Annotated in this window: 49 protein-coding genes and 1 pseudogene (2 of these 50 running past the window's edge); 33 read left to right on the top strand and 17 right to left on the bottom strand. The window is 72.2% G+C overall.

The window, feature by feature from the left end:
* The 5 genes from ACZ5DS_RS20150 to asnB form a co-directional block, all read left to right on the top strand.
* Positions 1-4,691, top strand: the end of a protein-coding gene (locus ACZ5DS_RS20150; protein WP_468240254.1) for an SDR family NAD(P)-dependent oxidoreductase. The gene continues 8,944 nt to the left of window position 1, outside the view; only the last 4,691 of its 13,635 coding nucleotides appear in the window; its start codon lies beyond the left edge, outside the window; it ends in the stop codon at positions 4,689-4,691.
* 42 nt (positions 4,692-4,733) lie between these two features.
* Positions 4,734-7,520, top strand: coding sequence for a thioester reductase domain-containing protein (locus tag ACZ5DS_RS20145; protein ID WP_468240250.1), 2,787 nt, complete (start codon positions 4,734-4,736; stop codon positions 7,518-7,520).
* Positions 7,517-8,665: an alpha/beta hydrolase gene (locus tag ACZ5DS_RS20140; RefSeq protein ID WP_468240248.1), complete on the top strand. Its 1,149-nt coding sequence runs from the start codon at positions 7,517-7,519 to the stop codon at positions 8,663-8,665. The genes ACZ5DS_RS20145 and ACZ5DS_RS20140 overlap by 4 nt, the downstream gene beginning before the upstream one ends.
* 63 nt (positions 8,666-8,728) lie before the next feature.
* The gene (locus ACZ5DS_RS20135; RefSeq protein WP_468240245.1) at positions 8,729-9,508 is read left to right on the top strand and encodes an alpha/beta fold hydrolase; all 780 of its coding nucleotides are present in this window, start codon (positions 8,729-8,731) and stop codon (positions 9,506-9,508) included.
* A gap of 276 nt (positions 9,509-9,784) precedes the next feature.
* Positions 9,785-11,626, top strand: coding sequence for an asparagine synthase (glutamine-hydrolyzing) (gene asnB, locus ACZ5DS_RS20130; protein WP_468240243.1), 1,842 nt, complete (start codon positions 9,785-9,787; stop codon positions 11,624-11,626).
* Here asnB and ACZ5DS_RS20125 read toward each other — a convergent pair.
* Positions 11,619-12,143: a DUF4232 domain-containing protein gene (locus ACZ5DS_RS20125; RefSeq protein WP_468240240.1), complete on the bottom strand. Its 525-nt coding sequence runs from the start codon at positions 12,141-12,143 to the stop codon at positions 11,619-11,621. The two genes, asnB and ACZ5DS_RS20125, sit on opposite strands and share 8 nt — an antisense overlap.
* Before the next feature lie 133 nt (positions 12,144-12,276).
* Positions 12,277-13,920, bottom strand: a complete 1,644-nt coding sequence (locus ACZ5DS_RS20120; protein WP_468240238.1) for an alpha/beta hydrolase — start codon at positions 13,918-13,920, stop codon at positions 12,277-12,279.
* Positions 13,921-14,204: 284 nt separating this feature from the next.
* Between ACZ5DS_RS20120 and ACZ5DS_RS20115 the strand changes: the two genes are divergently transcribed.
* Positions 14,205-14,849 carry a chaplin gene (locus ACZ5DS_RS20115; RefSeq protein ID WP_468240235.1) on the top strand — a complete coding sequence of 215 codons (645 nt, stop codon included), beginning with the start codon at positions 14,205-14,207 and terminating at the stop codon, positions 14,847-14,849.
* A 274-nt stretch (positions 14,850-15,123) separates the two neighbouring features.
* The gene (locus ACZ5DS_RS20110; RefSeq protein WP_468240232.1) at positions 15,124-15,978 is read left to right on the top strand and encodes a GNAT family N-acetyltransferase; all 855 of its coding nucleotides are present in this window, start codon (positions 15,124-15,126) and stop codon (positions 15,976-15,978) included.
* 26 nt (positions 15,979-16,004) lie between these two features.
* Here the strand turns inward: ACZ5DS_RS20110 and ACZ5DS_RS20105 are convergent.
* Together ACZ5DS_RS20105 and ACZ5DS_RS20100 are read right to left on the bottom strand one after the other, a co-directional pair.
* A pseudogene (locus ACZ5DS_RS20105) lies at positions 16,005-16,294 on the bottom strand (cytidine/deoxycytidylate deaminase family protein); the annotation flags it as partial.
* Positions 16,281-17,570, bottom strand: coding sequence for an MFS transporter (locus ACZ5DS_RS20100; protein WP_468240229.1), 1,290 nt, complete (start codon positions 17,568-17,570; stop codon positions 16,281-16,283). The gene ACZ5DS_RS20100 and the pseudogene ACZ5DS_RS20105, both read right to left, overlap by 14 nt.
* 58 nt (positions 17,571-17,628) lie before the next feature.
* Between ACZ5DS_RS20100 and ACZ5DS_RS20095 the strand changes: the two genes are divergently transcribed.
* From ACZ5DS_RS20095 to ACZ5DS_RS20085, 3 genes are all read left to right on the top strand, one after another.
* Entirely contained in the window at positions 17,629-18,015 is a 387-nt protein-coding gene (locus tag ACZ5DS_RS20095; protein ID WP_468240227.1) for a MerR family transcriptional regulator, read from the top strand.
* Between the two features lie 41 nt (positions 18,016-18,056).
* Positions 18,057-18,833, top strand: coding sequence for a GNAT family N-acetyltransferase (locus ACZ5DS_RS20090; protein ID WP_468240224.1), 777 nt, complete (start codon positions 18,057-18,059; stop codon positions 18,831-18,833).
* 162 nt (positions 18,834-18,995) lie between these two features.
* Positions 18,996-20,447, top strand: coding sequence for a hydrolase (locus tag ACZ5DS_RS20085; RefSeq protein ID WP_468240222.1), 1,452 nt, complete (start codon positions 18,996-18,998; stop codon positions 20,445-20,447).
* Between the two features lie 38 nt (positions 20,448-20,485).
* Here ACZ5DS_RS20085 and ACZ5DS_RS20080 read toward each other — a convergent pair whose 3' ends face one another.
* Both ACZ5DS_RS20080 and ACZ5DS_RS20075 read right to left on the bottom strand, forming a co-directional pair.
* Complete coding sequence (locus ACZ5DS_RS20080; protein WP_468240359.1) at positions 20,486-23,218, bottom strand: glycoside hydrolase family 2 protein; 2,733 nt, start codon at positions 23,216-23,218, stop codon at positions 20,486-20,488.
* Between the two features lie 118 nt (positions 23,219-23,336).
* The gene (locus ACZ5DS_RS20075) at positions 23,337-24,521 is read right to left on the bottom strand and encodes an ROK family protein (protein WP_468240219.1); all 1,185 of its coding nucleotides are present in this window, start codon (positions 24,519-24,521) and stop codon (positions 23,337-23,339) included.
* A gap of 139 nt (positions 24,522-24,660) precedes the next feature.
* Here ACZ5DS_RS20075 and ACZ5DS_RS20070 point away from each other — a divergent pair, with 139 nt between their 5' ends.
* Positions 24,661-26,115, top strand: a complete 1,455-nt coding sequence (locus ACZ5DS_RS20070) for an APC family permease (protein ID WP_468240217.1) — start codon at positions 24,661-24,663, stop codon at positions 26,113-26,115.
* 55 nt (positions 26,116-26,170) lie between these two features.
* On the opposite strand, the gene ACZ5DS_RS20065 is transcribed toward ACZ5DS_RS20070, so the two are convergent.
* Positions 26,171-26,851 carry a hypothetical protein gene (locus ACZ5DS_RS20065; RefSeq protein ID WP_468240214.1) on the bottom strand — a complete coding sequence of 227 codons (681 nt, stop codon included), beginning with the start codon at positions 26,849-26,851 and terminating at the stop codon, positions 26,171-26,173.
* A gap of 234 nt (positions 26,852-27,085) precedes the next feature.
* Here ACZ5DS_RS20065 and ACZ5DS_RS20060 point away from each other — a divergent pair, with 234 nt between their 5' ends.
* A complete protein-coding gene (locus tag ACZ5DS_RS20060; RefSeq protein WP_468240357.1) occupies positions 27,086-27,853 on the top strand; it encodes an ArsR/SmtB family transcription factor in 768 nt (255 codons plus the stop codon).
* 125 nt (positions 27,854-27,978) lie between these two features.
* Here the strand turns inward: ACZ5DS_RS20060 and ACZ5DS_RS20055 are convergent, their stop codons facing one another.
* Positions 27,979-28,416, bottom strand: a complete 438-nt coding sequence (locus ACZ5DS_RS20055; RefSeq protein ID WP_468240212.1) for an SPW repeat protein — start codon at positions 28,414-28,416, stop codon at positions 27,979-27,981.
* Between the two features lie 666 nt (positions 28,417-29,082).
* Between ACZ5DS_RS20055 and ACZ5DS_RS20050 the strand changes: the two genes are divergently transcribed.
* The 4 genes from ACZ5DS_RS20050 to ACZ5DS_RS20035 all read left to right on the top strand — a co-directional run bounded on the left by ACZ5DS_RS20050 (position 29,083) and on the right by ACZ5DS_RS20035 (position 31,710).
* Positions 29,083-29,166 (top strand): putative leader peptide, encoded by an 84-nt coding sequence (locus ACZ5DS_RS20050; RefSeq protein ID WP_351348119.1) that lies wholly within the window; start codon positions 29,083-29,085, stop codon positions 29,164-29,166.
* A gap of 201 nt (positions 29,167-29,367) precedes the next feature.
* Positions 29,368-29,925: an NADPH-dependent FMN reductase gene (ssuE, locus tag ACZ5DS_RS20045; RefSeq protein WP_468240209.1), complete on the top strand. Its 558-nt coding sequence runs from the start codon at positions 29,368-29,370 to the stop codon at positions 29,923-29,925.
* 74 nt (positions 29,926-29,999) lie between these two features.
* Positions 30,000-31,142: an LLM class flavin-dependent oxidoreductase gene (locus tag ACZ5DS_RS20040; protein ID WP_468240206.1), complete on the top strand. Its 1,143-nt coding sequence runs from the start codon at positions 30,000-30,002 to the stop codon at positions 31,140-31,142.
* A gap of 31 nt (positions 31,143-31,173) precedes the next feature.
* Complete coding sequence (locus tag ACZ5DS_RS20035; protein WP_468240203.1) at positions 31,174-31,710, top strand: HXXEE domain-containing protein; 537 nt, start codon at positions 31,174-31,176, stop codon at positions 31,708-31,710.
* 266 nt (positions 31,711-31,976) lie between these two features.
* Here ACZ5DS_RS20035 and ACZ5DS_RS20030 read toward each other — a convergent pair whose 3' ends face one another.
* On the bottom strand, positions 31,977-33,047 hold the full coding sequence (locus ACZ5DS_RS20030; RefSeq protein WP_468240201.1) for an acyl-CoA dehydrogenase family protein: 1,071 nt from the start codon (positions 33,045-33,047) through the stop codon (positions 31,977-31,979).
* A gap of 158 nt (positions 33,048-33,205) precedes the next feature.
* On the opposite strand from ACZ5DS_RS20030, the gene ACZ5DS_RS20025 reads away from it, so the two are divergent.
* From ACZ5DS_RS20025 to ACZ5DS_RS19990, 8 genes are all read left to right on the top strand, one after another.
* Positions 33,206-33,556, top strand: coding sequence for a YciI family protein (locus ACZ5DS_RS20025; RefSeq protein WP_468240198.1), 351 nt, complete (start codon positions 33,206-33,208; stop codon positions 33,554-33,556).
* On the top strand, positions 33,556-34,758 hold the full coding sequence (locus ACZ5DS_RS20020) for an RNA polymerase sigma factor (protein WP_468240196.1): 1,203 nt from the start codon (positions 33,556-33,558) through the stop codon (positions 34,756-34,758). The genes ACZ5DS_RS20025 and ACZ5DS_RS20020 overlap by 1 nt, the downstream gene beginning before the upstream one ends.
* A 130-nt stretch (positions 34,759-34,888) precedes the next feature.
* Entirely contained in the window at positions 34,889-36,211 is a 1,323-nt protein-coding gene (locus tag ACZ5DS_RS20015) for an aldehyde dehydrogenase family protein (RefSeq protein ID WP_468240193.1), read from the top strand.
* A 37-nt stretch (positions 36,212-36,248) separates the two neighbouring features.
* Entirely contained in the window at positions 36,249-37,157 is a 909-nt protein-coding gene (locus ACZ5DS_RS20010) for an aldo/keto reductase (protein WP_468240190.1), read from the top strand.
* 115 nt (positions 37,158-37,272) lie between these two features.
* Positions 37,273-37,644, top strand: coding sequence for a BlaI/MecI/CopY family transcriptional regulator (locus ACZ5DS_RS20005; RefSeq protein WP_468240187.1), 372 nt, complete (start codon positions 37,273-37,275; stop codon positions 37,642-37,644).
* Positions 37,641-38,570 (top strand): M48 family metalloprotease, encoded by a 930-nt coding sequence (locus tag ACZ5DS_RS20000; protein ID WP_468240184.1) that lies wholly within the window; start codon positions 37,641-37,643, stop codon positions 38,568-38,570. The genes ACZ5DS_RS20005 and ACZ5DS_RS20000 overlap by 4 nt, the downstream gene beginning before the upstream one ends.
* A gap of 108 nt (positions 38,571-38,678) precedes the next feature.
* On the top strand, positions 38,679-39,071 hold the full coding sequence (locus ACZ5DS_RS19995) for a VOC family protein (RefSeq protein WP_468240181.1): 393 nt from the start codon (positions 38,679-38,681) through the stop codon (positions 39,069-39,071).
* A 62-nt stretch (positions 39,072-39,133) separates the two neighbouring features.
* On the top strand, positions 39,134-40,204 hold the full coding sequence (locus ACZ5DS_RS19990; protein ID WP_468240178.1) for an adenosine deaminase: 1,071 nt from the start codon (positions 39,134-39,136) through the stop codon (positions 40,202-40,204).
* Here the strand turns inward: ACZ5DS_RS19990 and ACZ5DS_RS19985 are convergent.
* From ACZ5DS_RS19985 to ACZ5DS_RS19975, 3 genes are all read right to left on the bottom strand, one after another.
* Entirely contained in the window at positions 40,186-40,701 is a 516-nt protein-coding gene (locus tag ACZ5DS_RS19985; protein WP_468240175.1) for a mycothiol transferase, read from the bottom strand. The genes ACZ5DS_RS19990 and ACZ5DS_RS19985 overlap by 19 nt on opposite strands.
* A gap of 27 nt (positions 40,702-40,728) precedes the next feature.
* Positions 40,729-42,222 (bottom strand): carotenoid oxygenase family protein, encoded by a 1,494-nt coding sequence (locus ACZ5DS_RS19980; RefSeq protein ID WP_468240173.1) that lies wholly within the window; start codon positions 42,220-42,222, stop codon positions 40,729-40,731.
* Between the two features lie 67 nt (positions 42,223-42,289).
* Positions 42,290-43,204, bottom strand: a complete 915-nt coding sequence (locus ACZ5DS_RS19975) for a LysR family transcriptional regulator (RefSeq protein WP_468240170.1) — start codon at positions 43,202-43,204, stop codon at positions 42,290-42,292.
* A 111-nt stretch (positions 43,205-43,315) separates the two neighbouring features.
* On the opposite strand from ACZ5DS_RS19975, the gene mgrA reads away from it, so the two are divergent.
* Positions 43,316-44,320 (top strand): L-glyceraldehyde 3-phosphate reductase, encoded by a 1,005-nt coding sequence (gene mgrA, locus ACZ5DS_RS19970; RefSeq protein WP_468240168.1) that lies wholly within the window; start codon positions 43,316-43,318, stop codon positions 44,318-44,320.
* Positions 44,321-44,701: 381 nt separating this feature from the next.
* Entirely contained in the window at positions 44,702-44,923 is a 222-nt protein-coding gene (locus ACZ5DS_RS19965) for a cupin domain-containing protein (RefSeq protein ID WP_468240165.1), read from the top strand.
* A gap of 153 nt (positions 44,924-45,076) precedes the next feature.
* On the opposite strand, the gene ACZ5DS_RS19960 is transcribed toward ACZ5DS_RS19965, so the two are convergent.
* Positions 45,077-45,457 (bottom strand): nuclear transport factor 2 family protein, encoded by a 381-nt coding sequence (locus ACZ5DS_RS19960; protein ID WP_468240162.1) that lies wholly within the window; start codon positions 45,455-45,457, stop codon positions 45,077-45,079.
* Between the two features lie 317 nt (positions 45,458-45,774).
* Between ACZ5DS_RS19960 and ACZ5DS_RS19955 the strand changes: the two genes are divergently transcribed.
* The 4 genes from ACZ5DS_RS19955 to ACZ5DS_RS19940 all read left to right on the top strand — a co-directional run bounded on the left by ACZ5DS_RS19955 (position 45,775) and on the right by ACZ5DS_RS19940 (position 50,145).
* Entirely contained in the window at positions 45,775-46,185 is a 411-nt protein-coding gene (locus tag ACZ5DS_RS19955; protein WP_468240159.1) for a hypothetical protein, read from the top strand.
* An 83-nt stretch (positions 46,186-46,268) separates the two neighbouring features.
* Positions 46,269-48,620, top strand: a complete 2,352-nt coding sequence (locus tag ACZ5DS_RS19950; protein WP_468240157.1) for an FHA domain-containing protein — start codon at positions 46,269-46,271, stop codon at positions 48,618-48,620.
* Positions 48,617-49,168: a hypothetical protein gene (locus ACZ5DS_RS19945; RefSeq protein ID WP_468240154.1), complete on the top strand. Its 552-nt coding sequence runs from the start codon at positions 48,617-48,619 to the stop codon at positions 49,166-49,168. The genes ACZ5DS_RS19950 and ACZ5DS_RS19945 overlap by 4 nt, the downstream gene beginning before the upstream one ends.
* A complete protein-coding gene (locus ACZ5DS_RS19940) occupies positions 49,168-50,145 on the top strand; it encodes a serine/threonine-protein kinase (RefSeq protein ID WP_468240152.1) in 978 nt (325 codons plus the stop codon). The genes ACZ5DS_RS19945 and ACZ5DS_RS19940 overlap by 1 nt, the downstream gene beginning before the upstream one ends.
* 23 nt (positions 50,146-50,168) lie before the next feature.
* On the opposite strand, the gene ACZ5DS_RS19935 is transcribed toward ACZ5DS_RS19940, so the two are convergent.
* Entirely contained in the window at positions 50,169-51,437 is a 1,269-nt protein-coding gene (locus tag ACZ5DS_RS19935; RefSeq protein ID WP_468240149.1) for a streptophobe family protein, read from the bottom strand.
* Between the two features lie 328 nt (positions 51,438-51,765).
* Here ACZ5DS_RS19935 and ACZ5DS_RS19930 point away from each other — a divergent pair, with 328 nt between their 5' ends.
* From ACZ5DS_RS19930 to ACZ5DS_RS19920, 3 genes are all read left to right on the top strand, one after another.
* On the top strand, positions 51,766-53,268 hold the full coding sequence (locus tag ACZ5DS_RS19930; RefSeq protein ID WP_468240147.1) for a DUF6777 domain-containing protein: 1,503 nt from the start codon (positions 51,766-51,768) through the stop codon (positions 53,266-53,268).
* 118 nt (positions 53,269-53,386) lie between these two features.
* The gene (locus tag ACZ5DS_RS19925; protein WP_468240144.1) at positions 53,387-53,863 is read left to right on the top strand and encodes an ATP-binding protein; all 477 of its coding nucleotides are present in this window, start codon (positions 53,387-53,389) and stop codon (positions 53,861-53,863) included.
* A gap of 233 nt (positions 53,864-54,096) precedes the next feature.
* Positions 54,097-54,579, top strand: a complete 483-nt coding sequence (locus tag ACZ5DS_RS19920; RefSeq protein WP_468240141.1) for a VOC family protein — start codon at positions 54,097-54,099, stop codon at positions 54,577-54,579.
* A 19-nt stretch (positions 54,580-54,598) separates the two neighbouring features.
* Here the strand turns inward: ACZ5DS_RS19920 and ACZ5DS_RS19915 are convergent, their stop codons facing one another.
* The 3 genes from ACZ5DS_RS19915 to ACZ5DS_RS19905 all read right to left on the bottom strand — a co-directional run.
* Positions 54,599-55,489 carry an aminoglycoside phosphotransferase family protein gene (locus ACZ5DS_RS19915; protein WP_468240138.1) on the bottom strand — a complete coding sequence of 297 codons (891 nt, stop codon included), beginning with the start codon at positions 55,487-55,489 and terminating at the stop codon, positions 54,599-54,601.
* Between the two features lie 96 nt (positions 55,490-55,585).
* The gene (locus tag ACZ5DS_RS19910; RefSeq protein WP_468240136.1) at positions 55,586-56,485 is read right to left on the bottom strand and encodes a geranyl diphosphate 2-C-methyltransferase; all 900 of its coding nucleotides are present in this window, start codon (positions 56,483-56,485) and stop codon (positions 55,586-55,588) included.
* A gap of 30 nt (positions 56,486-56,515) precedes the next feature.
* Positions 56,516-56,640, bottom strand: the end of a protein-coding gene (locus tag ACZ5DS_RS19905; RefSeq protein WP_468240134.1) for a family 2 encapsulin nanocompartment cargo protein terpene cyclase. The gene runs 928 nt beyond the window's last position; 125 of the gene's 1,053 nt are visible here — the last part of the coding sequence; its start codon lies off the right edge, out of view; the stop codon is at positions 56,516-56,518.

Genomic DNA, 56,640 nt, shown 5'->3' with positions numbered 1-56,640 from the left:
TCGTCCTCGCCGCCGACGAGTTCCGGCTCGCCGCGCTCTCCCCGCTGGACGGCGCCCTCTTCGAGACCCGCTGGCAGCCCCGCCCCGCGGCACAGGAGCCGCCGGCCGAGGGCAGCTGGCTCCTCCTCGCCGACGAGACCGGCGTGGCCGACGAACTGGCCCGCCGCCTCGACGATGTCGCCCCCTACGTGATCGCGCGCCGAGGCACCGCCTACGGCACCGAGGGCCCCGGCCGCTACGTCCTCGACCCGGCCGACCCGGCCCAGCTGGCCCGGCTGCTGGACGAGGCCTTCGCGGACGCGCCGCCCGAGCGGGTGGTCCAGCTGTCCGCGCTCGACGCCCCGCACGTCTGCGACGAGAGCAGCGCCGAGGAGGCCGCCCGGCTCTGCTGCCTGACCACCCTGCACCTGGTCCGGGCCCTCGCCGAACGCGAGCGGCCCAAGAGCCGTTCGCCGCGCCTGTTCGTCGTCGTACGCGGCAGCCAGGCCGCCGGTGACAGCACCGCGGTGGCACATCCGCAGCAGGCCCTCGCCTGGGGCTTCGGCCTCACCGTGGCCCAGGAACACCCCGAACTCGCCACCACGCTGGTCGACCTGCCCGCCGACGGCGGCGCCGAGGCGCTGTGGACCGAGCTGCGGCACGCCGACGACGAACGCCTTATCGCCCTGCGCGACGCCGGCCGCCTCGTCCCGCGCCTGGCCCGGACCCGCCCCGACGACGGCGGCCACGCCGAGCAGCCCGACGGCGTGCACCTCATCACCGGCGGCCTGGGCGGCCTCGGCCGGGTCGTCGCCGAGCGGCTGGTCCGCCGGGGCGCCCGCCGGCTCGCCCTGCTGAGCCGCGGCACACCCGACCAGGCCGCCACCGCCTGGATCCAGAGCCTGGAACAGCGCGGCGTCACCGTGCACCTCGCCCGCGCGGACGTCGCCGACCGCGCCGGACTCTCCGCCGCCCTGGACGCCGTACGCCGCGCGGCAGGACCCGTCGCCACCGTGGTCCACGCCGCCGGTGTCCTGGACGACGCCACCCTGGCCAACCTCACCGACGAGCGCGTCCGGCGCGTCCTCGCGCCCAAGGTGCTCGGCACCGCCCTGCTCACCGAACTGGCCCCGGAAGCGGCGAACCTGGTCCTGTTCGCCTCGGCCGCCGGCCTGCTGGGCTCGGCCGGACAGAGCCCCTACTCCGCGGCCAACGCCTTCCTCGACGCCTGGGCGCACCACCTCTCCCGGTCCGGCAGGCGGGCGCTGAGCCTGGACTGGGGCGCCTGGGCGGGCGTCGGCATGGTCGCCGAGTCCGGCACCCGGGCCGCCGAGACCAGCCGCTCCGGCCTGGTCGCCTTCTCCCCGCAGGACGGCGGCGAGCTGTTCGACCGGGTGCTGGCCACCGCCCGCCGCCAGCTCGCCCCCATCGCCCTCGACTGGGAGCTGCTCGCCCTCGACCCGGACGCGGCGCGCAGCCGCCCGCTCCTCGCCGACCTGGTGAGCGTCCCGGCCGGCGGCGGGGACACCGACGACCTCGTGAAGAAGGTGTTCGCGGCCGCCACCGAGCAGGAGCGCACCGAGTGGCTCGAGACCTACGTGCGGGCCCGCGTCGGCGAGGTCTCCGGCGGTGCGGTGGACGTGTTCGCCACCACGGCCCTGAAGGAACTCGGCCTGGACTCGCTGATGCTGGTCCGGCTGCGCAACGCCTTCGCCCGCGAACTGGGCGTCGAGCTGCCGGCCGCCGACGTGTTCTCCGCCGCCGACATCCGCGGCCTCGCCCGCGCCCTGGCCGAGGGCCTGCCCGAGCGCGCCGCACCGGCCGAGCGGGCGGGGCACACGCCCGCGCAGCACGTGCCCGAGACCGAACTGCGGCCCGCGACCCGGGACGTCGTACGACTCCTGCGCAGTGCCCAGCCGGACATGCCCCAGGCAGCGCACGGCGTGGGTCTGGCCGTACGGCTCGGCACACCGACGACCCGCGAGGCCCTCACCGGGATCCTCGACCGGCTCGCCGCCCGGCACGCAGCCCTGCGCACGGCCGTCGTGACCGGCGACGAGGGCGGACGGCAACTGCGCGTGGACCGGCAGCCGCCCGCGCCGCTGCTCAGCTGGACCGAGACCACGCAGGAGGCGGACGCCGGCGAGCGGCTGCGGCTGCTCCTGGAGCCGCCGTTCGACCTGGCCGTCCCGCCGCTGTGGCGGTTCGAACTCGTCGACGGCGACCCGCGCGGCCAGCTCCTGGTGTTCGGCGCCCACCACGCGGTCAGCGACCTCCAGTCCCTGCTGCTGGTGGCCGCCGAGATCGACACCGAACTGTCCGGCACCCCGCTGGACGGCACCGTCACCAACCGGGACATCGACCTGCTGATCGAGGCCCAGCAGGGCGGCGGCGACGGCCCCGGCGCCGACTGGCGGGAGGCCTTCCAGGGCAGCGAACGGCTCGACCTGACCCTCGCCCGCCCGCGTCCAGACACCCGCTCCTACCGCTCCGGAAGCGTCACCGTGACCGTCCCCGACGGCCTCATGGAACGCGTCTCGGCCGCCGCGAGCACACTGGCCGTCACCCCCGCCGCGTTCTGCCTCGGCACCCTCACCGTGCTGCTGGCCAGGAAGCGGGAGCGGGAGCGGTTCGCGCTCGCCGTGCCCGTGGACACCCGCATCCACGCCGACGCGTACGGCGCCGTGGGCTTCTTCGGCGTCCCCGTGCCCTTCCCCGCACAGGCGGCGGCGGGAGAGCGGATCGCGGACGTCCTCGTCCGCACCGACCGGCGCCTGCAGCAGATCCTGGCGAAGGGCGCCATGTTCTCCGACGCCCTCGCCACGCTCGCCCGCCAGGGCCTGCACCGCGCCAACGCCCCGCTCGTCGAGGTGTACTTCAACTACGTCCGCTTCTCGGGCCGGTTGACCCACCTCGAGGTGCTGCCCGCCGGTGTCGGCCACACCGACCTGGACCTGATGATCACCATGACCCCGGACACGGGCACCGTCCGCCTCGACCACAACCTCGACATCCTGGACGCGGACACCGCGACCGAACTCGGCGAGGAGTTCCTGCGGTTGCTCGCGGAGACCGCCGAGGACGCGACTGCGGTCGTACGGGAGAGTGCAACCGTCATACAGCAGGCGCCGGTCGAGGGACCCCGTCTCGCCCTCGCCGCCACCTTCGCCCTCGGCAACCTGCCCCTGATGTGCGAGGCGGCGCTGGAGGACGAGCGGGCGAGCGTCGCCGAGGCGCCGTACCACCAGGTGCTCGCCGCCCTCCAGGACCCGTCCGGCGTGCTCGCCGACCCGGCCACCGCGGTGGGCGTCGTCCTGCTGCGCGCCGCCGACCTGGAGCGCTTCGGGCCGGTGGACGACACGGCACTCGCCGAACTGCGCAGCGCCTTCCCGGCCGCGCTGAAGTCCCTCGCCGAACGCACCCGCAGGCCGCTCGTCGTTGGCATCCTGCCGACCGCGCGGACCGCGGACCGCTTCCTCGACTGGGAGCGCGGGATCACCGCCGACCTGGCCGACCTGCCCGGCATCGCGGTGCTCGGCCCCGACGAATGGACCCGGCACCACACCGTCGAGGAGCGCTTCGACGAGCGCACCGAGCGACTTGCCCACCTGCCCTTCACCCCGGCCTTCCAGGCGGCGGTCGCGCTGCGCCTGGCCGAGGTGGTACGGGCCGTACGGCGCCCCGCGCCCAAGGTGATCGCCGTCGACGGCGACGAGACCCTGTGGGGCGGGGTGGCGGGTGAGGCCGGACCGGAGGCGGTGGACCTCACCGGAGCACGCGCCCGGCTGGCCCGCAGGCTGCTCCAGTGGCGGGACGCGGGTGCACTGCTGGCCCTGGTCAGCAACAACGACGAGGCCACCGTCCGGGCGGTCCTCGACCGCCCCGACAGCCTGCTGAAGGCCGAGCACTTCAGTGTCGTCTCCGCCGCCTGGAACCCCAAGCCCGAGCGCCTCGCCGAGGCCGCCCGGACCCTGAACCTGGGCCTGGACAGCTTCCTGTTCCTGGACGACAACCCGGCCGAGATCGCCAGGATGCGCTCGGCGCTCCCGCAGGTGCTGTCCGTGACCTGCCCGCCGGCCGCCGGACTCGACGCGTTCCTGGACCGGTTGTGGCCCCTCGTCCCGGCCGCGGCGACCGCCGAGGACACCCTGCGGGCCCGCTTCTACGCACAGGAACGCGAGCGGGACGCCGTCCGCGAGGGCGCCGGGTTCGAGGACTTCCTCGCCCAGCTGAACCTCGAGGTGGACCTCCGCGAGCTGACCGACGCGGACGTCGAGCGGGCCGAGCAACTCGTCCGCCGCACCAACCAGTTCACCCTGCGCGCCCGGTCCGCCGACGGCGGCGACCTCGCCCGGTGGCGCGCGCAGGGCGAGGTGTGGACGGCGGCCGCCCGGGACCGGTTCGGCGACTACGGCCAGATCGCCCTCCTCGCCTTCACCGCCGACGGCGACCAACTCGACGTCCGCGGCTGGCTGATGAGCTGCCGGGCCCTCGGCCGAGGCGTCGAGGAACGGCTGCTCGGCCGGCTCGCCGACCGGGCCGAGCAGCTGGGCTGCGCCAAGGTCCGGCTCACCGCGGAGCGCACCCCGCGCAACGCACCCGCCCGGCGGCTGCTCGCCGCGCTCGGCGGCGGCGACCCGGACGACGAGCGGCTGGACGTCGTGGCCACGCCCGGGCACCTGCGGGCCTTCCGCTCCTGGGAGCAGCAGTGAGGAACAAGACCGTGCACAACGCGAAGGGCTCTCATGCGTGACATGAACGAGGAGCCGGCGGCCGCCGGCCCGCAGACGATCGCCGAGTCGATCGAACAAGGCGGCAGCGGCCTCGGCGTGGCCGACCTGCTGGCCAAGGTACGGGCGACGGGCTCCGAACCGGAGCGTGCCCCGGCCCCGACCACCGCCTCGGCAAGTGCCCCGGCCCCGGCCGCCGGATCGGTCCCGGCTGTGGGTGCCGACGCGGTCGCGGCCACCGCCTCGGTCGCGGCTGTGGGTGCCGACCCGGCTCTGACCACCGCCTCGGTCCTGGCTGCTGACTCTGCTCAGGCCTTGGCCCCCGGCTCGGCCCCGGCTGCGGGTGTCGACGGGGCCCCGGCCACCGCCTCGGTCCCAGCCGTGGGTGCCGACCCTGCCCTGGCCGGCGACCCGGCCCCGGCCCCCGGCTCGGCCCCGGCCAATGACTCCGCTCCGGCCTTGGCCACCGGCTCTGCTGCCGCCTTGGCCACCGAGCCTGCCCCCGCCTCGGTCGCCCACCCCACCCCGACCCAGGCAACTGCCCCGCCCCAGGCCCTCGCGCCGGACCTTGCGGGCCTGACGGCCCTCATCGCCGCCGCGGCCGGCCGGCGTCTTCCCGCCGGCCGGCTGGCGCCCGACGCCGACTTCTTCGACGCGGGGGGCACCTCGGTCGACGCGGTGGAGCTGGCCGCCGAACTGGAGGGCGAGCTGGGCCTCGAGATCGACCTCGACGACGTGTTCGCGGACGCCCGCCCCGCCGGCCTGGCCCGGAGGTGGCTGCCGCTGCTCGGGAACACGACGACCGAGGCACCCTCGGCCACAACGTCCGCAGCCGTGACGCCCTCGGCCGCCGTCACCACGGCCCCGCCGGCACCCCTGGCCACCCCCGTCCCCGCCCCGAGCACCCTGCCCATCCCGTCCCCCCGCACCCCACCCGCCGTACCGAGCAGCCCGTACCGGGACGGTGACCCCCACTCCCGGGCCCGGCAGGAGGACCTCGACCAGATCCTGGCCGACCTCGCCCTCGCCGACCGGCTTCCCTTCGCCGACGTGCCCGAACCGCTGCCGCCGCGCCGCATCCTGCTGACCGGCGCGACCGGATTCCTCGGCAGCCACATGCTGCTCGACCTGCTGCGGCACAGCGACGCCCATGTGTACTGCCTGGTCCGCGCGGCCGACGAGGCGGCCGCGACCGAACGGCTGGGCGCCCAGCTGCGCAGCTACCAGCTGCCGTGGTCCTCGGAGATACGCCGGCGCATCACCGTGCTGCCCGGCGACATCCGCCGCCCCCGCCTCGGCCTCACCGACGAGCAGTGGGTGAGCCTCGCGCACGAACTCGACAGCATCGTCGGCGTCGCGGCCGCCGTGGACTTCCTGCGCGGCTACCAGTCACTGCGCGGCAGCAACGTCCTCGGCGCGCTCACCCTCGCCGAACTCGCCGCGACCGGCCGCCCCAAGCCCCTGCACCACATCTCGTCGATCGCCGTGTTCAACGAGGTCGGCATCACCTCCATGGGCGAGGACGACCCGCTCGCCCACGTCGACCGGCTCATCTCCGGCTACGACCAGTCCAAGTGGGCCGCCGAGGTCGCCCTGCGCCGCGCCCGCGACCACGGACTCGTCGTCACCGCACTGCGCCCCGGCGGGATCGGCGGCCACACGAAGACCGGCGCGTACAACCCGCAGGACCTCAGCAGCGGCCTGATCTCCGCCTTCGGCCGCTTCCGCACCGTACCGGCGTTCCGCTACCTCAACGCGGCCCCCGTGGACTGGGTCAGCCGGGTCGCGGTCGCCGCGATCTGCGAGCCCGACGCCTGGGGCTTCGACTACAACCTCACCGGCGTGCCCAACACCCTGGACGACGTCGTACGGGACATGGCCTTCGGCGGCATGCACGTCCGCGTCCAGGACTGGGACGAGTGGCGCACCGAAACCCTGGCCCGCCTGGAGGCCGAGCCGGTACCCGAACTCGCCTTCCTGACCCGGGTGTTGCAGAGCCCCACCGCGCTGAAGCTGTGCGAGGCCACTCTGCAGGGCCCCGCCGCCGTCGCCGACCGCACCGACGCCCTGGTCGCCGCGCTCGGCCTCACGCCCGCCGCCCGGTACGACGCCCAGGCCCAGCTGAAGACCTTCGAGAAGCTCGCCGACGACGGCCTCGCCCGGCTCCCGCACAAGGACGACCAGCCCTACCTCTGGTTCGCCGAGACGACCGAGGGCACCGTCGGCCCGGTCGGAGCCGCCGCCGACACCCCCTGCTCGATGGCGCTCACCCTGTCGATCGCCGGCATGTACCAGCTGGTCAAGGAGCGCCGGGTGGACGTCACCGGCGAGGTGACCTGCCCGGCGCTCCACGCCGAGCCGCTGACCGTGGAGAGCGGCGACGTCTGGGTCCGCCCCGAGGAGGGCATCCCGCTGCGGCACGGCATGCGCCACCAACTCCTGCGCTACCGCCTGAAGCTGCGCGACGCGGACGGCGGTCTGTGGTGGCTGGAGGGCCGCAAGTACGCGCGGGCCCGGCGCGACCTGTGGCGGCAGACCCGTGCGCTCACCGTGGAGATCGGCCGCGAGGGCGAGGCCGCGAGCCTGCTCGGCGAGGTGGTCGTACCCGCCGACTCCTACGTCCGCGACCAGATCGACGGCATCAAGGTCGACCCGCGCCTGACCAGCCAGGAGAAGCGGGCCGCCAAGCTGACCTGGCTCGCCTGGTTCGGTGTCGAGATGGGCCGCGGACTGCTCGCCCCGTTCGCCCGCGCCGCCGCGGACCTCCTGGACCTGCGCCGCACCCCCACCCTCACGGAGCACAACCGATGATCTTCAGGACCACCTCCTCCCGGACGGCCCGGCCGGCGCTCCGCAGGGTCCGCACCACCGCAGCCCTCCGCCCGCTGCGCCACCGCCTCGACGCGGCCCGCGTCGAGGAGATCCCCTTCCGCACGAGCGACGGCGTCCGCCTCGGCCTGACCCGCGTCGACACCGGAGACACCGGCGGCACCGCCCGGCCCGCCGTGCTGCTCCTGCACGGGCACACCGCCTCCGCCGACATGTTCCTGCTGCCCGAGACCCGCAACCTCGTCGACGTCCTCCTCGACGACGGCTACGAACCCTGGCTGCTGGACTGGCGGGGCAGCCGCCGGCTGCCGTACAACGAGACCGGCCGCCGGTACACGTACGACGACGTGGCGCTGTACGACCTCCCCGAGGCCGTCGCCCACATCCGGCAGCGCATCGGCGAGCGCCCGCTGTTCGTCGTCGCCCACTGCATCGGCTCCCTCACCCTGTCGCTGAGCATGGCGGCCGGACTGGTGCCGGGCCTGGCCGGCGTGGTCTCCCAGGGGGTGTTCCTGACCCCCAAGCTGGCGGGCCGGACCTCGCTGCGCATGTCCGTGGCCGGGGAGCTGCTGAAGACCCGGGTCGACCACATCCCGGTCGACTTCCGCAAGGTGGGCCTGTGGTCGAAGTACACCCCGCTGTTCGCACTGGCCTCCCGCGGCGACGGCTGCCCCGATCCGACCTGCCGGATCCTGCACCATTCGGCCTGGGGCACCGGCGCCTCGCTCTTCGTCCACGAGAACCTGTCCGACACCACCCACGACCGGCTCGCCGAACTCCTCGGCCCTGCCCCGCTGTGGATCCTGCCCCACCTGCGCCGCATCGAGCTGGCCCGCAGCGTCGTGCGCTGGCACGACACCGACCACCGCTACCGGGCGCTGCCGCCCAACGCGCTGGACGCGGCCGACCGCATCGACACCCCGGTCCTGCTGCTCGCCGGCAGCGAGAACGGGCTGTGGCTGGACTCGCAGAAGCTCTGCCACGAGGTGCTGGCCCGCAGGCAGCCCCAGCTGGACGTCTCCTACGCCGAGATCCCGGGCTACGGCCACCTGGACACCTTCCTGGGCCGCGGCGCCGCCCTCGACGTCTTCGGACACGTCCTCGAATTCCTCGGCGATCACCGGTGACGGAGGGCGGCAGGGCCGGTTACCGTACCGGACAGTAACCGGAGTGCACCCCAGGAGGCCCCCATGCCCCAGCTCGACGTCGACGGCGCCGTACTGACGTACGACGACGAGGGCCCCCGCGACGGCGCGGACGTACCCCTGGTGTTCGTCCACGGCTGGACCGCGAACCGGCACCGCTGGGACCACCAGCTGGCGCACTTCTCCACGGGCCGGCGGGTCATCCGGCTGGACCTGCGCGGACACGGGGAGAGCACGGGGGCCGGGGTGCGCACGATCGCGGAGCTGGCGAGGGACGTCCTCGCCCTCCTCGACCACCTGGAGGTCGAGCGGTTCGTGCTGGTCGGCCACTCCATGGGCGGGATGATCTCCCAGACCATCGCGCTGTCCCACGCCGAGCGGGTCGAGCGGATGGTGCTGGTCAACTCGATCGGCCGGATGGCCTACAACCGCGGCCGGGGCCTGCTCATGGCGGCCTCCACCCTCGTGCCGTACAAGCTGTTCATCGCGACCAACATCCAGCGGGCCTTCGCTCCGGGCCACCCCCGCGAGGAGGTCCGGGAGTACATCCGCTCCTCCGCCGGCACCCCGCGCGAGGTCGTCATGACCCTGTACGGCGCCATGCGGGCCTTCGACGTCCTCGACCGCGCCGGCGAGATCGCCACGCCCACCCTGATGGTGCACGGCTACCACGACATCCAGCTGCCCGTGCACCAGATGCTCCGGATGGCCAAGGCCTACCCGAACGCGGTCGTGCGCATCATCGACGCGGGCCACGAACTGCCCGTGGAGAAGCCGGCCGAACTCACCTCGGCGCTTGACTGGTTTCTGACTGCGAAGCCGTAGCGCCGGAGTCGCTTGGCGAAGTTTTTGCCCGTGGCCGGTTACTGCCTCCCCGGCCCGGTGCCATGGCGGTCCTTCGATTTCGCGTTGGCAAAACACGGCCGAAACAGTGGGGGAGCAGCGGCCTGCCGTGACGCGCTCGCGTTGACCGCCGCGCCTGCCTGACGGACGCTCGTCATATAGGTGCTCGATACAACTGGTTCGGCGGCCGTCTTCCGTCCACCCCGGAAAGCACAGGTGGACGAGGGGCGGCCGCGGGGCCGGAGGCAGGAGTAGCGCATGTGCGGCATCACCGGATGGGTCTCCTACGACCGTGACCTGGCCACGGAGTCGACCACACTGCATGCGATGACCGAGACGATGGCCTGCCGCGGCCCGGACGACCGGGGCACCTGGACCGAGGGCCCCGCCGCCCTCGGCCACCGCCGCCTCGCCATCATCGACCTCCCCGGCGGACGCCAGCCGATGTCCGTCCGCACCCCCGAGGGAAACGTCGCCCTCGTCTACTCCGGGGAGGCGTACAACTTCACCGAACTGCGCCGCGAACTCCTCGACCGCGGCCACCGGTTCACCACCGACTCCGACACCGAGGTCGTCCTCCACGGCTACCTGGAATGGGGCGACGCCGTCGCCGAGCGGCTGAACGGCATGTACGCCTTCGCCGTGTGGGACGGCCGGCACGGCCGGCTCGTGATGATCCGCGACCGCATGGGCATCAAGCCGTTCTACTACTACCCCACCCCCGACGGCGTCCTCTTCGGCTCCGAGCCCAAGGCGATCCTCGCCAACCCGCTCGCCCGGCCGCGCGTCGCCCTGGACGGTCTGCGCGAGCTGTTCACCATGGTCAAGACCCCCGGACACGCCGTGTGGGACGGCATGCACGAGGTCGAACCCGGCACCGTCGTCACCGTCGACCGCGACGGCCTGCACACCCGCGTCTACTGGCGCCTGGAGACCCGCGCGCACACCGACGACCAGGACACCACCATCGCCACCGTGCGCTCGCTCCTCGACGACATCGTGCGCCGCCAGCTGGTCGCCGACGTCCCGCGCTGCACCCTGCTCTCCGGTGGCCTCGACTCCTCCGCCATGACCGCGCTCGCCGCCCGGCAGCTCGCCGAGCAGGGCGAGAAGGTCCGCAGCTTCGCCGTCGACTTCGTCGGCCAGGCCGACCACTTCGTCGCCGACGAACTGCGCGGCACCCCGGACACGCCCTTCGTGCACGACGTGGCCCGGCTCGCCCGCACCGATCACCAGGACATCGTCCTGGACGCCCAGTCCCTCGCCGACCCGGCCGTCCGCGAGAAGGTGGTCCGCGCCCGCGACCTGCCGGCCGGCTTCGGCGACATGGACACCTCGCTGCTGCTGCTCTTCCGCGCCATCCGCGACCAGTCCACGGTCGCCCTGTCCGGCGAGTCCGCCGACGAGGTGTTCGGCGGCTACCTGCAGTTCTTCGACGAGGACGTCCGCCGTAGCGACACCTTCCCCTGGCTGGTGCACTTCGGCCGCCACTTCGGCGACGACAGCGAGGTCCTGCGCCCCGACCTCGCCAAGACCCTGGACCTGGAGGGTTACGTCGCCGACGGCTACCGCACCGCCGTCGCCGGCATCCGCCGCCTGGACGGGGAGAGCGACTTCGAGTACCGGATGCGGCAGATCTGCCATCTGCACCTGACCCGTTTCGTCCGCGCCCTGCTCGACCGCAAGGACCGGATGAGCATGGCCGTCGGCCTGGAGGTCCGGGTGCCGTTCTGCGACCACCGGCTCGTGGAGTACGTCTACAACACGCCCTGGTCGCTGAAGTCCTTCGACGGCCGGGAGAAGAGCCTGCTCAGGGAGGCGACCGCGGACCTGCTGCCGCGCTCGGTGTACGAGCGGGTCAAGAGCCCGTACCCGTCCACGCAGGACCCCCGGTACGCCCGCGCCCTCCAGGACCAGGCCAAGGATCTCCTCGCCCGGCCCACACACCCCGTCTTCGACCTGGTCGACCGTGAGCGCGTCCGGACGGCCGCCGAACGCGACACCCCCGTCAGCACCCAGGTGGCCCGGCGCGGCCTGGAGCGCACCCTGGACCTGGCCCAGTGGCTGGACCTCTACTCCCCGGAGCTCACCCTCAGCTGAGGCCGACAGCCTTGTCCGCGGCCGCCGCCGTCGGCTGCCACCAGGTCGTCACCGGCTCCCACACCCGCACCTCGCTCCCGGTGCCCAGCTGAGCCGCGGTGAAGGCACGCCCCCACTGGGACGCCGACGCCGCCACCGTGATCGCGTCCGCCCGGCGGGCCTCGGGGTCCGCCGGGTCGGCGATGGTGCGTACGGCGGCGTAGGCGGTCTTGCCCGCCGCGAGCTGGTACGTACCGCTGCCGCCCTCCGGCACCGGCAGCGCGGCCCCGTCCAGGCCGCCGAAGGTGATCGTGGGCACGCGGTCGACCACACAGGCGCGGGCACTGCGGTTGGTCACGCTGACGCGCACCACGGAAGGATCGTCGGACACGGCCTTCGCCCGCAGGCTCAGCGCCTTCTCCGCGCAGCGGACGGGCTTGGCGTGCCCCACGGCCGCCTGGCTCGGCGGTGCGGCGAGCAGCAGGGCCGCTGCGGCGGCGGAGACGGCGGGTACGGTGAGGGCGGCGCGGATGCGCATGGCGGGGTTCCCCTGTCGGTCACGTACGGGTCGGGTGCGGCGGGCCGAGGCGCGCCTGCCCGGAGTGACGTTCCGGACGGCCGTGAGGTTGTGCCCGAATCGGGCCTGTTACCCGCTTGCAGTGCAGTTGCCGTCAATCGGTGGTGTTCGTGGGGGAGCTCCACTCGTCCCGGCCCGCGGGGCAGGAGCTGCCGCTCGGCGGCAGCGAGCCGTACAGCAGGAAGTCGTCGACCTTGCGGTGCACGCACGTGGACGACGAGTAGCCGGTGTGTCCGTCGCCCTTGTTGTCGAGCACCACGGCCGACGGCCCGAGCCGCCTGGCCGTCTCCTCGGTCCAGCGGTACGGCGTCGCCGGGTCGCCGCGCGTGCCCACCAGCAGCATCTTGGCCGAGTGGACGTTCTTGACCTGGGTGCGGATGAAATCCGTGCCCTTGGGGCGGCCGTAACACATCAGCAGCTGGGTGAGCCGCAGGCGGCCGAAGACCGGCGACGCCTGCTCGTAGGAGGCCCGCAGGTCCTTGAGGTCCTTGGTGATCCGGGCCTCGGTGGGCCGGTCGGGGTCGTCCGCGCAGTTGATCGCCATCAGCGCGGCCGGCAGGTTGTCCGCCGGGACGTCCATCGCGTCCACGAGCCCGCCGTCCTGCTTCGTGCGGTCGGGTTTCTTCCCCCGCTCGTCCTGCCGCACGGGCAGGCCGAAACCGCCGCCCTCGGAGAAGCCGAGCACACGGCGCGCGTCGCCGTCCTCGACCAGCGAGACCAGCGCCCGCTCCAGCGAGGGCCACATCTCCTTGCTGTAGAGGGCCTGCCCGATGGCGCTCACCAGGTCCTGGCCGGAGAAGACGCCGCCGAAGTCCGTGGGCACCGGGTTCTCGTCGAGCGAGCGCACGAGCTGGACGACCTGGTCCCCGGCCGCACGCCGGTCCTGCCCGAACGGACAGCCGATGTCCGTCGTACACCAGTCCAGGAAGTCGTCCAGCGCCGTCTGCTGTCCCCCGGCGCCCGCGATCCCCTGCTCGGACAGCGGCTCGGTCAGGGTGTCCACGCCGTCCAGGGCGATGCGGCCCACCTTGTCCGGGAACTGGGCCGCGTACACCGCGCCGAGCCGGGTTCCGTAGGAGAAGCCCAGGTAGTTGAGCTTCTTGTCGCCGAGCGCCTGGCGGATGACGTCCAGGTCCCGGGCCGCGTTCACCGTGCCTATGTGCCGCAGCACCGGGCCGGAGTGCCGGGCGCACTGGTCGGCGGTCCGCCGCAGCTTCTTCAGCAGGGTCTGGGGGCGGCTCAGGTCGGCCTTCCCACCCGTCGCCGCCGAGGCGTCCTCGGTGCCTTCGCCGCAGCTGACGGGGGAGGACCGGCCGACGCCGCGCGGGTCGAAGGTGACCACGTCGTAGCCGTTGGTCAGGTCCATGAAGTCCTTGCCGCCCGCGGCGAGTTCGTTGACGCCTCCGCCGCCCGGGCCGCCGAAGTTCAGCAGCACCGAGCCCCGCGACGGGCCGGTCGCCCGGTAGCGGGCCAGCGCCACGTCGAGGGTGCCCGCGGTGGGGTGCGCGTAGTCGAGGGGGACGGTCACCTTCGTGCACTGGAGGTCCTTGGGCGTGTCCGGGCCTTCGCAGGCCGCCCAGGACGCCTTCTGCCGGTAGAAGCGGGACAGGTCGGGCCGCGGCTGGTCGGCGGCCGCGGCGGGCAGCGTGGGCAGCCCGGCCCCGAGCAGCGCCAGGGCGAGGGCTCCGGCGCCCGCGCAGTGCCGCACGGCGGGCCGCGTGGACAGCTTGACCAGCATCGATCGCCTCCCGGGGCGCACCCGCTGGGGACCGGGGCGGCGCCCTCGATCACCATATGCGGGCCCCGGGCGGGCCGCCTCCGGGCGAGCGAGACGATGCCTGATGATCTACCATTCGCACCTTCCATCATGATCGGTGATCATTCGATGACTTTGCATGGGGTTCGAATGATCATGACACTCGATGGGGTGAAAGACCGATAAGCCATAACTCGGATGGTTCCCCTGCGTTTGATGTGGTGCGGGTGAGTGCCCGCGACGATGTCTGGAAGGCAGGGAAACCTATGAGACGGGCTACCCGAAACGGTGTGATCGCCGTCGCCGCCGCCTCCGGCGCGATGGCCGTGGCGATGCCGGTGTCCGGCGCCTTCGCGGCCGGCGGCGCCTCCGCCGACGGCTCGGCGGCCGGCTCGCCCGGACTGATCTCCGGCAACACCATCCAGCTCCCGGTGCACGTCCCCGTGAACGTGTGCGGCAACACCGTGAACGTGGTGGGACTGCTCAACCCCGCCGCGGGCAACACCTGCACGAACGGCGGCGGTGCCGACAAGGGCGGCTCGGCCACGTCCGGCGGCGCGTCCGCACAGGGCGGCGCCGAGGACTCGCCCGGAGTGCTCTCCGGCAACGGCGTCCAGCTCCCCGTCCACCTGCCGGTGAACGTCAGCGGCAACACCGTCGACGTGGTCGGCGTGGGCAACCCGGCCGTGGGCAACCACTCCGCCAACACCCCCGCAGACCACCCGACCCCGACCCGCAAGCCGCCGGCTCCGCCCAAGTCCCACCCCCGCCCGCGGACCCCGCACCCGCCCGTGGCCACCCTGGCCCACACCGGAACGGATCTGACGGCCCCCGCCGTCGCCGCCGGCACCGCGCTCCTCGTCACGGGCGCGGCCCTGTACCGCCGCTTCCGCCCCGACCGCACCCGCTGACTGCCGCAAGGCCCCGCCGGACGCAGGCCCGGTGGGGCCTTACGCTGCGCGGCGGAAGGCCCCCGTCGCGCGCCCGGTCAGCGACCCGCGCCGGTGGAGCCTTCAGTCACACACCGGGTCAACAGCCCCCGCCCCAAGCCCGGTTGACGCCGGGCGACGGCTGACCCCCGCGTGGCGTGACCCCCAGGTGATCGGGAAGGATGCTGCGGACGCCGCCCGAACACCGTGCTGCCGTCCAGCACGTCCGACCACCCCCATGGAATGGAGCGCACCGATGACCTCGCCGGCCCCCCAGGACCTCGTCGTCACGCAGGCCACCCTCGCCGACTGGGCGGTGGTCATCGAGTGGGCGGCGGCGGAGGGCTGGAATCCCGGGCTGTCCGACGGCCCGGCCTTCTTCGCCCAGGACCCCGACGGCTTCTTCCTCGGCCGGATCGACGGGGAGCCCGTATCGGCCGTCTCCGTCGTCAACTACGGCTCCGACTACGCCTTCCTCGGCTTCTACCTCGTCCGCCCGGACCTGCGCGGCCACGGCTACGGCCTCACCACCTGGAAGACCGCCCTGGCCCACGCGGGAAACCGCACCGTCGGCCTGGACGGAGTCGTCGCCCAGCAGGACAGCTACCGCCAGTCCGGCTTCGAACTCGCCTACCGCACCTTGCGCTACATCGGCACCGCCCCCGGCGGCCGCACCCCCGAGGGCATCCTCCCCGCCGAGCCCGCCGACCTCGCGGCCATCACTGCCTACGACGGCGCCTGCTCCCCGGCCGACCGCCCGGCCTTCCTCGCCGAGTGGCTGACCAGCCCTGGGCACCGCGCGTTCGTCCGCCACGACGGCGACCGGCTCACCGGCTACGGCGTGATCCGCCCCGGCCGCGACTGCCCGCGCATCGGGCCCCTCTTCGCCGACACCGCCGACGACGCCCGGGCCCTGTTCGCCGCGCTCACCGACGACCTCGCCGGCCGCGAGGTCGCCATCGACATCCCCGAACCGAACGCGGCCGGCATCGCGCTGGCCGAAGAGGCCGGGTTCAGCGTCTCGTTCGAGACCGCCCGGATGTACACCGGGCCGGTCCGCGAGCACGCCCGGGAGCGGGTGTTCGGCGTGAGCACGCTCGAACTCGGCTGAGGCGGCCAGTTGCGGGGCCGGCGCCGGTCTCTCACGGGCGGGGCCCGCACCGGAGCCGAGGGCACGTCCAACTCTGCCAGCCGGCATGCGAGTTGTTCGGACGAGGCGACGTACTCGAGGTGGGCGGCCGACCAGCGGGCCGGCTCGAACTCCGGCTGCCGGGTGCGGTCCCCGGAGGCCACCCGGTCGCGGTCCTCGGCGAGGACCGTGCCGTCGCCGAGACGAGCACCGCCCCGAAGGGTTCGTCACCCGCTGCCGGCGCCTCCCGCGCCGGCTCGACGCACCGGCGTGGTTGGCGCAGCTCACTGTCCTTCACCGTGGGGCACGGACCCCCTCGCAGCCAGATCTCCGGCGCCGCCGACCAGGGCCATCGAGGTCGGCACAGTCACCTGCATCCCGCCCGGTGCCGCACCGTGCCGTACGGCCGGAAAGGCGTGCCGGTGCCCGGCCGTGACCGTCACCAGCGCGAGCACGGCCGCCGGCAGTGCGGTCCAGGGCAGCGCCCCGGGGCCCAGCGCGTCGAGCGCCACCCCGCCCGTGAGGGAACCCGCGGCGATCCCCGCGTTGTACACGGTGGTCTGCAGGGAGGTCGCCACATCGGCGTCGGCCGGACCCGAAGCGTCCACCAGTGCGGTCTGGATCAGCGTCGGCGCCCCGCCGAAGGCCACGCCCCACAGGGCGACGGCGCCGACGAGTACCGCGTGCGTGCCTGCCCACAGGCCCAGGACCAGCAGCATCGTCGCGAACAGGGCGAGCGCCGTGAGCAGGGTGCGCCGCAGATGCCGGTCGATCACGACGCCGGTGAGCCAGATCCCGGCCACCGTGGCGGTCCCGAACACCGCCAGCAACACGCCTGTACGGCCGTAACCGGCGTGCGCGGCGAACGGCGCGACGTACGTGTACATCACCTGATGCCCCAGTAGCAGGCACAGCGTCACGCACAGCACCGGACCTGTCCCGGGCCGTACGGCGACCCGGACGAGCGGCACGCGTGCGTGCGCAGGCTCGCCGGGGAAGCCGGGCACCCGCAGCCGTACCCACATGACCAGCAGCACGGCCAGCACGGCCAGTGTCGCGAAAGCCGCCCGCCAGCCCAGCGCATCCGCCAGCGCCGTACCGGCCGGCACGCCCAGTGCCAGGGCCAGGGTGATGCCGGCGAGCACGACCGCGATGGCCCGGCCGCGCCGGTCGGCCGGCACCATGCGGGCGGCGTAGCCGACGAGCATCGCCCACAGCGTGCCGCCCATGACTCCGGCCAGCAGCCGGGCCGCGAACGTGAGCGGGTACGACGAAGACAGCGCGACCAGCGTGTTGCTGACGGCGAACCCCAGCAGCGCACCGCACAGCACCCGTCGGCGCGGCAGCCCGCGTAGTGCCGCCGTCACCGGGACGGCCGCGAGGAACGAGGCCGCCGCGTACGCCGTGACGAGGAAGCCGATCCGGGACTCGGGCACCCCGAGCGGGGGTGCCATCGCGGGCAGCAGACCGGCCGGCAGGAGTTCGGTCAGGACGGCCGTGAAGGCGGCGCAGGACAGGGCGAGCAGCCCCGACCACGGCAGCGCACCGCCCTTGACCTGGGAAGACAGGGACATGCGACCATGGTCGAACCTTGACATCAGTGTGAAGGCAAGCGTGTGTCTGGAGGCGGGGATGAGAATCGGCGAACTGTCGCGGCGCACCAACGTGCCCACCCGTCTGCTCCGCTACTACGAGGCGCAGGACCTGCTCCGTCCCGGGCGCGCCGACAACGGCTACCGCAGCTATCCCGAGTCCGCGGTCCAGGACGTGCAGCAGATCCGGGGCCTGCTGGACTCCGGCCTCACCACCGAGATGATCCGCGCGATCCTGCCGTACCTCTCCGGCCCCCAAGAGCTGCACCCGCCCGCCGCGTGCGTGACACCGCAGACGGCTGCCCTGCTGCAGGCGCACATCGACCGCATCCAGGCCCGCATCGACTGCCTGGCCCGCAACCGCGACCGGCTCACCGCCTACCTGTCCGCTCTCCGGCCGGACGGTGCCGCCCCGGGCAACCTCTAAATTCCGTTGCCCTGCTCGGGTGCCGATGCTGGAGTGAGGCCATGGATCACGCCACGGTGCTCGACCTCTACGACCGGGACATGCGCGCGGGCGCACGCCCCGACGGGCCCGGAGCCCGGATCGAACGGACCGGCGCGGTCGTCCGCCACGTCGCCGACGCGCAGGGCTGGAACGCCGTCGTGTGGTCCGCCCTGGACGCGGGGAACGCGGACCGGGTGATCGAGCAGCAGATCGCGTACTTCACCGGCCTCGGCCGCGACTTCGAGTGGAAGCTCTACGGCCACGACCTGCCGGTTGATCTCGGCTCGCGGCTCATCGCCGCCGGATTCCGCGCCGAGCCCGAGGAGACGCTGGTGGTCGGCGAGGTCGCCCGGCTCGCCCTGGACGCCGAGCCGCCCGCCGGGATCCGCTTCGTCCAGGTCACCGACCCGGCCGGCATCGATCTCGTCGTGGACGTGCACGAGAAGGCCTTCGGCACCGACGGCACCCGGCTGCGCCATCGGCTGCTCGCCCGGCTGGCCACCGACCCGGACACCGTCGTCGCCGTCGTCGCACTCGCCGGGGACGAGCCCGTCAGCGCCGCGCGCATGGAACTGGTGCCCGGCACGCGCTTCGCCGGCCTGTGGGGCGGCGGCACCGTCGAGGCCTGGCGGGGCCGGGGCATCTACCGCGCCCTGGTCGCCCACCGCGCCCGCGTCGCCGCCGCTCACGGCTACCGCTACCTCCAGGTCGACGCCTCGCCCATGAGCCGCCCGATCCTGGAGCGTCTCGGATTCCACGCGCTGAGCACCACGACGCCGTATCTCTACGGAGGTTGACCACTCCCTCGGTGCCCCTTGTTGCAGGGACCTTCTGTTCACCCGCCAGTCATGCCATGTACCTTTCAACCAATCGACGCGTGTAGAACCCTCAATCCGGCTCTACGCGCGCAGACTTGGCGCCCGCACCGCCTCTCCCCACCCCTCATGGAGGTTCGCCGGATGCTCGGATCGAGGAGATCCCGCCGCAGATTCACCACCGCCCTGGCCGGACTCGGACTGCTCGTCACGTCCGCAGCCCTGCAGGTCGGCACGAGCGCCACCCCCGCCCATGCGGCCACCACGCATCGGATCCTGTTCGACAACGCCCACGCCGAGACGGCCGGCAACGCGGACTGGATCATCTCCACCAGCCAGCCCGACCCGCTCGGCCAGGACTCCTCCCCGTCCGCCGAGACCGACTGGACCGGCGCGCTGTCGTCCTGGGGCGTCGACCTGCAGAAGACCGGTGGCTACAGCCTGAAGACGCTGCCGTCGGGCTCCAGCCTCGGCTATGGCGGCTCGTCGACCACCGACCTGTCGAACTTCGACACGCTGGTGCTGCCCGAGCCGAACACGCTGTTCACGACCGCCGAGAAGACGGCGATCATGAACTTCGTGAAGAACGGCGGCGGTCTGTTCATGATCTCCGACCACACCGGAGCCGACCGCAACAACGACGGCTACGACGCGGTCGAGATCTTCAACGACCTGATGACGAACAACAGCGTCGACTCCACCGACCCGTTCGGCTTCTCCGTCGACTCACTGAGCATCAGCTCCGACCACCCGTCGGCGATCAGCGACAGCACCGACCCGGTCCTGCACGGCTCCTTCGGCACGGTCACCAAGAGCCTGATCGCCAGCGGCACGACCGCCACGCTCAAGCCCGCCGACAACTCCTCCGTCAAGGGCCTGCTGTACCGCTCCGGTTACTCCGGCACCACCGGCGCCTTCTTCGCGACGTCCACCTTCGGCAGCGGCCGCGTCGCCTTCTGGGGCGACAGCTCGCCGATCGACGACGGCACCGGCCAGTCCGGCAACACCCTGTACGACGGCTGGAACGACTCCGGCGCCACCAACGCGGCCCTCGCCCTGAACGCCACCGCCTGGCTCGCCGGTGACGGCACCAGTGGTGGGGGCGGTGGCGGTGGCGGCACCTGCACCGCCGCCCAGCTGCTGGCCAACCCCGGCTTCGAGTCCGGCGCCACCTCCTGGACCGCTTCCAGCGGTGTCATCACCAACGACACCGGCGAGGCCGCCCGCACCGGCTCCTACAAGGCCTGGCTGAACGGCTACGGCTCCGCCCACACCGACACCCTCTCCCAGTCGGTGACCATCCCCGCCGGGTGCACGAGCGCCACGCTGAGCTTCTACCTCCATGTCGACACGGACGAGACGACCACCTCGACGGCCTACGACACCTTGAAGGCGCAGGTCCTCGACAGCAGCGGAACGGTGCTGTCGACCCTCGCGACCTACTCGAACCTGAACGCGGTGAGCGGCTACACCCAGCGCAGCTTCAACCTCGCGAGCTACGCGGGCCAGACGGTCACGATCAAGTTCACCGGCACCGAGGGCTCCACCCTCCAGACGTCGTTCGTCGTCGACGACACCGCGCTCAACGTCGGCTGAACCGTGGGGGCGGGCCGCCCGGGCCCGCCCCCGTCCGTTCAGGAGGCCGGGAAGGTCTGCTCCGGCGCGTTCCACCCGGAAACCCGCACGCGTGGCGCAGAGCCGTGCAGATCGGCGGTCCGGTAGGTGGCGGTCAGCGTCACCGTCTCGCCCGGCCACAGACCGACCTCGTTGTCCGACCACCGGACGGGCAGCACCGGCTTGCCCTGTGCGTCGACCAGGTGGACGTCCGTGAACAGCGACGGCGTGGTGCCGGTGCCCGTGGTGCGCAGGGTCACCTTCGTGGTCGTCGTGCCGCCGGACGACTCGGTCGAGGCCGTCGCCGACACCGGCACCTGCGCCATCGAGGTGAGCCCCTTGAGATCGGCGAAGCTGGTCGTCGGCGTGTAGTACCAGTCGGTCTTGGCCCAGTCGAGCGTGTCGGCCTTGGTGGAGAGCCAGTACACGTTCCGGCTCACCTCCTTGCCGTCCGCGTCCGTCAGGGTCAGCCGGAGCAGGTAGGCGGACGCCAGACCGCTCACCGACGACGGCAGGGTGAGTGCGGTGCCGTGCGCACCGTCGCCGTTCACCGTCACACCGGTCGCGGTCTTGTCGTACTTCTGGCTGCCGTCGGGGTTGAACAGGGTGGCCCGCGCGGTGAGTCCGCCGGCGGAGGCGTGCCGGTTGTTCACGACGACGACCGAGTGGTTGTCGTAGGAGTACTGGATGTGCAGCGGCTCGTTCGCCTTCTTGGCGCCGAAGTAGGCGCCGCCCTGGTCCAGGAAGCGGTCCGTCAGCTGCCAGTGCAGGGAGGTCCAGCCGCTGTTGAACATCCAGTAGATCATCCCGGTGGCGGGCTTGTCGGCGTCCGTCGCGTTGCGCCCGTAGGCCTCGTACTGGGCGCGCACGTTCTCGTACTGGGCCAGCTGCGCCTTGCGCACGTAGTCGGCGAGGCCGGTCGGGGCGCCGTAGCGGCCGGTGAGGGCGGTGTCGTAGATCTTGAGCGTGCCGAAGACTGGCGAGGGCGAGCGGTGGTACTGCTTGTCGTTCGGGTTCTTCCAGAGCGTGTCCAGCTCGGCCGGCGTCATCATCCGGCGCAGCGTGTCGAGTGTGGGGATGTCGGGGCCCGCGCTGGTCTCGGAGTTGAAGCCGGTGGCCCCGCCCTCGCGCTTGGCGTACCAGTAGTTCGGCGGGACCCAGTCGTAGGGCCCGGTCATCTTCATGCCCGAACTGCCCAGCTGGGGCGAGGACCTGTCGGAGGCCGAGGAGACCACCGGGTTCGGCCAGTCGGCTGCCTTCAGGGCGTCCAGGTAGTTCTTCTCGATCGTCGCGTCGGGCGCGAAGTCGCTGCCGATCAAGAAGGAGATCACGCTCGGGTGGTCGCGCAGCCGGGCGGCCTCGGCGGCCATGGACGCCTTGGCGACGGGATAGTCGGCGGCGGTCCACTTGTCGCCGGACTCGCCGCTCCCGTTGACCTGGCCCTCCCACTTGTCGCAGCACTCCCAGCCCGGCAGCGTGAGAACGCCGTAGCGGTCGGCGAGGTCGAAGAACTCGTCCGGCTCGATGTGGCCCTCCAGGCGGATGGTGTTCAGCCCGAGGTCGAGGGCGTACTTCAGCCGGTCCTCCACATAGGTGGCGTCCCAGCGCAGGAACTCGTCCGGGGACCAGCCGCCGCCCTTGATCAGCAGCTTGCGGCCGTTGATCCGGTACTGGCGGGCGCCGTCGGAGTTCAGCGGCGCCTGCACATCACGGATGCCGAAGCTCTCGTGGGCGGTGTCCGAGACCGTGCCGGACACGGACGCGGTGAGGTCGAGGTCGTACCGCGGCTGCCCGCCCATGCCCGCCGGCCACCACACCTTCGGGGAGGTGAGATGGAGTCCGGGGACGTCGGCGGGGGAGAAGGTGACGGTCTTCGTCTCGTGCGCGGCGAGCGGCACCGACTTGCTGAAGCTCGTCCCGGCGACGCTTCCCGTCACCTCGGCCGTGACCGCCGATCCGGTGTCGTTGCGGGCCTGCGCCTTGACGGTCAGGTCGGCGGTGGCGAGTGACGGCACCGCCAGCTCGGTCACCACGTGCGCGTCGCGCAGCGCGACCGGGCCGCCCCGGCGGACCAGGACGTCACGGACGAGGCCCATGTTCCGGTCGGGCGGCGGCTGGAGCCAGTCGATCCAGCCCATCGTGAGGTTCTTGTTCGGGTCGTTGGGCAGGACACGGAACGCGACCGTGTTGGTGCCGGACTTCACCAGCGAGGTGATGTCCAGCTCGTGGCGGGTGTAGGCGCCGGTGACGTCCGCGGCCTTGGCGACCTGGTGGCCGTTGACGTAGACGTCGGCCGCCGAGACCACACCGCTGAAGTCCAGGGAGGTGCGCCGGGTGGTGTCCGTGACGGTGAAGTCGGAGCGGTACCACCAGGGGACCTGGAAGTCCTGCTGCGGGATCTTCTGCTGGTTGGTGGAGTGGAACGGGTCGGCGTACACGCCGTCGGCGAGCAGCGCGGCCAGGACCGTGGAGCGGGCACCCGCCGGGTACCAGCCGGAAGCCGGATAGCCGGGCGTGGAGACGGCCGCCGCGGAGTCGGTCACCTTCGCCGTCGACTGGATCGCGTACCCGGACAACGGCGTGGCGGACCCGGCCGCGGACGGCACATGAGTCACCCTGGCCTGATCCCCGTGCGGCGCCGGGTTCCGGTCCCGCGAGGGTCCGGCCCAGGCGCTGGTGGCGAGCGTGCCGAGCAGGCTCAGGAGCACGACGCCCGTGGCGAGCCGGCGTCGGGGGGCGGGGCGAGGGAACACGGCGGTCACCAGCCTCGTAAAGTTAGGAAACTTTACTAACCTGGCACAAGGTAGGGGGCGGCGCGAGGCATGTCAACGACCGCGGCCGCCGCGGGGCTTGGCGGCAGACGCGAACAGGTCAGCCGTCGGCCGTCCGGCGCTCGAACACCAGGTCCCGGGCCGTACCCAGCGCCGTCGCCACCGCGCCCAGCAGCACCGCGTCCTCGCCGAGCCGGCTCGGGGCGATCCGCGGCCGCAGCGGGGTCAGGGCCTTCAAGTGCTCGCCGACGGGCCCCAGCAGCAGGTCCACGCTGTGACCCACCCCGCCGCCCAGCACGACGAGGTCCGGGTCGAGCACCGCGGCCGCGGCCGCCACGGTGTGCGCGATCCGCTCGCCCTCCAGCTGCACCGCCTGCACCGCGGCCGGGTTGCCCTGCCGGGCCGCGTCGAACACGGCCTTCGCGGTGAGCTGCCCGCTCATCCCGAACTGCCGCGCGGCCTCGACGACGGCCACCCCCGACACCGCGTCCTCCAGCCGCTCCGGCTTCCGCCGCCCCGGCCAGGGCAGGAACCCGATCTCTCCGGCCAGCCCGTGCGCCCCCGTGAACAGCCGTCCCTCGCTGACGACCCCCATCCCGAGACCGGTGCCGATCAGGATGTACGCGAAGAGCCGGCTGCCCGCGCCGACTCCGTACGTGTACTCGCCCAGCGCGGCCAGGTTGGCGTCGTTGTGCACCTCCAGCGGGACGCCCAGCTCCTCGCGCATCCGGTCGATGAGCCCCGCCCGGCCCCAGCCGGGCAGATGCATCGCGTACCGCACCCGCCGCTGCTTCTCGTCGTACACACCCGGCGTGCCCACCACCCCGTGCACCACCTCGCCCGGATCCACGCCCGAGTTGCCGACCACCTGGCGGGCCGTGCCCACGACCAGGTCGGCCAGGGCGGCGGAGGTGCGGGCGCGGTTGCGCACATCGGCGCGGGCGACCACCGAGCCGTCCAGGTCGACGATCGCCACCCGCAGCCAGCCGCGTCCGATGTCCACCCCGAGCGCGTACCCGGCGGCCGGGTCCGGGGCGTACAGCACGGCGGTGCGCCCGCGTTCGGGGGCGTGGGTGCCGACCTCGTGCACCAGCCCGGCCGCCGCGAGCGAGGCCAGCGCGCTGGACACCGTCGGCTTCGACAGGCCAGTCTCCCGGGCCAGCTGGGCGCGCGAGGCGGCACCGAGGCCGCGCAGCCGGTCCAGGAGCAGCCGCTCGTTGGTGCTGCGCAGGCGTCGGCGGCTCCAGGGCTGGTCCTGCGGCGCTACGACGTCACTGGCGGGCATCGCACCATTCTCATGCATTCCTGACGCATACTTGACGCCTCTAGTAAGGCTCCTTAACTTTATCGGCCATCAGCCCAGCCGGTTCTGGCCGTTCAGCCCCGCCGGGCGAGCCTCCCCGTCCTCCGCGTCAGGAGTCCCCATGTCCGGTAGTCCGCCGCCCTCGGGTGGTTTCGTCCGCCGCGTCGGCCTCTTCCAGGCCACCGCCATCAACATGAGCCAGATGTGCGGGATCGGTCCGTTCGTGACGATCCCGCTGATGGTCGCCGCGTTCCGCGGCCCCCAGGCGGTGATCGGCTTCGTGGCGGGCGCGGTGCTCGCGCTCTGCGACGGGCTGGTCTGGGCGGAGCTGGGCGCCGCGATGCCCGGCTCCGGCGGCAGTTACATCTATCTCCGCCAGGCCTTCCAGTACCGCACCGGCCGCTTGATGCCGTTCCTGTTCGTGTGGACGGCGATGCTGTTCATCCCGCTGATCATGTCCACCGGCGTGGTCGGCTTCGTCCAGTACCTGGGCTATCTCGCCCCCGACCTCGGCAGGACCTCGGGCGACCTGATCGGCCTCGGCATCATCGCCCTCGTCGTGCTGCTGCTCTGGCGCGGCATCGAGCACATCGCGCGCATCACCGCCGTGATGTGGACCGTGATGATCGCCTCGGTGGTCCTGGTGATCGCCGCCGCGGCGAGCGACTTCAGCCCGCACCGGGCCTTCACCTACCCGGCCCACGCCTTCGACCTGACGAGCAACCACTTCTGGCTCGGCTTCGCCGCGGGTCTGACCATCGGCATCTACGACTACCTCGGGTACAACACCACCGCCTACATGGGCGCCGAGATCAAGGACCCGGGCCGCACGCTGCCGCGCTCCATCCTGTTCTCGATCCTCGGCATCATGGCGATCTACCTGCTCCTGCAGATCGGCACGCTCGGCGTCCTCGACTGGAACCGCATGACCGACCCGAAGGACATCGCCTCCACCTCGGTGGCCTCGGCGGTGCTGGAGACGACCTGGGGCAAGGGCGCCGCGGACACGGTGACCGTCCTCATCCTGATCACGGCCTTCGCCTCGGTCTTCACCGGCCTGCTCGGCGGCTCCCGCGTGCCCTACGACGCCGCCCGCGACCGGGTCTTCTTCCGCCCCTACGGGAAGCTGCACCCCCAGCACCGCTTCCCGATGCTGGGCCTCGCGACCATGGGCGTGATCACCGCGATCGGCTTCCTGATCGGCCGCCACACCGACCTCGCGACCCTCATCCAGCTGCTCACCACGGTGATGGTGATCGTCCAGGCGCTGGCCCAGATCATCGCGCTCACCGTCCTGCGGAAGCGCCAGCCGGCCCTGCGCCGCCCGTACCGGATGTGGCTCTACCCGCTGCCCGGCATCGTCGCCTTCGCCGGCTGGTGCGTGATCTACGGGTACGCCGACGAGAACTCCCCGGGCCGCCACCCCATCGAGTGGTCCCTGGGCTGGCTCGCCCTCGGCTGCGTGGCCTTCCTGGTCTGGGCGCGGCTGGAGAAGGTGTGGCCGTTCGGGGAGAAGGAGATCAGCGAGGAGTATCCGGCCGGCCGGGACCCCGACGCGGAGCCCGTGCCGAGCTGAGTCCAACTGCCGTGCAACGAGGTGGATTTACGATTGCCCCTGCCCTGCGGCCGGATCAGGCGGCCTGCGGCACCGCGGGCGCCCCCGTCCGGGTGTCCGGCGTGTCGGTGTGGTACGGCTGCGGGTCCGTCAGCGAGGCGTCATCGACCCAGGACCTCAGCTGTCCGTCCGGCAGCAGGGCGACGTGCAGGCCGTTGTTCTGGCCGTAGGCGGCCCGGCCCTTCGCCACGAGGGTGTCGAGCTTGAAGCCGTTGGCGAAGATGTCGGCCTCGTAGTGGTGGGCGCCGAGCTTGTAGACCTTGGCGGTGGACACGCCGTCGGCCAGCTTGGCGGAGGAGACCAGCACGCGCTTGACGACCGGCTTCGGCTTGGGCTTCGGCTTCGCCCGCTCGACCCAGGAGGTGACCTTGCCGTTCGGGTGCAAGGTGACGTGCAGCCCGTTGTTCGTGCCGCGCGCGGCCTTGCCCTTGCTGACCAGCGTGCCGTACTTCTTGCCCTTGGCCCAGATCTCCGCCACGTAGCGGTGCTTGCCGGTCTTGTAGACCTTCGCCACGGAGACCTTGTCCGCGAGCCGCACCGTCTTGATGTGGACCCGCTTGGCCTTGCTGTGGGCCGGGGCGTGGGCGGCGGGAGCCGCGGGAGCGGTGGCGGCGAAGGCGCCGGTGGCCGACGCGCCCAGGGCGGCGGCGACGCCGGTGGCGACGAGGGTGGTACGCAGGGTGCGAAGTGCACGCATCGGTGAACTGTCCTTCGTTCGGTTCGTTCCTCGGTGTCTTCGACGCTACGGACCGTGGATCAAGGACTCCCATACGTCATGTAACAGATGCTTGTAGCGTTTCCCTCGAATCACCTCATAATTCTTCGCTCAATCATCAGATTCGCAGGTGAACCCGCCGTTGGGGCCCGACTGCTTGACATGCAAGAATTTGCCTGCATAACGTTGAGTGTGCGATCGGAGGACGACACCGGGATGGACAAGGTCTTCAGGGCACTGGCCGACGACACGCGCAGACGGCTTCTCGACCGGCTGCACGAACACAACGGCCAGACGCTCGGCGAGCTGTGCGAGCGGATCGACATGACCCGTCAGTCGGTCACCCAGCACCTGGCCGTCCTGGAGGCCGCCAACCTGATCAGCACGGTGCGGCGCGGGCGGGAGAAGCTGCACTACCTCAACCCCGTACCGCTCCACGAGATCCAGGAGCGGTGGATCGACAAGTTCGAGCGCCCGCGCCTGAGCGCGCTCGGTGCCCTGAAGCGACGAGCCGAGGAAGCCATGACCGACAAGCCGAGTTTCGTGTACGTCACCTACATCGCGAGCACGCCCGAGAAGGTCTGGGAGGCGCTCACCGATGCCGACCTGACCGCCGCCTACTGGGGGCACCGCAACGTCTCCGACTGGCAGGCCGGCTCCCGCTGGGAGCACGTCCGCACCGACGGCTCCGGCGTCGCCGACGTGGTCGGCCGCGTGGTCGAGACCGAATACCCGACGCGGCTGGTCACCACCTGGGCCGCCCCCGATCAGGAGGACCAGGAGGACCGGCACTCCCGGGTCACCTTCGAGATCCGGCCGCACGAGGACATCGTCCGGCTGACCGTCACCCACGAGGATCTCAACGACGAGGGTGAGCGCGCCGACGTCGCCCAGGGCTGGCCGGCGGTGCTCGCCAACCTCAAGTCGCTCCTGGAGACCGGCCGCACCCTGCCGCAGGCGCCCTGGCAGATGCCCGCCCGCTGAGGTGCGGGCAGCACGAGGCCGGTCTGCCCGGGCGGACCGGCCTCGCGTTCCTTTTTCGTGGCCTTCACTTCCTTCGCTGGGTCCTCCCTTCCTCGTGTCTTGTCCTTATGGCTCGTGTCGTGCCTTTATGGCCTGGGGACGCTCTTCGCCGCCGTACCGGCGCACATCAGCCCCAGGACGAGGGCCAGCGCGCCGATGATGACGTTGTTGAGGATCACGCCGGCGTCCGGGCTGGTGCCCACGATCCACGGCGTGATGATCATCCAGACGCCCATGGCGCAGATGGCCCAGCTGAGGCCGTACATCCGCTCGGGGGCCGAGGTGAACCCAAGTGCCAGCAGGCCTATTGCGATGCCCACGATCAGGTTGTGCGTCACGAGTGCCGGCTGGCTCGTCGTGTAGTGCAGGATCCACGGGGATGCCGCGCAGTACAGGCCGAGCAGGAACACCGGCCCGTCCACCAGCGCCACATCACGACCACCGAGCATGCGGGCGTAGCGTGCCCGCATTTCGGAGATATCGGGGTGGGTCGTCATGTCACCCCTGTGCGAGACGTTGGCCATGACTCGTCTCCTTCGTGACTTTCAGGCCTGACCGCGTCTGGTGCGGTGTGCGGTAAGCGCCGCGCTTTCTCAGTTTGCTCTTATTCATCCCTTATGTGTAGAGGTCGGTACCGTCCTGTGACGGTGCCGACGGGCCGGGAGGGCCCGTGGGGGAGCCGACGGGCCTCAGCCGCGTCCGCGGGCGTGCCGGAGGCGGGCGGGCCCGGCGGCAGGCGGCCGGCGGCAGGCGCGACGATCGGGTCCGCATACCCCCGGGCGGCCGCCCGCTCCGGGCCCTGGAGCCGGCCCCGGCTGCCGGCAGCCGGCGGTGGAAGCCGCGCCTGCAGCCAGTCCCCGGGAGCCACCCGGGCGCGCGGAACAGGACGGACGTCCCTCGGAGGCGATGCCCTCCGGCACGCGCCCCGCGCGGGGCGCGTCGCGGACGCACCACTGCACCTGCGCCGACCACCTGCGGAAGTGCGGCGTGAAATCGGCGAAGTGGTCCGAGGCCGCCGGGATCACCGCACCGGTCAGTGTCCTGCGCGGGGTCCCTGCCGCGGAATGCGCGGTGGCGCAGAGGGAGTTCAAGGTTTTCCTGCCACACCTTCGGGAAATTCATGGTCCGCGATACGAGACCGGTCGGGACTTCCTTGACGGTTCTCGCGGGCGGCTGTCACGATCAACGGCATGACGATGCGACTGGACCTCACGCGGCGACGCCATGTCGACCTCGCGCGTGTCTCCAGCGCCTCCTGTCGCACCGCGGCCTGATCACCCGGCTCACCCTCCGGCCCGCCGCGTTTCTTCCCACATTTCTCCCTCCCTTCTTCGCCTGAATTCCCCGGAGTTCGGCGCGCACGGAATGCGGCGTGCCCGGAACACATCAACGAGTAATTCCGCAACAGGAGTTCCGCACGCTCTCCGGGCGCCCGTCCGCACACGGTCGCCCAGGCACCCCGAAAGAGGCACCCCATGGCCACTGTCCTGTCCGTCTCCGGCAGTCCCTCCGCCTCCTCGCGCACCGGACGTCTGCTGCGCCATCTGGACCAGCGGCTGATCGCCCAGGGCCACGAGGTGGTCCCGATCGACGTCCGGACCGTCCCGGCCGAGGCCCTGTTCGGTGCGGACTTCGCCCACCCGGTCATCGCGGAGGTGACCGAGCTGTTCGCCCGGGCCGACGGTGTCGTCGTCGGCACGCCCGTCTACAAGGCGTCGTACTCCGGAGTCCTCAAGGCGCTCCTCGACCTGCTGCCGCAGCACGCGCTCACCGGCAAGACGGTGCTGCCGCTCGCCACCGGTGGCTCCATCGCGCACGTCCTCGCCATCGACTACGCGCTGCGCCCGGTCCTCACCTCCATGGGCGCCGCCCACATCGTGCAGGGCTGGTTCACCCTCGACACGGACCTCACCGTGCGGGAGGACGGCTCGCTCACCGTGGCCCCCGCCACCGCCGAGGCCCTGGGACAGGTCGTGGACCAGTTCTCGGCGGCCCTGGACCGCACCACGCCGGTATTGGCGGCGGCGAGCTGACCACCAGGACCGCCCACCGCATCGCATCCGCTCCGCACGCGACTCCCCAGCGCACGGCCAGAACGGAGACCCCCGTGACCCTCACCTTCCACTGGTTCCTGCCCACCAACGGCGACAGCCGGCACGTCGTCGGCGGTGGTCACGGCACCCCGGCCACCGCCTCCGGCCGTGACCGGCCGCCGACCGTGGCCTACCTGAGCCAGATCGCCCGGGCCGCCGAGGACCTGGGGTTCGTCGGTGCGCTCACCCCGACCGGTGCCTGGTGCGAGGACGCATGGCTGACCACCGCCATGGTCAGCCAGAACTCCGAGCGGCTGAAGTTCCTGGTCGCCTTCCGGCCCGGCTTCGTGTCGCCGACGCTCGCCGCGCAGATGGCGTCCACCTTCCAGCGGCACACCGGCGGACGGCTCCTGCTCAACGTGGTCACCGGCGGCGAGAGCCACGAGCAGCGGGCCTACGGCGACTTCCTCGACAAGGACGACCGCTACCGTCGTACCGGCGAATTCCTGCACATCGTACGGGAGTTGTGGGAGGGCAAGAGCGTCGACCTGCACGGGGAGCACCTCCAGGTCGAGGACGCGCGGCTGACCCGGGTGCCCGATCCGGTGCCCGAGGTCTACTTCGGCGGCTCCTCGCCCCTCGCCGGCGAGGTCGCCGCACGGTACGCCGACGTCTATCTGACCTGGGGCGAACCGCCCGCTCAGGTCGCGGAGAAGATCGCGTGGATCAGGGAACTGGCGGCCCGGCAGGGCCGTGCCCTGCGCTTCGGCATCCGGCTGCACGTCATCACCCGGGACACCCCCGAGCAGGCCTGGACCGAGGCGCACCGGCTGCTCGACGGCTTCGACCCGGAGACCGTACGGTCCGTCCAGGCGGGCCTGGCGCGCAGCGAGTCCGAGGGACAGCAGCGCATGCTCGCCCTCCACGGCGGCAGCCGGGACGGGCTGGAGATCCACCCCAACCTCTGGGCCGGCATCGGCCTGGTGCGCGGCGGCGCGGGCACGGCCCTGGTGGGCAGCCACGACGAGGTCGCCGAGCGGATCGCGGAGTACCACGCCCTCGGCATCGACGAGTTCGTCCTCTCCGGCTACCCGCACCTGGAGGAGGCGTACTGGTTCGGCGAGGGCGTACTGCCCCGGCTGGCCGCGCAGGGGCTGTGGCGGCATCCCGACGGCAAGGCGACCGCTCCCTCGGCACCGGTACCCTTCGCGAGCTGACCGGCAACTCCGCCTGGCAGACTGCGGATTCATGACACGAGAACCGCTGGATGTGGGGGCGTCCGTCACGCTCGGGCTGCTGGCCGCGTGGGCCGTGCACGACACCGAGGAAGTGGTCATGGTGCCGCGGTGGGTGCGCGGCCGGGTCCCGGAGCTGCGGAAGAGGTTTCCTCGGGTGCCGGAGACGGTGTGGCGGCAGCTGGAGTCCGTCGACGGCCGCGAGTTCGCGACCGCCGTGGCCGCGATGGCAGTCGTGGTCGGGGCGGCCGCCGCGGAGGGGTACCGCACCGGCGGACGCTCCGCCCTCTACCAGACCGCGCTCAACGCCTTCGGGCTGCACGGCGTGGTGCACCTGGCCCAGGCGGCCGCGGTCCGCGGGTACACGCCGGGCTCGGCGACCACCCCGCTGGTGGTCCTTCCCTTCACCGTGTGGGCCCGCGGCCGGCTGCGCCGCGCCGGAGCACTGCGCCCCACCCGACCGCGCGACGTGGCCCAGGGCCTCGCCTTCGCGGCAGCGGCCACGGCGGCCACCCACGCACTGGCCCGCCGCACCCTGCGCCACCGCTGACCGCCACACGGGCCACGACGAGAGATCCGCGCGCTCCCGGTCTCCGGCTTCCGCTCGGGGCCTGGCTGTGGTTTCCGGTGCACGTTCTGCGGCTGCCTGGCGCGCCGGCCGGTGCGCGTAGGTGCGTCCGTCGCGCCTTGCGGCGCTGCTGACCGCCACACCGGCCACGCCGAGCGTCGCGCCCTGCGCCCCTGCCGACCGCCCCAGCGGTCACAGCGAGGGCTCCGTGCGCTGTTGCTCCTTCCGGCCCGACACCGGCTTCCGGTTCATGCCCGGGCGCCCGCGCCGGACCCGCTCCCGCCCGGCACCCCCGCCAACGCCCGCAGATGCGCCCGTCGTGTCTCCGCCGTCTGGCCCTGTACCAGCAGGAACATCCCCTCGCGGGCCAGGCGTTGGGCGGGGTTGGTGAGGGACATCGCGCGGCCGCCGCCGGCCACCACCGCCGCGGTGGTGGCCGCGCCCAGCACCTCGTACGCCTCGGCTCGCACGGCCAGCCGCTCCTCGGTCAGCTCCAGGGGCGCCGGGTGGTCGGCCAGGGCGTAGGCCCGGCGGCGGACATCGGTGAGGCGGGCGCGCAAGGGGCCGGAGGACTCCTCGTCCAGCAGGGACAGCGCCGCCTCGGCGATGCCGAAGACCGCCGGGTTGGTGTTCAGGGTGCGGGCCCGGTCGCCGGGCGCCCACCGCTCGTACGGGGTCCGCAGTGCGACCGACTCCTCGGGCAGCCACAGGCCGTCCAGCTCCAGTGACACCGTGCGGGCGGCGGTGAGAGCCGCGAGGCGCAGCGGCGCCGAGGCCCGCAGGCCCGGCTGGTCGCGTGCCTCGACGAAGGCGAACAGAGCCTCGCCCGCCTCGGTCACCCCGGCGAGCAGCATGACGTCGTTCAGGCCCCATCCGGTGTACCAGGGGACGGTCCCGTCGAACCGCCAGCCGTCGCCCTCCCGCCGGACCCGCACCGGGACGCGCGGATACGCCCGCAGATGCGCGTACGCCACCCCGGACAGCAGCTCTCCGCGCGACAGCGGGCCCAACAGGCGTTCCCGTACGGGCAGTTCGCTGTTCGCAAGGGTCTGCACCGGCGTGTGGTGCTGCGTCTGCACGAACCACGTCGAGCAGCACGCCCCGGCCAGGATCTCCGCGGTCTCCCGCAGCACGGCCGGCGGCGCCCCCGAGCCGCCGTACGCGACCGGCGCGACCACCCCGAGCAGCCCCGACCGCTTCACCGCGTCGATGTGGCTCGCGGGGACGCCTTCCTGGTCCACCCGCTCCGCCTCGGGGACGAGCAGATCTGTGGCGAGCCGCCGGGCGCGGAGGACGAGCGGATGTGCGGTGTCGGTCATGCGGACGATTCTTCCCAAGATCGCTGCCGGAGATTTCTTCGGATTTTCTTCCGGATGTGCGGCGCGCGGTGTCGATCCGGGGCCCAGCCGTTCGTGTAGGAGGTGACAGACACCCCCGACCCCGGGCACTCGCCCGGGAAGACACCCAGGAGGACGCCATGACGCACTACCTGCTCAGCGTGGTCCGGCCGGCCGACGCACAGCCGCCCGCGCCCGACGCGCTCGCCGAGATCATGCGCAACGTCGAGGTCCTCCACGAGGAGCTGCGTGCCGCCGGGGCCTGGGTCTTCTCCGGCCGCCTGCACGGACCGGAGACGGCCACCACGCTGCGCCCCAAGGACGACGATGTCCTCATCACCGACGGACCCTACGCCGAAGGCAAGGAACTGCTGGGCGGACTCCTCGTGGTCCGGGCCGCCGACCTGGACGAGGCTCTGGACTGGGGCAGGAAGGCCGCCGAGGCGATCACCCTCCCCATCGAGGTACGGCCCTTCGTGGACGAGGACTGATGGCTGAAGCCCCCGACGTCGAGGCCGTCTTCCGCACCGAGTACGGGCGCGCGGTCTCCGTCCTCACCCGCTTCCTCGGCGACATCGACCTCGCCGAGGAAGCGGTGCAGGACGCCTTCACCACCGCCGTGCGCAAGTGGCCGGAGACCGGCGTCCCGCCGAGCCCGGCCGGCTGGATCATCACCACCGCCCGCAACCGGGCCGTCGACCGGCTGCGCCGCGAGGACTCCCGGGACACCCGGCATGCCGAGGCCGCCCTGCTGTACGCGCCCGACGCACCGCCCGAGGAGGGCCCCGTGCGCGACGACCGGCTCCGGCTGATCTTCACCTGCTGCCACCCCGCGCTCGCCCCGCAGGCCCGGGTCGCCCTCACCCTGCGCCTGCTCGGCGGCCTGAGCACGGCGCAGATCGCCCGCGCCTTCCTGGTCCCCGAGTCCACCCTCGCCCAGCGCCTGGTGCGGGCCAAGGCCAAGATCCGCGATGCGCGCATCCCGTACCGGGTACCGCGCGACGCCGACCTGCCCGACCGGCTCGGCGGCGTCCTCGCGGTCGTCTACCTGATCTTCAACGAGGGCTACACCGGTGATCCCGCCCTGTGCACGGAGGCCGTACGGCTCGGCCGGCTGCTGGCCGAGCTGATGCCGGACGAGCCCGAGGTCACCGGACTGCTCGCCCTGATGCTGCTGATCGAGGCGCGCCGGCCTGCCAGACGCGCCCCGGACGGCACCCTGGTGCCGCTGCACGAGCAGGACCGCGGCCTGTGGGACCGCGCGCTGATCGCCGAGGGTCAGGACCTGGTGCGCCGCTGTCTGCGCCGCGACCGGCCGGGCCCGTACCAGATCCAGGCCGCGATCAACGCCGTACACAGCGACGCGCCGACCGGCGCCGCCACCGACTGGGGCCAGATCCTGCGCCTGTACGACCACCTGATGGCCATAGCCCCGTCGCCGGTCGTCGCGCTCAACCGGGCGGTCGTGGTGGCCGAGGTGGAGGGCCCGGCCAAGGCCCTGGACCTGGTCGACTCCCTCGATCTGCCCCGCTACCACGTCCTGCACGCCGTCCGCGCCGACCTGCTGCGCCGCCTGGACCGGCCCGCCGAGGCCGCGGCGGAGTACGCGACAGCCGCGGAACTCGCCGAGAGCGAGGCCGAGCGGACGTATCTGGAAGGGCGCCGGCAGGCACTCGACCACCGGACGACGTGACGCTCACCGCGTGACCCTCGTCACCCGGTGCGGTCGCCGGAATTTACTTGGCTACATGAAAGGTTGGCATTTACATCTGACGACACCTACGCTCGGGCCGACCAGCCCGTGCACCACCAGCGAGGCCCCCGTGAACCACGTCACCCCCGAGCAGCCCGCCGACATCGTGGCCCGGCTGCGCGCCAGCTTCCGCACCGGCCGCACCAAGCCCGTCGAGTGGCGCACCGGCCAGCTCCGGCGTCTGCGCGCGATGCTCACGGAGAACGGCGCCGACCTCGCCGCCGCCCTCCACGCCGACCTGGGCAAGAGCAGCACCGAGGCCTACCGCACCGAGATCGACTTCACCATCCGGGAGATCGACCACACCCTCGAGCACCTGGACGAGTGGCTGCGCCCGGAGCCCGCGCCCGTCCCGGCACACCTCGGCGCCGACGCCTCGGCCTGGACGCAGTACGACCCGCTCGGCGTCGTCCTCGTCATCGCGCCCTGGAACTACCCGGCCCAGCTGCTGCTCGCCCCCATGGTCGGCGCGCTGGCCTCCGGCAACGCGGTCGTGGCCAAGCCGAGCGAGCTGGCCCCGGCCACCTCGGCCGCACTGGCCAAGCTGATCCCGGCCCACCTCGACACCGACGCCGTCGCCGTGGTCGAGGGCGGTGTCCCGGAGACCACGGCCCTGCTGGCCGAGCGCTTCGACCACATCTTCTACACCGGCAACGGCACCGTCGGCCGCATCGTGATGCGCGCCGCCGCCGAGCACCTCACCCCGGTCACCCTCGAACTGGGCGGCAAGTCCCCGGTGTTCGTCGACCGGGGCACCGACCTCGACGTGGTCGCCGACCGGCTGGCGCGCGGCAAGTTCCTCAACGCGGGCCAGACCTGCGTCGCCCCCGACTACGTCCTCACCGACCCGGAGACCGCCGCCGCACTCGAGGCCGCGCTGGTCCGCGCCGTCGGGGCCCTGTACGGCGCCGACCCGCAGGCATCGTCCGAGTACGGCCGGATCGTCAACGAGCGCCACTTCGACCGGCTCTCCGCCCTGCTCGACTCCGGCCGGGTGGCGGTCGGCGGCGGCAGCGACCGTACGGACAAGTACATCGCGCCGACCGTGCTCGCGGACGTCGACCCGGCCTCGCCCGTGATGCAGGAGGAGATCTTCGGCCCGATCCTGCCGATGGTCACCGTGCCCGACCTGGACGCGGCGATCGACTTCATCAACGACCGCGACAAGGCGCTGGCGCTGTACGTCTTCACCGAGGCCGAGCAGACGCGCGGGCGCATCGCCGCCGAGACGTCCTCCGGCGGTCTCGGGTACGGCCTGCCGCTCGCCCATCTCACCGTCTCCGACCTGCCGTTCGGCGGTGTGGGGGAGAGCGGCATGGGCAGCTATCACGGGCGCTACTCGATCGAGACGTTCAGCCACCGCAAGGCCGTCCTGGCCAAGCCGCTCGGCTGAACGGACGGTTCCGGGGCGCGTGTGCGAAACTCCGCCGATGACCGCTGAAACGATCACCGCGGACGCCTCCGGCACCTTCCGGCTCGGCGACCTGCCCGTCCACCGCATCGGCTTCGGCGCGATGCGGCTGACGGGCAGCGCCGCCTTCCACCTGGGCACGGTCAGCGACCGTGCACGCTCGACAGCCGTGCTGCGCAGGGCCGTCGAACTCGGGGTGAACCACATCGACACGGCCGCGTTCTACTTCTCCGCCCTGCGCTCGGCCAACGAACTCATCAACACCGCCCTCGCCCCGTACGCCGACGACCTGGTCATCGCCGCCAAGGTCGGTCCCTTCCGCGACTACTCCGGCGAGTGGGGCACCTCGGCCCGGCCCGACCAGCTGCGCGGGCACGTCGAGGAGAACCTGCGCCAGCTCGGCCGCGACCACCTCGACCTCGTCTATCTGCGCCGGATGAACCAGGACTCCATCGCCGAACACTTCGGCGCCCTGGCAGAACTGCGCGAGGCGGGGCTGATCCGGCACCTCGGCATCTCGGCGATCGAGCCCCGGCACCTGATCGAGGCGCTGGAGATCGCCCCGGTCGTCTCCGTGCAGAACCGGTACGCGCTGGACGCCCCGGACCCGCGAGCCGACGAACTCCTGCGGATGTGCGGCGAGCGGGGCATCGCCTTCGTGCCCTACTTCGCCGTCGCGGGCGAGGGCGCCGAGCGCGGTGCGGCCGGGACGCGCAACGACGACGAGGTGCTCGCCGTCGCCCGCGCGCACGGCGTGACCCCCGCGCAGATCCGCACCGCCTGGACCCTGCACCAAGGCCCGCACGTCCTCGCCATCCCCGGCACCGGAAACCCGGACCATCTGACCGAGAACGTCGCCGCGGGCGCCCTGCGGCTCACTCAGGAGGAACTGGCCCGGCTGGACGCGCTGCACACCACGACCGGCTGACGGATCGCCGGGCCGGGGCCCGCGCCCCGCCCGGCGTCCGGTTGACTACAATCGTGTAGGCGGTCTTCCGACCTGCAGACGAAGACGGGATGAGGACGGGGTGAGGAACGTTCCCATGACCGACGGCAAGGACGAACGCCGGCCGGCCGGCGAGCTCGAGGCGAGCGTCATGGCCGCCCTGTGGGCCGCAGGCGCACCCCAGACGCCCGGCCAGGTCCAGCTGAGCCTCGGCGCGGACCTCGCGCGTACGACGGTGACGACGATCCTCACCCGCCTGCACGACAAGGGCATGGTCGAGCGGCAGCGCCAGGGCCGCGGCTACGCCTACTTCCCGCTCCAGGACGCCCAGGGCCTCACCGCCCGCCGCATGCACACCGAACTCGACCGGGACAGTGACCGCGAGACCGTCCTCGCCCGCTTCGTCGCCCAGCTCAGCCCCGACGACGAACGCATCCTGCGCGACCTCCTCGAGTCCGACGAGTCATGATCGCCCTGCTCCTGCTGCCCCTGCTGCTGCCGCTCGCCCTCCCGGCGCTGGCCCGGCGGGCACTGGACCGGCTCGCGCCGGCCGCGGCGCTGTGGGCGCTCACCGCCTGTGCGGTCGTCCTCGCGGGCTGCTCGCTGGCCGCGCTCGGCGCGTTCGTCCTGACCGGCCTGCTCACGGTGCCCCTGTTCGCCGCGCTCGGCGAACTGATCCACCCGCTGAACACCGCCTCGGACCTCGTCGTCCTCCCGGCCGCCGCGACCTCCGTCGGCGCCCTCGCCGTGTGCTGCTGGACCCTCGTCCGCTCGGTGCTGCACCAGACCCGCGCCTTCCGGGCCGCCCGCACCGAGGCCGGGCGCGGGCCCGCCGCGGGCGACCTGCGCGTGGTGGACTCGCCCCGCCCGGACGCGTACGCCCTGCCCGGGCGCCCGCACCGCATCGTCGTCACCACCGCCATGCTGCGCAGCCTCGACGGCCCCGAGCGCGAGGCGCTGTTCGCCCACGAGCGGGCTCACAACGAGGGCGGCCACCACTACTTCCTCGCCGCCGCCGAACTCGCGGCGCACTGCCACCCCGCCCTGCGCCCGGTCCGCGCGACCATCCGGCTCGCCGCCGAGCGCGCCGCCGACGAGGCCGCCGCAACCTGCGTCGGCGACCGGCGCCTGACCGCCCGTGCCATCGCCCGCGCCGCCCTCGCCGGCCAGGCGGCCCGCTCCACGCGCCCCGACTTCGCCGCCGCCGCGACGACGGGCCCGGTCCCGCAGCGCGTCCAGGCCCTTCTGGCGGCGCCCCGGTCCGCGCACCGCACCGGCAGGCGCGTTGCCGCCCTCCTGCTCGCCTGCACGGCCGTCTCCTGCGTCGCGGCGGTGACCGGCACGGCCGAGGTCCACCACCGGGTCGAGGTCGCCCAGGGCGACGAAAAGCCCTGATCAACGCGGACTCCGGGGCGGCTGAACCCGCCCTTGCGGCGGGTGACTGGCGTCCGCGAAGTTTTACGTATAACCTCACCCGCTAACCACACCCTCCGGAAGGCCCCGATGCGACGCGTTGCCCTGGTCACCCTCGTCGTCGACGACTACGACGAGGCCATCCGCTTCTACACCGAGGCCCTCGGATTCCGGCTGGCCGAGGACGCGCCGCGGCCGGACGGCTCCCGCTGGGTCGTCGTCGAACCCGGCACGGAGGGCCACGGCACCGGTCTGCTGCTCGCCCGCGCCAAGGGCGAGGACCAGCGCGCCCGGATCGGGGACCAGACCGGCGGGCGGGTCGGGTTCTTCCTGCACACCGACGACTTCGCCCGTGACCACGCCCGGATGACCGCCGCCGGCGTGACCTTCCTGGAGGAGCCGCGCCACGAGCCGTACGGCACGGTCGCCGTCTTCCAGGACCTCTACGGCAACCGCTGGGACCTGCTCCAGCCCGCCGACTGAGCCCCCTCCCGCCGCACGCTCCTCCCGCCGCTTTGAACCGCCTGCTCAAGGAAAGACCCGCCATGACTGCTACGCGCGTAGACGCCGAAGTGATCCGCCGCCTCCCCAAGGCCGTCCTGCACGACCACCTGGACGGCGGTCTGCGCCCCGCCACCGTCGTCGAGCTCGCGGCCGCGGTCGGCCACACCCTGCCCACCACCGACCCCGACGAGCTGGCCGCCTGGTACTTCGAGGCCGCCAACTCCGGCGACCTGGTCCGCTACATAGCCACCTTCGAGCACACCCTCGCCGTCATGCAGACCCGTGAGGGCCTGCTGCGCGTCGCCGAGGAGTACGTCCTCGACCTCGCCGCCGACGGTGTCGTCTACGCCGAGGTGCGCTACGCCCCCGAGCTGAACACGAACGGCGGGCTGTCGCTCAGCGAGGTCGTGGAGACCGTCCAGGAGGGCCTCGCCGCCGGCATGGCCAAGGCGACCGCCGCCGGCACGCCCGTCCGCGTCGGCACCCTGCTGTGCGGCATGCGCATGTTCGACCGGGTCGCCGAGGCGGCCGAGCTGGCCGTCGCCTACCGCGACGCCGGTGTCGTCGGCTTCGACATCGCCGGCGCCGAGGACGGCTTCCCGCCCGCCGACCACCTGGCCGCCTTCGAGCACCTGCGCCGGGAGAGCGTGCCCTTCACCATCCACGCCGGCGAGGCGCACGGCCTGCCCAGCATCCACCAGGCCCTGCAGGTGTGCGGCGCCCAGCGCATCGGCCACGGCGTGCGCCTCACCGAGGACATCGTGGACGGCAAGCTCGGCCGCCTGGCCGGCTGGGTGCGCGACCGCCGGATCGCGCTGGAGATGTGCCCGACGTCCAACCTCCAGACGGGCTGCGCCACCTCGATCGCCGAGCACCCCATCACCGCGCTGAAGGACCTGGGCTTCCGGGTCACCCTCAACACCGACAACCGGCTGGTCTCCGGTACGACGATGACCCGGGAGATGTCCCTGCTGGTCGAGGAGGCGGGCTGGACCGTGGAGGACCTGCGCACGGTCACGGTGAACGCCGTCAAGAGCGCGTTCATCCCGTTCGACGAGCGAGGCGCCCTCATCCAGGACGTGGTCCTGCCGGGTTACGCGGCCGCGCTCTGAAGCAGCCCCCTGAGGTAGGCGGCCTGTCCGATGTGCTGAAGGTCGTCGGACAGGACGCTCACCAGGCGGACCCCCAGCGTCACCGGGGGATCCCAGCGCTCGTCCACGATCCGTTCGAGGTCCTTGGCGGCGAGTGAGCGCAGGGCGCCGAGGGTCTGCTCGTGCACGGCGTCGTAGTACCCGGTCAGCAGATCGGCCGACTCGACCCGCACCTTCGCGACCTTCGCCGGGCTGTGCCCAAAGCCGGTGTCGTGGCGCGGCAGGTCGAGGCCGAAGCGCTTCTGCCAGTCCTGGGAGAGCCACACCTGGTCGAGGTCGAAGGCGTCGGCGATGTGGTCGTCCTGCACCCGCGTGAGGTGCCAGACGAGCCAGGCGACGGAGTTGGCGTCGGGGGCCGGGCGGGAGTGCAGCTCGTCCGGTCCGAGGCCGTCGAGGGCGGCATGGACTTCTTCCTGGATGCGGCCGTAGCCGTCGATGAGGATGTCCTTTGCGTGCATGCGTCCACCATGGCGCATCGCGCGCGCTCATGCGTCCGGAATCCAGCTCCCGTGGAAGCCGAGCGGCACCCGCCCCGGCAGATGCACCCGCGCCACCGGCTCGCCGGAGAAGTCCTGCGCGGCGAGGATCACCAGGTCGGCGGCGCCCCGGTCGGGGTTGTGGACGTACGCGATCGCGTAGCCGTCGTCCTCCGCCGCCTTCCGGTCGCCCGGGTCGCGCGGCACGAACACCGCCTCGCCCGCCGCCGCGTTCCGGGGCAGCCGGTGCACCTGGGTGGTGCCGCGCAGCAGGTCGTGCTTGAAGAGCGCGTCGGAGAAGGCCCGGTCCGGCGGGTTGCCACCGTCGGGCGTCAGATACGCGAGCATCATGTCGGCGGCCGCGGCCGAGTAGCCGTACCGATGCCGGCGGGAGACCAACGCCTCGTTCACACGCGGGAATTCCTGCGGCCGGTCGTCCAGGATCCGCTGCCGTACCCGCCCGTGGTGCAGATCGACCGTCCAGCGTTCGAGCTTCACCGTGCCCGCCCCGTACGGCCCGTCGGAGCCGCGCCCGGCGACGTAGAAGGGCGCCGGATAGGTCGTCAGGTCGACGACGACGGACGAGCCCTCGTCGTAGGCGTTGAGGGTGTGCGAGTAGAAGACCGGGTCGATGCCGAACCAGCGCACCGGGCCGCCGGTCCGCCGCATGACGCCCACCCGGGTGGGGTGCGCGCGGTTCCACAGGTACGGCACCGGGTCGCCGCGTTCGGCGGCCGCCGGGTCGAAGGTGACCGGGAGGTCGAAGACGACGACGTGCTTCTCGGTGAGCGCGAAGTCGTGCATCATCGGCGCGTCCGCCACCGGGATCCGGGTCGTACGAGCGACACGCCCGGAGGAGTCCACGACCAGGTGCCGGACGTGGTCCCAGGTGGGGTGGTAGGCGATCGCGTGCAGTTCCCCGGCGTGCGCGTCGTACTTGGTGTGGGCGGTGAACGCCCCCTCCAGGGTGCCCCGGAAGTCGTAGGTGCCCACCGTGTTCAGCTCGCCGTCCAGTTCGTACGGCAGCGGACCGCTCTCCTGCAGCGTGAGGATCCGCCCCTGGTACGGGATCACATGGGTGTTGCAGGCGAAGTCCTCGGGTGGCACCGGACCCGGGTGGGGCTCGCCGAGCTTCCTCGCCACCTGGGAGGAGCGCACCCACCGGTTGCGGTACCACTCCGCCTTCCCGTCGCGCAGCCGCACCCCGTGCACCATGCCCTCGCCGAGCATCCAGTGGTGCGCTCGGGGGTCCTCCAGACCGAGCACGTTGGGGCCGTTGCGCAGGAAGCGGCCGTTCAGCTCGCGCGGGATGCGGCCGGTGACCGGCAGGTCGAAGGCCGTCAGCTCCTCGGTGACGGGCCTGAAGGCACCCTCCAGAAAAGGATAGTGACGATCTGTCATCTCTCGTGGGGCCGCCTGGTGTCCCGCCGTGCCTACGAGTGCGCCCGCCGCCGCGATTCCGGCCGCGCCCCGCAGCACCGTCCGCCGTGTGTGCTCTGCCATCTTCCGTCCTCCTGCTCGCCGTTGACATGACCGACGGTCATGAGTCTGCGGCGGCGGGCGGCCGGAATCAGGAGGCCTGAGGACCGTCCTGGGGTGGTGCCAACCCCCCTGTTTCGAGGAGCGTGACCAGCGCGCGGGCCGCGGGGCTCGTGGCCCGCTCCGGCGGCAGCAGGGCCACGGTCTCGTACTCCGCCTCGCCCATGCCCTTCAGCGGGAGCGCCGTGAGCGAGGGCCGCTTGTGCCGGAAGTGCCGGGGTACGACGGCGATGCCGAGGTTCTCGTCGACCAGGTCCAGCAGGCTGTGCACGTCGTTGACCTCCAGCGCGACCGTGCGCCCGACACCGGCCGCGGTGAAGGCGGCGTCGGTGGTGCGGCGGGGCCCCCAGTCCGGGTGGAAGTCCACGAAGACCTCACCGGTCAGATCGTCCGGCGTGAGTACGGCGCCGGCCGAGGCGAGCCGGTGGCTGGGATGGCACAGGACGGTCATCGGCTCACTGGTCAGCGACACCGAGCGAAGCTGGTCGCCGTCCGCCCGGGTGCGGTAGGCGAAGGCCAGGTCAAGGCGTCCGGCCGCCACATCCTCCGCGAGCGCGCCCGAACCCGCCTGCCGCAGCCCGATCTCCACATCCGGATGCCGCCGCCGGAAGGCCGCCAGCAGCCGCGCCACATGCACCCCGGCGATGCACTGCTCGGTGCCGAGCGCCAGCGTGCCGCGCAGCACGCCCTGCACCGCCGCCACCGCCTCGTGCGCCGAACGCACCTGCGCCAGGATCCGCTCGGCCTCCACCAGCAGCGCGCGCCCCGCCTCGGTGAGCGTCACCCGCCGGGTGGTGCGCACGAACAGCGGCGCCCGCAGCTCTCGCTCAAGAGCCCGGATGGAGGCGGACAGGCCGGACTGGGACACCATCAGGCGTTCGGCCGCCCGGGTGAAGTGCTGGTCCTCGGCGACCGCGACGAAGTGCTGGAGGTGACGCAGTTCCATGATTGAGAAGCCTAGCCGCACAATTCCATCGGATTCTCCTGTTGGACCGCTGCCTGCGGTGCGCGGAAGAGTGGCACCGGTAGATCGTGTGCCAACCCCTCTGGAGTCGCGTTGTACACCGCACACCCCGACCGTTACGCCGACATGCCCTACCGGCGCACCGGACGCAGCGGGCTGAAGCTCCCCGCGCTGTCGCTCGGCCTGTGGCACAACTTCGGGCCCGACCGGCCCGTCGAGACCCAGCGCGCCATTCTGCGCCGCGCCTTCGACCTCGGCGTCACCCACTTCGACCTCGCCAACAACTACGGCCCGCCGCCCGGCGCCGCCGAGTCCGCCCTCGGCGAGGCCCTCAAGGCCGACTTCACGCCGTACCGCGACGAACTGGTGATCTCCACCAAGGCCGGCTACCTCATGTGGCCCGGCCCGTACGGCGAATGGGGTTCGCGCAAGTACCTGCTGTCCTCGCTCGACCAGAGCCTTACGCGGATGGGCCTGGACCACGTCGACATCTTCTACTCGCACCGCTTCGACCCGGACACTCCGCTGGAGGAGACGATGGGCGCCCTGCACACCGCGGTGCAGCAGGGCAAGGCGCTCTACGTCGGCGTCTCCAACTACTCGGCGGAGCAGACCCGCGAGGCCGCGCGCATCCTCGCCGACCTCGGCACCCCGCTCCTCATCCACCAGCCGCGCTACTCGCTGCTCGACCGGCGCCCCGAGGACGAGGGCCTGCTGGACGCCCTGGACGAGCTGCAGGTCGGCTCCATCGTGTACTCCCCGCTGGAGCAGGGCCTGCTCACCGGCCGCTACCTCGACGGCATCCCCGAGGGCTCCCGGGCCGCGAGCGACAGCCCCTTCCTGAACTCGGACGCGGTCACCGAGGACCTGGTCGGCCGGCTGCGCGCGCTGGACGAGATCGCCAAGTCCCGCGGCCAGACCCTGGCCCAGCTGGCCCTGGCCTGGGTGCTCCGGGGCGGCCGGGTGACCTCCGCCCTGGTCGGCGCGAGCAGCCCGCAGCAGATCGAGGACAGCGTCGGGACGATCCGCAACCTGGACTTCGAGGACGAGGAGCTGGCGCGGATCGACGCGATCGTACGACCGAAAGCCGCTCGCTAGGCCGTGAGCCGCCCGCTGACCTCCCAGAGGCGGGCGGCCGCCTGAGGGTCGACGGCGTACGGCAGCAGGCGATCAGTCTTGGTTCCGCCCTCCGCTCGGCCTCGTTCTCAGGGGTCACCAAGGGGCTGATGTCGCAGTTCTCGCAGTACGCACCGCCCAGCCCGGCGAGCTGCGGGCTGGTGGCGCACCAGCCACTCGTGGCCGCACCCTGCGCGACCGTCTTCATCTGGCGGGCGGGATCTCGCACCGGTCGGCCCACGTCGTCTCCGACGGGCGGCGGCCGTACGTCCTGTGCAGTGAGCCCGGACTCGAGCCGATCGACCCGGCGGACGTCGCCGTGGATCCGCGTCCCGCATCGGAGCGCTCGGCGGGGGAGCGGAGGTGGTGTGCGGCTCCGGGCACATCGACCTGAGCCGGGACAGCGGCGACCTGCTGCGCCGGGCCCTGCCCGAGCTGATCCACGTGCGTGCGGCCGCGGCCGAGGCACCGGTGCTGCGCCGGCTCGCCGCGCAGCTGATGCCGGAGAATTGCGGCGGACCGCGGCCGGACCGCTTAGGTCCAGCCGCCTTTCTCCGGCTTTTGCGCCGGACCCCGGTGAATTAGTCGTCCACTTTCGTCGGGGGCCCTGTTCCTGCCGGTGTCGTTCATGATGGTCGCCGCTCGCGGTGATCTTTTTCCGGGCCGCCCGTGGATCCGTTCTCCGGGCCTTTTCCCCACCTGACCCCGCGAGCGGGAAAACTCGACGCGGCTCCGGCCTCAGGCCGCCGGCATCCGGTCCAGGAAGCCCAGCACCTGCCGGATCCGGCCCTCGCCGTCCAGGGTGATCACATCGAACCCGGCCACCGGCGCCGAGCCGTCCGCCTCGTTCACCAGCTCCCAGCCGAAGCGCACGGTGTCGTGGTGCCCGTCCACCGTGCCGAGGGGGCGGAAGGCGAACCCCGGGAACTGCTCGTGGACTGCGGTGATCACGGCCGCGATCTGGTCGTGTCCGCGGACGTCGGCGAGCGGGTCGGTGTAGCTGCCGTCCGCGGTCCAGGCCGCGGCGACCGCCTTCTTCAGGGCCTCCGGCTCGGTGGCGTTCCAGGCCTCGAAGTAACGGGCGACGGCACTCTCGTAACTGCTGGTGTTCACGGTCATGGCGAATCAGCCTCCGTCGAGGTCGTATCTACTGGTCAGGACCCGGATTCGGGGTTTCGCCGATCCGGTGTGACCACCATGCCCGAGCGGCCGGGGCCGGGTCGATTACCTCCCGGGTCATGACCGGGGCGCCGTTTGGCCGGTGCATTTTCGGCCAGAACGGGCGGTGAATATGCCAAGAGACTGGCCGGAAAGACATGGTGACAGTGTTTCGGGAGTGGCGATACTCGAACGCCAGGGGCACTTTCACCGCACAGGAGCCGCACGGAAAGCGAGGGCCGCGCCGGCACACCAGCGCTACGTTCGGGGGAGTGATCGTGCACGACGAATTCCTGTGCCATGTCACCGCGTACGGCACGTGCGGCGGACAGCGTATCGGCGTACCGCTCGGCACCTATCGCGCACCGACCCTGGCGCTGGCCCTGTGGTGGTTACGGGACCGGGCGTCCTGGATCGCCGAACGGCTCGACCCGAGCCCGGAACGGCCCGCCTTCCCCGCGGGCGCCCTCGTCCCGGTCGCGGACACGGTGGCCGATGTACCCGCGCTGCTGCGCACCTGGTGCGCCGACACGGTCCAGCAGGAGCTGGTCGCGGACGAGTTGGCGGGCGGGCGGCTGGTGCGGATCGCCGCGAGCGACGACACCACCGAGTACGAGCTGCTCGCCGAGTCCGTCGACGCGGTGCGTATGCAGCGCATCCTCCCGGCGCTCGTCGTTCCCGTCGCCTGACACGTGCCACGGCGGGTGTCGTACCCAGTGGGCCGTCCCGACCGCACGGGCACACAGATGGGCAAATCGGTAGAATCCGGACCATGGCGGAGCGACCGGTCGCCCCGACGGCGCACGACCTCGTCCTGGAGACCGACACCGGCTCCACGGTGATGAGCCCGGGCCACGACTACCACGTCGGGCGTGATCCGTTGAGCGACATCGTGTTCGACGACGCGCGGGTCTCGTGGCACCACGCGGTGCTGCGCTGCGGCCACGACCACTGGACGCTCGAGGACGCACAGAGCACCAACGGCACCTACGCCGACGGCCGCCGCATCCAGGCGTGGGAGGTCCGCCCCGGCAGCGTCGTCCGCTTCGGCAACCCCGACGACGGCCCCCGCGCCGTCCCCCTCGTCCCGCCCGCACCCGCCGCCGGCCGCCCCGGGGGCGTGTCGCATCCGGAGCTGACCGGGACCTTCCGCACCCCGAGCAGCGTACGGCCGCTGCCCACGCACACCGTCCGCATCGGGCGCGCCGCCGACAACGACCTGGTCGTCGACGACCTGACCGTCTCCCGCCGGCACGCCGAACTGCGCGCCCACGGCGACGGCGGCTTCGAGATCGTCGACCTCGGCAGCCACAACGGCACCTACCTCAACGGCCGGCCCGTCACCCGCGCCCCGGTCGGCCCCGGCGACGTCATCGGCATCGGCCACATCGCATACTGCCTGGTCGGCGACGAACTCCGGGAGTACGTCGACACCGGCGAGATCTCCCTGGACGTGCAGGACCTCACGGTCGCCGTCGACGGCGGCAGCAGGGTCCTCCTCGACCACGTCTCCTTCCCGGTGGGGGAGAAGTGCCTGCTCGCGGTGGTCGGACCGAGCGGCGCCGGCAAGTCCACGCTGCTGAACGCCCTCACCGGCCAGCGGCCCGCCGACCACGGCACCGTCCTGTACGACGGCCGAGACCTCTACCACGACTACGCCGAGCTGCAGGGGCGTGTCGGCCTGGTCCCGCAGGACGACATCCTGCACCCCCAGCTCACGGTGCGCGCCGCCCTGTCCTACGCCGCCGAACTGCGCTTCCCCGAGGACACCGCGAAGGCCGAGCGACGGGCCCGGGTGGACGAGGTGATCCGGGAACTGGGCCTCGAACGGCACGCCGGACAAGCCGTGCACACCCTCTCCGGGGGGCAGCGCAAGCGGGTCAGCGTGGCCCTGGAACTGCTGACCAAGCCGTCGCTGCTGTTCCTGGACGAGCCGACCTCCGGCCTCGACCCCGGCATGGACCGGTCGGTGATGCACATGCTGCGCGGTCTCGCCGACGCCGGCCGTACCGTCATCGTGGTCACGCACAGCGTCCTCAGTCTCGGCGTCTGCGACCGCCTGCTGGTGCTCGCCCCCGGCGGCCGGACCGCCTACTACGGCCTGCCCGACGACGCCCTCGCCTTCTTCGGTTTCGAGCAGTGGCCGGAGGCCTTCGAGGCCTTCGACCGCGACCAGGACCGGGACTGGGCCGGGGAGTTCCGCGACTCGCCGTTCCACCGGCACTACGTCACCGAGGCCACCACCCAGCCCCGCCGCCCTGACTCCGCGCCGGCCGCCCCCGCACCACCGCCCCGCCCGCGCAGCCTCCGGGCACAGCTGGCCACCCTGGTCCGCCGCTACACCGCCGTCCTCGCGGCCGACCGCACCTTCCTCGCCGTCATGATCGCCCTGCCGTTCGTGATGGGCGCCATGGACCGGGCCCTCGCGGGCGGCAGGCTGACCCGGGACACGGCGATGAACGCGCTGCTCATCCTGTGTGTCGGCGCCGTGCTCACGGGCGCGGCCAACGGGGTGCGCGAACTCGTCAAGGAACGCGCGGTCTACCGGCGCGAACGCGCCGTCGGCCTGCCCAGACCGGCGTACCTGATGTCCAAGATCGTGGTGCTCGGCACCATCACGGTCCTCCAGGCCGTCGTGCTCACCCTGGTCGCCCTGCTCGGCGTCGACCTGGGCGCCCCCGGCGGACACGGCGTCCTGCTGCCGCCCCTGGTCGAGATCACCCTGGCCGTCGCCCTGCTGTCCTTCACCGCGATGATGCTCGGCCTGCTGATCTCCGCACTGGTGCACAAGGAGGAGGTGACGATGCCGCTGCTGGTGCTGCTCGCCGTCGTCCAGGTCGTCTTCTGCGGCGCCCTGCTCCCGCTGCACGGCGTACCCGGCCTGGAACAGCTGTCCTGGCTGGTGCCCTCGCGCTGGGCGTTCGGCGCCATGGCCGGCACGATCGGGCTCGCCCGGACCGTCCCCGGCGACCTGACCGCCGACCCGCTGTTCGGGCACTCGGCCGGCGTCTGGCTGCTGAACCTCGCCCTGCTGGTGGTCCTGGCCGCCTGCTACGGCCTCCTGGTCGACCGGCTGCTGCGCCGGCACGAACCCGCCGTGATGCGGAAGCAGGGTGAGCGATGACGAAACAGCCGCCCCTCGGATTCCGGCCCACGCACGTCGTCCCGCCCAAGGGCATGCCCGCCTGGGAGGCCCCGGACCCGTCCCGGCCCACGGTGTCCCTCGACCCGCTGCTGCCCGTGGTGCTCGTGGAGCGGCTCGGCGACTGGGGACACATCCGCTGCGCCAACGGCTGGGCCGCCTGGGTCGACGGCCGCCATCTGGTCGCCGTACCCCAGGACCCGCCCGCCGCCGACAGCCCGCTGGCCGGCACCGCCGACCCGGAGCCCCTGCTGGCCCGCGCCGAACAGGCGCTGGCCGACTACCGGTCGGCCGTGGCCGACCTCGCGGCCGGCGATCTGGACGGGCAGTCCTTCGAGGAACGGACCCGCGGGCTGCGGATCGGGGTCGTGGTCGACGGCGAGTCCATGTGGCTGTACGACCCCGAGGAGGGACGGTGGCTGTACGCCGACGGACGGCGGCTGCACACCTACGCCACCGACCGGGCCGCGTCGGACGAAGGTGCCGGGCACGCCCCCACCCGGTTCACCGCCCCCAGGGGTGAGCCCTGATGGCGCGCCAGACCAGCCTGTCCTCCCGCCGGCCCTCGCAGCTGATCGGGTGCCAGATCGCCAGTTACCTCGTCGAGAGCGAGATCGGCCGCGGCGGCATGGCCGTCGTCTACCGTGCCCGCGACCTGCGCCTGGACCGCACGGTCGCGCTCAAACTCCTCGCCCCGGAACTCGCCCGCAACGACACCTTCCGCAAGCGGTTCACCCACGAGTCCCAGGTGGCGGCCTCGATCGACCACCCGCACATCGTGCCCGTCTTCGAAGCCGGCGAGACGGACGGCGTGCTCTACATCGCCATGCGCTACGTCTGCGGCAGCGATCTGCGCCATCTTCTCGACGAGCGCGGGCCGTTGCCGTTCGAGGCCGCCGTACGCATCGCCGCGCAGGTGGCCTCCGCGCTCGACGCCGCCCACGAACACGGGCTGGTCCACCGGGACGTGAAGCCCGGCAACATCCTGGTCGCCCAGGGCACCGACAGCGACCACCCCGAGCACGTCTACCTGACCGACTTCGGGCTGACCAAGAAGTCGCTGTCCCTGACCGGGTTCACCAGCGTCGGCCAGTTCGTCGGCACCCTCGACTACGTGGCCCCGGAACAGATCTCCGGCCGCCCCGTCGACGGCCGCTGCGACGTCTACGGCCTCGCCTGCGTCGTCTACGAGACCCTGACCGGACACCCGCCCTTCGTGCGCGAGGACGACATGGCCCTGCTCTGGGCCCACCAGTACGACGAACCGCCCCCGCCGAGCGGGGCCCGCCCCGGCTTCGCCCCAGCTGTCGATGCCGTCTTCGCCCGGGCCCTCGCCAAGAGCCCGGACGCCCGCTACGACACCTGTCACGACTTCGTCGCCGCCCTGCGCGACGCCCCGGTCGGCGCCGGCGCCCCCGACGACGACCTGCCGGACACGGAGACCAGCATGCGGGCGCCCCCCGAACCCCGGCAGCCACCGGGGTGGGCCGACCCCGTCTTCCGCTAGGGCATTCCGCCGGAGGGCTTTCGTCAGGCGGTCTTCACCCTGCCCCGCCGGTGCACCGGCCGTGCCAGCAGCGCGCCCAGGAAGCCGGCGGCCAGTCCCCACAGCACGCCGAGGCCCACCGCCTGCCACAGCCGGGGCTGGAGGAACAGCTCCCCGGACAGGCCGCCGCCCAGGTCGCCGATACCGAGCAGCGACAGGCCGTAGTGCGCCGAGAGCCGGCAGAGCAGACAGATCGTGAACACCGTCAGGGCCAGTGCCACGGCCAGCCGCAGCGCGTGCTGCCAGGCCCGGACACCGGCCGGGGAACGCACCGCCATCAGGAAGGCCACCGCAGTCAGCACCACCGCGTCCGTGACCAGCAGCCACCACATCCCGCTGTCGTAGTCGGTGAGCGTGTGCAGGTTCAGCGTGGCGACGTCGGGGGTGCGCAGGATCTCGTCCAGCACATGCGGCATCGGCAGCCCGAACGGGCCGTCCACGCGGCCGTGCCAGGTGGCGCCCTGACCGAGGGTGAGGGCGAGCCAGACCAGGTTGGGCAGCCCGAGCAGGATCACCGCGAACGTCTCGGCGACGTGCCCGCGCCTCACCATCGACACCAGCGCGACGACGAGGCCCAGAGCGACGTAGGCGAGCAGCAGGACGACCATGGCGTGCGCGGCCGGGCGCACCGGCTCCCGGAAGCGCAGCAGCCGCCCCGGCAGCGGCGCACTGGGCGCGACCAGCAGGGCCAGCACCAGCACTCCGGCCAGCCACAGCAGCCCGAACAGCACGGTCAGCGGCACGTCCGTGAGGAATCCGACCTTCGGCGCGGCGTCGAACAGGTCGGTGAGATCGCTCAGGGTGCCCTCGCCCACGTCCACGGCGAAGGTCTGCCGCGCGGCGAGGGCGAGGCCGATCAGCGCGAGCAGCCACACCACCGCGATCCGGGCGCCCCAGCCGGCCAGCTCCCGGGCCGAGGCGACCGCCCGGTGCCGCAGCGGACGCAGGAAGCCCGCGCCGACCACCAGGGCACCGGCGAGGGTCACCGACAGCGGGATCACGGTGAGGCCGGCCCGGGTCCGGGCGAGCTCGCCCGCGGTGCCGGAGAGCTCAAGGGTGCCGCCGACCGCCGCGACCACCGTCGCCGTCACCACCCGGGCGAAGGCGCCGTCCGGTAGGTCCGCCGCTCCGGCCGCCCACAGCCCCAGCGCTGCGCACACCACCATGACGGCGAGCCCCGCCAGGACCGCGGCCACGGCCTGGACCCAGCCGTGGCGGGCGACGGGCCGAGCGGAGACGGTCGGAGGGCTCACGCTTGCCACGCTAGGCAGCAGCCGGGCACGCCGCCCGCCGGATGGGCCGTCCGGCGGGCGGCGTGCGAGGGGTCCGGGCCAGGGCGCACAATGGAAAAAAGGATCTATATCACTTTGCCGAGAGAAGCCGCGCATCGCGACGGGAAGAAGTGTGCTCGTGAGCGTCGAACCTCCGTCCTTCGGCAACCCCAGCGGGCCGCCCTCCGGCCCCCTGTCAGGCCCGTCCAAGCCACCCTCCGGCCCGCCCCCGCCCCCGCCCCCGCCGCCCTCGGGCGGCAGCTCCGCTGCGGGAGGACCGCACCTGCCGTGGTGGAGGTCCGCGCCGCGCGTGACGGTCCTCACCATGGCCGTGGTCGCGGCAGTGGTGCTGGCGGTGGTCTTCACCCGCTTCGGCGGCGGTACGGCCAAGGGCGGCGAGATGTTCCTCCAGTCCGCCGCCAGCAAGGGCCCCGACCCCTATACGGACTCGACGGTGAAGGAGAGTTCGCCCACCCAAGGCACGTCCGCCGCGCCCGCCGCTCCCTCCGGGGCCGCCAGCCAGGTGCAAGGCGTGGACGGCGGGACGCCGGGCCTGTACGGGGGTACTCGGAAGACATCCAGCTGTGACGTCGAGAAGCAGATCAAGGCACTCCAGGCCGACTCGAACAAGAGCCGGGCGTTCGCCGTCGTGGCCGCCGTCAAGCCCTCCGGCGTGCCCGCCTACCTGCGCTCGCTCACCTCTGTGCTGCTGCGCGCGGACACCCGTGTCACCAACCACGGCTACCGCGACGGCGCGCCCACCAGCTACCAGGCGGTCCTCCAGGCGGGCACCGCGGTTCTGGTCGACGGGCACGGCGTGCCCCGGGTCCGGTGCGCCTGCGGCAACCCCCTCACCCCGCCGGTCGCCCAGCACACCACCCTGCGGCCGACCGGGGACCACTGGGCGTCGTACCAGCCCTCGAAGCTCGTCGTGGTGACGCCCGCGCCAACGGTCGTCAAGGTCTTCGTGGTCTACGACACGCACCGCGACGACTGGTTCCACCGTCACAGCGGCGACGACACCGGCCGCCACGACCAGCACGCCAAGCCGCCGGCGGCCCCATGGCAGCCGAGCGAGCCGCACAAGCCCGGGAAGCCGCACGACCACGAGCAGCAGCAGAAGCCGGGGAAGCACGACCACGAGGAGCAGCAGAAGCCGGGGAAGCACGACCACGAGCAGCAGCAGAACCAGCAGAACCAGAACCAGCAGGATCAGAACCAGCAGGATCAGAACCAGCAGAACCAGCAGGACCAGCAGCAGAACCAGCAGGACCAGCAGCAGAATCAGCAGGACCAGAACCAGCAGAATCAGCAGGACCAGAACCAGCAGGACCAGCAGCAGAATCAGCAGGACCAGAACCAGCAGAACCAGCAGGACCAGCAGCAGAATCAGCAGGACCAGAACCAGCAGAACCAGCAGGACCAGCAGCAGAACCAGCAGGACCAGAACCAGCAGAACCAGCAAGACCAGCAGCAGAACCAGCAGGACCAGAACCAGCAGAACCAGCAAGACCAGCAGCAGAACCAGCAAGATCAGAACAAGCAGGACCAAAACAAGCAGGACAAGCAGCAGGACCAAAACAAGCAGGACAAGCAGCAGGACCAAAACAAGCAGGACAAGCAGCAGGACCAGAACAAGCAGGACAAGCAGCAGAACCAGCAGGATCAGAACCAGCAGAACCCGGAGGACCAGCAGCAGAACCAGCAAGATCAGAACAAGCAGGACAAGCAGCAGGACCAGCAGCAGAACCACCAGGACAACCAGCAGAACAACCAGCAGAACCACCAGGACAACCAGCAGAACAAGCAGTAGCCGCCGGAGACGGCCCAAGGTGCAGTGAGTGGTGCGCCGGGAATGCCCGGCCGAGCTCGGGGTACGAGGACTGGTGCAACAGTGACCGGCCGGACCGGGACTTTCGAGAGAGACACGTATGACCGAGCACCTGGGCGGGTCAGTGATACCGACTGGTTTCGACGTCCCCGTGGAACCGCTGCGACGTTCGGCGCACTACACCGGCGAACCCGGATGCATCGCCGAGGCACGGGCGTTCGCGGCTCAGTTCCTGCAGCAGCTGAGGACGGAGTGGTGCGCCGACATCGACAGCCGCACCGACGGTGAGCTGCTCCTCGTCGTGAGCGAGCTGGTCACCAACGCGGACCGGCACAGCAGCGGCCCGTACATCCTGGAGCTGGAAGGCACGGACACCGCGGTCCGGGTGGCCGTGTACGACAGCAGTTCGGCGCTGCCCCGCCGGTACCCGAAGAACCCCGAGCGCGTCGGCCGGCACGGCCTGGAGATCGTGCACGCCCTGGCCACGGAGGTGACCGCGGAGCGCGTACCGGTCGGCAAGCGCGTCTGCGCGCGGCTGGAACTGCCGGAAGGACGGCGGTCCCGGGTCGTAGGGTGACGGAGTGACCAACCAGGCGAACCAGCCGAACCAGCCGAGCGACGAAGCCCGTGTGATCCCGCTGCGCCCGAAGCCCGCGCTGCCGTTCAACGGGTTGTGCCTGGTGGCCTGAGACTCCGTCGGCCGACGCCGTCGCGCAACGCTCGATGCTCTCGGCCGGGCCCGACCGATGAGTTCTGCCGCGAGGACCGGTCTGTAGGGGTGACCGTGTTCCACGCCCCCAGGAGGAGCTCATGACCACCGACGGATTCACCACGTGCCTGTGGTTCGACGACCAGGCCGAGGAGGCCGCCGAGTACTACGTCTCGATCTTCAAGAACTCCAGCATCGGCCGGGTCGCCCGCTACCCCGAGGGCGCCCCCCGCCCCGCCGGCACCGTGCTGACCGTCGAGTTCACGGCCAACGGCCACCGGTTCGTCGCGCTCAACGGCGGCCCCGAGTTCAGGTTCAACGAGGCGATCTCCTTCCAGATCTTCTGCGCGGACCAGGATGAGATCGACTACTACTGGACGAAGCTCACCGAGAACGGTGGCGAGCCCGGCCCCTGCGGCTGGCTGAAGGACAAGTACGGCGTCTCCTGGCAGGTGGTACCCGACCGCCTGGCCGACATGGTCGGCGGCCCGGACCCGGAGAAGGCCGCGCGTAGCACCCAGGCCCTGCTGGGCATGGGCAAGCTCGACATCGCCGAGCTGGAGAAGGCGTACGCGGGCGAGTAGAGCGCCACAGAAGCCACCGTCACCCGGCCTCGGCGAGGATCTCCGTGATCACATGCCGGGAGTTCTCGGCGAGCGCCGGGTTGGTGTGCCAGTAGTACGGCAGCTGGATCAGCGAGATCGACAGCACCCAGCCCCGCCCGCGCGCCCACTCGGCGTCGTCGGCGCCGACGGTCTCGCGGAAGGCGGCGCGCGCGGTCGCGGGCAGCAGGTTCCAGGCCACGATCAGGTCCACGGCGGGATCGCCGACCCCGGCACAGCCGAAGTCGATCACGGCGCTCAGCCGTCCGTCCGCGACCAGCACGTTCCCGGGCGCCAGGTCGCCGTGCAGCCAGGCCGGTGCCCCGCCGTGCTCCGGGACGCGCAGCGCGCGCTCCCACAGGGACGTCACCGCGTCCGTGTCGATCCGGCCGGTCAGCTGCTCCAGGGCCGCGCGGGTCGGGGCGTCCCGGGTCGCGAGCGGGCCGCCCCGGCTTGCCGCCGGACCGCCTCGCGGATCGGTCCTGCGCAGCGCGGCCACGAACGCCCCCAGCTCCTCGGCCAGCCGCTCCGGCGCCTCGACGGCACCCGCGACCGGATTGCGCCCCTCCAGCCAGCGGTACACCGACCAGGGCCAGGCGAAGCCCTCGTCCGGCTCGCCGAGCCCCACCGGCTCGGGTGCGGCCACCGGCAGGTGCGGCGCGAGACGGGGCAGCCAGCGCTGCTCGTGCGCCACGTCGGCCACGGCACCGGGATGCCGGGGCAGCCGTACCACCAGGTCCGTCCCCAGCCGGAACATCGCGTTCTCCGTGCCGGACGACGCCAGGCGCCGTACCGGCAGCGACGCCCAGGCGGGGAATTGCCGGGCGATCATCCGCCGGACCAGCGAGGCATCGATGTCCACCTCGTCCTCGCGCATCTTCACCGCACACATGGGCGCCCATCCAACGGCCCGGCGCTCCCACTGTCCAACGAAATAGCGGGGGGCGGTGTCACAGGACACCGCCCCCCCCGGCCGGCCGGGCCCGGATCAGACCCGGTCGGCCACGATCAGCAGGTACTGGAAGCTGCCGTTGCGGTACGCCGTCAGGAAGGTGTCCTCGATGCCCGTGACCAGGTGGTCCGCCTCCTTGCGCAGTTCCCAGTACGGGATGGTGGCCTCCGTCAGATCCTCGACGTGCACCGGCACCAGCCGGTTGCGGGCCATCGCCCGGAAGTACTCCGAGCGCGGATGGATGTCGCAGATGTAGTGGGCGTTGATCAGCGACACCTCGCGGGAGGCCTGCCCGTAGGTGTCGTTGTAGCAGCCGGTGATCACCACGTACCGTCCGCCGCGGCGCAGCAGCCGGGCGTGCTCGGCGAACAGCAGGTCCAGCTCTACGTACATCGTGGACTCGTTGTTCCACGACGCCGCGTACGCGCCGGACGTGAAGCCCGTGTCGAGCATGTTGCGGTGGTGGTAGCGCACCTTGCCGTCGATGCCCCGTCGGTGGGCCTGCTCGTTGGCGAAGTCGGCCTGCTTCGCGGAGATCGTGACTCCGTCGGCGTGGCAGCCGTACCGCAGATGCGCCGTGACACTGCCGCCGCCGCGGCCGCAGCCCGCGTCGAAGACCCGGTCGGCGGGGGACAGCGGCCCGAGGTGGGAGGCGAGCAGCTCGGCCTGGGCGTGCTCCAGGCGGTGCAGCTCGCCGGTGATGAGGTTCCGTCGCCGGTCCGGGTCGGGCTGGTCGAGCATCGAGCGGTCGGCGGCTCCGATGCCGTAGTGATGGTGGTACAGGTCGTCGATCCTGCCTAGTTCGAGGTTGACCGGGTTCTCCTCGGCGTTCCAGTACTCCGCGACGCGGTTCTGGTACGTGGACTGGGCCGGCACCGGAACGGTTGCGATCCGGGCTGCGGGGACGGTCGTCAAGGGTGACTCCTCGTTGCGCATGTGACGGTGGTTCCGTTGAGCGTGGGGCTGTTACCAGTAGTCGGGCAGGTGGTAGCGGTGGGTGTTGGTGGAGTGCCACTCGTGGTTGCCGGCCACCCAGGCGGAGAGCCCCTGGGCGTAGCGCTCCACGAGGGGCGAGCTGGCGGACAGGAGGG

This window comes from Streptomyces sp. NPDC031100 (assembly GCF_055570785.1).
The sequence above is the reverse complement of the archived record's forward strand: the minus strand, read 5'-3'. Positions and strand labels throughout refer to the sequence as shown.

Bases quoted from the DNA above. Each gene is read 5' to 3' on its own strand.
- ACZ5DS_RS19925 (WP_468240144.1), top strand. From the start codon at position 53,387: ATGACCGAGCACCTGGGCGGGTCAGTGATACCGACTGGTTTCGACGTC.
- ACZ5DS_RS20055 (WP_468240212.1), bottom strand. From the start codon at position 28,416: ATGGCCAACGTCTCGCACAGGGGTGACATGACGACCCACCCCGATATC.
- ACZ5DS_RS20085 (WP_468240222.1), top strand. From the start codon at position 18,996: ATGCTCGGATCGAGGAGATCCCGCCGCAGATTCACCACCGCCCTGGCC.
- ACZ5DS_RS20000 (WP_468240184.1), top strand. From the start codon at position 37,641: ATGATCGCCCTGCTCCTGCTGCCCCTGCTGCTGCCGCTCGCCCTCCCG.
- ACZ5DS_RS20005 (WP_468240187.1), top strand. From the start codon at position 37,273: ATGACCGACGGCAAGGACGAACGCCGGCCGGCCGGCGAGCTCGAGGCG.
- ACZ5DS_RS20025 (WP_468240198.1), top strand. From the start codon at position 33,206: ATGACGCACTACCTGCTCAGCGTGGTCCGGCCGGCCGACGCACAGCCG.
- ACZ5DS_RS19910 (WP_468240136.1), bottom strand. From the start codon at position 56,485: ATGCGCAACGAGGAGTCACCCTTGACGACCGTCCCCGCAGCCCGGATC.
- ACZ5DS_RS20030 (WP_468240201.1), bottom strand. From the start codon at position 33,047: ATGACCGACACCGCACATCCGCTCGTCCTCCGCGCCCGGCGGCTCGCC.
- ACZ5DS_RS20010 (WP_468240190.1), top strand. From the start codon at position 36,249: ATGACCGCTGAAACGATCACCGCGGACGCCTCCGGCACCTTCCGGCTC.
- ACZ5DS_RS20120 (WP_468240238.1), bottom strand. From the start codon at position 13,920: ATGCTGGTCAAGCTGTCCACGCGGCCCGCCGTGCGGCACTGCGCGGGC.
- ACZ5DS_RS20020 (WP_468240196.1), top strand. From the start codon at position 33,556: ATGGCTGAAGCCCCCGACGTCGAGGCCGTCTTCCGCACCGAGTACGGG.
- ACZ5DS_RS20070 (WP_468240217.1), top strand. From the start codon at position 24,661: ATGTCCGGTAGTCCGCCGCCCTCGGGTGGTTTCGTCCGCCGCGTCGGC.
- ACZ5DS_RS19985 (WP_468240175.1), bottom strand. From the start codon at position 40,701: ATGCACGCAAAGGACATCCTCATCGACGGCTACGGCCGCATCCAGGAA.
- ACZ5DS_RS20140 (WP_468240248.1), top strand. From the start codon at position 7,517: ATGATCTTCAGGACCACCTCCTCCCGGACGGCCCGGCCGGCGCTCCGC.
- ssuE (WP_468240209.1), top strand. From the start codon at position 29,368: ATGGCCACTGTCCTGTCCGTCTCCGGCAGTCCCTCCGCCTCCTCGCGC.
- ACZ5DS_RS20060 (WP_468240357.1), top strand. From the start codon at position 27,086: ATGGACAAGGTCTTCAGGGCACTGGCCGACGACACGCGCAGACGGCTT.
- ACZ5DS_RS19945 (WP_468240154.1), top strand. From the start codon at position 48,617: ATGACGAAACAGCCGCCCCTCGGATTCCGGCCCACGCACGTCGTCCCG.
- ACZ5DS_RS20095 (WP_468240227.1), top strand. From the start codon at position 17,629: ATGAGAATCGGCGAACTGTCGCGGCGCACCAACGTGCCCACCCGTCTG.
- ACZ5DS_RS19940 (WP_468240152.1), top strand. From the start codon at position 49,168: ATGGCGCGCCAGACCAGCCTGTCCTCCCGCCGGCCCTCGCAGCTGATC.
- ACZ5DS_RS20050 (WP_351348119.1), top strand. From the start codon at position 29,083: ATGACGATGCGACTGGACCTCACGCGGCGACGCCATGTCGACCTCGCG.
- ACZ5DS_RS19975 (WP_468240170.1), bottom strand. From the start codon at position 43,204: ATGGAACTGCGTCACCTCCAGCACTTCGTCGCGGTCGCCGAGGACCAG.
- ACZ5DS_RS19960 (WP_468240162.1), bottom strand. From the start codon at position 45,457: ATGACCGTGAACACCAGCAGTTACGAGAGTGCCGTCGCCCGTTACTTC.
- ACZ5DS_RS20075 (WP_468240219.1), bottom strand. From the start codon at position 24,521: ATGCCCGCCAGTGACGTCGTAGCGCCGCAGGACCAGCCCTGGAGCCGC.
- ACZ5DS_RS19915 (WP_468240138.1), bottom strand. From the start codon at position 55,489: ATGTGTGCGGTGAAGATGCGCGAGGACGAGGTGGACATCGATGCCTCG.
- ACZ5DS_RS20125 (WP_468240240.1), bottom strand. From the start codon at position 12,143: ATGCGCATCCGCGCCGCCCTCACCGTACCCGCCGTCTCCGCCGCCGCA.
- ACZ5DS_RS20065 (WP_468240214.1), bottom strand. From the start codon at position 26,851: ATGCGTGCACTTCGCACCCTGCGTACCACCCTCGTCGCCACCGGCGTC.
- ACZ5DS_RS19990 (WP_468240178.1), top strand. From the start codon at position 39,134: ATGACTGCTACGCGCGTAGACGCCGAAGTGATCCGCCGCCTCCCCAAG.
- ACZ5DS_RS19920 (WP_468240141.1), top strand. From the start codon at position 54,097: ATGACCACCGACGGATTCACCACGTGCCTGTGGTTCGACGACCAGGCC.
- ACZ5DS_RS20145 (WP_468240250.1), top strand. From the start codon at position 4,734: ATGAACGAGGAGCCGGCGGCCGCCGGCCCGCAGACGATCGCCGAGTCG.
- ACZ5DS_RS20115 (WP_468240235.1), top strand. From the start codon at position 14,205: ATGAGACGGGCTACCCGAAACGGTGTGATCGCCGTCGCCGCCGCCTCC.
- ACZ5DS_RS19980 (WP_468240173.1), bottom strand. From the start codon at position 42,222: ATGGCAGAGCACACACGGCGGACGGTGCTGCGGGGCGCGGCCGGAATC.
- ACZ5DS_RS20135 (WP_468240245.1), top strand. From the start codon at position 8,729: ATGCCCCAGCTCGACGTCGACGGCGCCGTACTGACGTACGACGACGAG.
- ACZ5DS_RS20100 (WP_468240229.1), bottom strand. From the start codon at position 17,570: ATGTCCCTGTCTTCCCAGGTCAAGGGCGGTGCGCTGCCGTGGTCGGGG.
- ACZ5DS_RS20035 (WP_468240203.1), top strand. From the start codon at position 31,174: ATGACACGAGAACCGCTGGATGTGGGGGCGTCCGTCACGCTCGGGCTG.
- ACZ5DS_RS19995 (WP_468240181.1), top strand. From the start codon at position 38,679: ATGCGACGCGTTGCCCTGGTCACCCTCGTCGTCGACGACTACGACGAG.
- ACZ5DS_RS20110 (WP_468240232.1), top strand. From the start codon at position 15,124: ATGACCTCGCCGGCCCCCCAGGACCTCGTCGTCACGCAGGCCACCCTC.
- ACZ5DS_RS19950 (WP_468240157.1), top strand. From the start codon at position 46,269: ATGGCGGAGCGACCGGTCGCCCCGACGGCGCACGACCTCGTCCTGGAG.
- asnB (WP_468240243.1), top strand. From the start codon at position 9,785: ATGTGCGGCATCACCGGATGGGTCTCCTACGACCGTGACCTGGCCACG.
- ACZ5DS_RS20090 (WP_468240224.1), top strand. From the start codon at position 18,057: ATGGATCACGCCACGGTGCTCGACCTCTACGACCGGGACATGCGCGCG.